At 73.1% G+C, this 55980-nt stretch carries 52 protein-coding genes, 1 tRNA gene and 1 riboswitch (2 of these 54 cut by a window edge); of the genes, 25 read left to right on the top strand and 28 right to left on the bottom strand.

The window, feature by feature from the left end; genetic code table 11:
- The 3 genes from ACFYQQ_RS05670 to ACFYQQ_RS05660 form a co-directional block, all read right to left on the bottom strand.
- Positions 1-258, bottom strand: the beginning of a protein-coding gene (locus tag ACFYQQ_RS05670) for a DUF4383 domain-containing protein (RefSeq protein WP_355783661.1). It extends 375 nt beyond the left edge of the window; the window shows 258 of its 633 coding nt (coding positions 1-258); it begins with the start codon at positions 256-258; the stop codon falls past the left edge of the window.
- Between the two features lie 179 nt (positions 259-437).
- The gene (locus ACFYQQ_RS05665) at positions 438-1862 is read right to left on the bottom strand and encodes a hypothetical protein (RefSeq protein ID WP_355783664.1); all 1425 of its coding nucleotides are present in this window, start codon (positions 1860-1862) and stop codon (positions 438-440) included.
- 74 nt (positions 1863-1936) lie between these two features.
- A complete protein-coding gene (locus ACFYQQ_RS05660) occupies positions 1937-2764 on the bottom strand; it encodes a DUF4097 family beta strand repeat-containing protein (RefSeq protein ID WP_355783667.1) in 828 nt (275 codons plus the stop codon).
- A gap of 204 nt (positions 2765-2968) precedes the next feature.
- Between ACFYQQ_RS05660 and ACFYQQ_RS05655 the strand changes: the two genes are divergently transcribed.
- A tRNA-Val gene (locus ACFYQQ_RS05655) sits at positions 2969-3043 on the top strand.
- 180 nt (positions 3044-3223) lie between these two features.
- Here the strand turns inward: ACFYQQ_RS05655 and ACFYQQ_RS05650 are convergent.
- The gene (locus ACFYQQ_RS05650) at positions 3224-3727 is read right to left on the bottom strand and encodes a cupin domain-containing protein (RefSeq protein ID WP_355783670.1); all 504 of its coding nucleotides are present in this window, start codon (positions 3725-3727) and stop codon (positions 3224-3226) included.
- Positions 3728-4466: 739 nt separating this feature from the next.
- On the opposite strand from ACFYQQ_RS05650, the gene ACFYQQ_RS05645 reads away from it, so the two are divergent.
- The 5 genes from ACFYQQ_RS05645 (at position 4467) to ACFYQQ_RS05625 (ending at position 8265) form a co-directional block, all read left to right on the top strand.
- On the top strand, positions 4467-5012 hold the full coding sequence (locus ACFYQQ_RS05645) for a hypothetical protein (protein ID WP_355783673.1): 546 nt from the start codon (positions 4467-4469) through the stop codon (positions 5010-5012).
- A gap of 44 nt (positions 5013-5056) precedes the next feature.
- Positions 5057-5824, top strand: coding sequence for a transposase (locus ACFYQQ_RS05640; RefSeq protein ID WP_355783676.1), 768 nt, complete (start codon positions 5057-5059; stop codon positions 5822-5824).
- Between the two features lie 75 nt (positions 5825-5899).
- Positions 5900-6295: a hypothetical protein gene (locus tag ACFYQQ_RS05635; protein WP_355783679.1), complete on the top strand. Its 396-nt coding sequence runs from the start codon at positions 5900-5902 to the stop codon at positions 6293-6295.
- A 103-nt stretch (positions 6296-6398) separates the two neighbouring features.
- Entirely contained in the window at positions 6399-6944 is a 546-nt protein-coding gene (locus ACFYQQ_RS05630; RefSeq protein WP_355783682.1) for a GIY-YIG nuclease family protein, read from the top strand.
- An 850-nt stretch (positions 6945-7794) separates the two neighbouring features.
- A complete protein-coding gene (locus ACFYQQ_RS05625; protein WP_355783685.1) occupies positions 7795-8265 on the top strand; it encodes a GNAT family N-acetyltransferase in 471 nt (156 codons plus the stop codon).
- Between the two features lie 245 nt (positions 8266-8510).
- On the opposite strand, the gene ACFYQQ_RS05620 is transcribed toward ACFYQQ_RS05625, so the two are convergent.
- Positions 8511-8864 (bottom strand): hypothetical protein, encoded by a 354-nt coding sequence (locus tag ACFYQQ_RS05620; protein WP_355783253.1) that lies wholly within the window; start codon positions 8862-8864, stop codon positions 8511-8513.
- A gap of 300 nt (positions 8865-9164) precedes the next feature.
- Here ACFYQQ_RS05620 and ACFYQQ_RS05615 point away from each other — a divergent pair, with 300 nt between their 5' ends.
- Positions 9165-9614, top strand: a complete 450-nt coding sequence (locus ACFYQQ_RS05615) for a MarR family transcriptional regulator (protein ID WP_355783251.1) — start codon at positions 9165-9167, stop codon at positions 9612-9614.
- A gap of 213 nt (positions 9615-9827) precedes the next feature.
- Positions 9828-10412: a hydrolase gene (locus tag ACFYQQ_RS05610; RefSeq protein ID WP_355783248.1), complete on the top strand. Its 585-nt coding sequence runs from the start codon at positions 9828-9830 to the stop codon at positions 10410-10412.
- Positions 10413-10522: 110 nt separating this feature from the next.
- On the opposite strand, the gene ACFYQQ_RS05605 is transcribed toward ACFYQQ_RS05610, so the two are convergent.
- On the bottom strand, positions 10523-11467 hold the full coding sequence (locus ACFYQQ_RS05605) for a ketopantoate reductase family protein (RefSeq protein WP_388903618.1): 945 nt from the start codon (positions 11465-11467) through the stop codon (positions 10523-10525).
- 193 nt (positions 11468-11660) lie between these two features.
- On the opposite strand from ACFYQQ_RS05605, the gene ACFYQQ_RS05600 reads away from it, so the two are divergent.
- Positions 11661-11897 carry a DUF2277 domain-containing protein gene (locus tag ACFYQQ_RS05600; protein WP_355796246.1) on the top strand — a complete coding sequence of 79 codons (237 nt, stop codon included), beginning with the start codon at positions 11661-11663 and terminating at the stop codon, positions 11895-11897.
- 236 nt (positions 11898-12133) lie between these two features.
- On the opposite strand, the gene ACFYQQ_RS05595 is transcribed toward ACFYQQ_RS05600, so the two are convergent.
- Complete coding sequence (locus ACFYQQ_RS05595) at positions 12134-12748, bottom strand: DedA family protein (protein ID WP_388903616.1); 615 nt, start codon at positions 12746-12748, stop codon at positions 12134-12136.
- A gap of 248 nt (positions 12749-12996) precedes the next feature.
- On the opposite strand from ACFYQQ_RS05595, the gene ACFYQQ_RS05590 reads away from it, so the two are divergent.
- Positions 12997-13599, top strand: a complete 603-nt coding sequence (locus ACFYQQ_RS05590; RefSeq protein ID WP_355793721.1) for a superoxide dismutase family protein — start codon at positions 12997-12999, stop codon at positions 13597-13599.
- A 63-nt stretch (positions 13600-13662) separates the two neighbouring features.
- Here the strand turns inward: ACFYQQ_RS05590 and ACFYQQ_RS05585 are convergent, their stop codons facing one another.
- The 4 genes from ACFYQQ_RS05585 to ACFYQQ_RS05570 all read right to left on the bottom strand — a co-directional run bounded on the left by ACFYQQ_RS05585 (position 13663) and on the right by ACFYQQ_RS05570 (position 18677).
- Positions 13663-14118, bottom strand: a complete 456-nt coding sequence (locus ACFYQQ_RS05585) for a DoxX family protein (RefSeq protein ID WP_355793723.1) — start codon at positions 14116-14118, stop codon at positions 13663-13665.
- 80 nt (positions 14119-14198) lie between these two features.
- On the bottom strand, positions 14199-16124 hold the full coding sequence (locus ACFYQQ_RS05580; protein WP_388903612.1) for an FAD/NAD(P)-binding protein: 1926 nt from the start codon (positions 16122-16124) through the stop codon (positions 14199-14201).
- 181 nt (positions 16125-16305) lie between these two features.
- Complete coding sequence (locus ACFYQQ_RS05575; RefSeq protein WP_356168260.1) at positions 16306-17952, bottom strand: alkaline phosphatase D family protein; 1647 nt, start codon at positions 17950-17952, stop codon at positions 16306-16308.
- A gap of 77 nt (positions 17953-18029) precedes the next feature.
- Complete coding sequence (locus ACFYQQ_RS05570; RefSeq protein WP_355783763.1) at positions 18030-18677, bottom strand: HNH endonuclease family protein; 648 nt, start codon at positions 18675-18677, stop codon at positions 18030-18032.
- A 399-nt stretch (positions 18678-19076) separates the two neighbouring features.
- Between ACFYQQ_RS05570 and ACFYQQ_RS05565 the strand changes: the two genes are divergently transcribed.
- Together ACFYQQ_RS05565 and ACFYQQ_RS05560 are read left to right on the top strand one after the other, a co-directional pair.
- The gene (locus ACFYQQ_RS05565) at positions 19077-19658 is read left to right on the top strand and encodes a TMEM165/GDT1 family protein (RefSeq protein WP_356168257.1); all 582 of its coding nucleotides are present in this window, start codon (positions 19077-19079) and stop codon (positions 19656-19658) included.
- 415 nt (positions 19659-20073) lie between these two features.
- Positions 20074-20739: an HAD family hydrolase gene (locus ACFYQQ_RS05560; RefSeq protein WP_355794682.1), complete on the top strand. Its 666-nt coding sequence runs from the start codon at positions 20074-20076 to the stop codon at positions 20737-20739.
- 335 nt (positions 20740-21074) lie between these two features.
- Here the strand turns inward: ACFYQQ_RS05560 and ACFYQQ_RS05555 are convergent, their stop codons facing one another.
- Positions 21075-22190, bottom strand: coding sequence for a peptidoglycan-binding protein (locus tag ACFYQQ_RS05555; protein ID WP_388903606.1), 1116 nt, complete (start codon positions 22188-22190; stop codon positions 21075-21077).
- Between the two features lie 165 nt (positions 22191-22355).
- On the opposite strand from ACFYQQ_RS05555, the gene ACFYQQ_RS05550 reads away from it, so the two are divergent.
- Positions 22356-24419, top strand: a complete 2064-nt coding sequence (locus ACFYQQ_RS05550; RefSeq protein WP_388903603.1) for a DHA2 family efflux MFS transporter permease subunit — start codon at positions 22356-22358, stop codon at positions 24417-24419.
- A gap of 354 nt (positions 24420-24773) precedes the next feature.
- Here the strand turns inward: ACFYQQ_RS05550 and ACFYQQ_RS05545 are convergent, their stop codons facing one another.
- Entirely contained in the window at positions 24774-25283 is a 510-nt protein-coding gene (locus ACFYQQ_RS05545; protein ID WP_355792029.1) for a GNAT family N-acetyltransferase, read from the bottom strand.
- 212 nt (positions 25284-25495) lie between these two features.
- On the opposite strand from ACFYQQ_RS05545, the gene ACFYQQ_RS05540 reads away from it, so the two are divergent.
- Positions 25496-26191: a hypothetical protein gene (locus tag ACFYQQ_RS05540; protein ID WP_355792026.1), complete on the top strand. Its 696-nt coding sequence runs from the start codon at positions 25496-25498 to the stop codon at positions 26189-26191.
- 5 nt (positions 26192-26196) lie between these two features.
- Entirely contained in the window at positions 26197-27141 is a 945-nt protein-coding gene (locus ACFYQQ_RS05535) for a hypothetical protein (RefSeq protein WP_388903597.1), read from the top strand.
- Positions 27142-27491: 350 nt separating this feature from the next.
- Here the strand turns inward: ACFYQQ_RS05535 and ACFYQQ_RS05530 are convergent, their stop codons facing one another.
- Positions 27492-27899 carry a DUF1992 domain-containing protein gene (locus ACFYQQ_RS05530; RefSeq protein ID WP_355791403.1) on the bottom strand — a complete coding sequence of 136 codons (408 nt, stop codon included), beginning with the start codon at positions 27897-27899 and terminating at the stop codon, positions 27492-27494.
- A gap of 118 nt (positions 27900-28017) precedes the next feature.
- Between ACFYQQ_RS05530 and ACFYQQ_RS05525 the strand changes: the two genes are divergently transcribed.
- Positions 28018-28413, top strand: a complete 396-nt coding sequence (locus ACFYQQ_RS05525) for a hypothetical protein (RefSeq protein ID WP_355791400.1) — start codon at positions 28018-28020, stop codon at positions 28411-28413.
- Positions 28414-28420: 7 nt separating this feature from the next.
- Here ACFYQQ_RS05525 and ACFYQQ_RS05520 read toward each other — a convergent pair whose 3' ends face one another.
- Entirely contained in the window at positions 28421-29092 is a 672-nt protein-coding gene (locus tag ACFYQQ_RS05520) for an O-methyltransferase (RefSeq protein WP_355791397.1), read from the bottom strand.
- Positions 29093-29311: 219 nt separating this feature from the next.
- The gene (gene proP / locus ACFYQQ_RS05515) at positions 29312-30703 is read right to left on the bottom strand and encodes a glycine betaine/L-proline transporter ProP (RefSeq protein ID WP_356168240.1); all 1392 of its coding nucleotides are present in this window, start codon (positions 30701-30703) and stop codon (positions 29312-29314) included.
- Between the two features lie 373 nt (positions 30704-31076).
- On the opposite strand from proP, the gene ACFYQQ_RS05510 reads away from it, so the two are divergent.
- On the top strand, positions 31077-33125 hold the full coding sequence (locus tag ACFYQQ_RS05510; RefSeq protein WP_355784789.1) for a bifunctional glycosyltransferase 87/phosphatase PAP2 family protein: 2049 nt from the start codon (positions 31077-31079) through the stop codon (positions 33123-33125).
- Here the strand turns inward: ACFYQQ_RS05510 and ACFYQQ_RS05505 are convergent.
- The gene (locus ACFYQQ_RS05505) at positions 33028-34701 is read right to left on the bottom strand and encodes a hypothetical protein (RefSeq protein ID WP_388903994.1); all 1674 of its coding nucleotides are present in this window, start codon (positions 34699-34701) and stop codon (positions 33028-33030) included. The two genes, ACFYQQ_RS05510 and ACFYQQ_RS05505, sit on opposite strands and share 98 nt — an antisense overlap.
- A gap of 242 nt (positions 34702-34943) precedes the next feature.
- Positions 34944-36188 carry a cytochrome P450 gene (locus ACFYQQ_RS05500; RefSeq protein WP_355784795.1) on the bottom strand — a complete coding sequence of 415 codons (1245 nt, stop codon included), beginning with the start codon at positions 36186-36188 and terminating at the stop codon, positions 34944-34946.
- A gap of 316 nt (positions 36189-36504) precedes the next feature.
- Between ACFYQQ_RS05500 and ACFYQQ_RS05495 the strand changes: the two genes are divergently transcribed.
- Positions 36505-37674, top strand: coding sequence for a steroid 3-ketoacyl-CoA thiolase (locus ACFYQQ_RS05495; RefSeq protein WP_356168237.1), 1170 nt, complete (start codon positions 36505-36507; stop codon positions 37672-37674).
- A gap of 145 nt (positions 37675-37819) precedes the next feature.
- Here ACFYQQ_RS05495 and ACFYQQ_RS05490 read toward each other — a convergent pair whose 3' ends face one another.
- From ACFYQQ_RS05490 to ACFYQQ_RS05460, 7 genes are all read right to left on the bottom strand, one after another.
- Complete coding sequence (locus ACFYQQ_RS05490; protein WP_355787283.1) at positions 37820-38233, bottom strand: transglycosylase SLT domain-containing protein; 414 nt, start codon at positions 38231-38233, stop codon at positions 37820-37822.
- A gap of 375 nt (positions 38234-38608) precedes the next feature.
- A complete protein-coding gene (locus ACFYQQ_RS05485) occupies positions 38609-39439 on the bottom strand; it encodes an ECF transporter S component (protein WP_355787286.1) in 831 nt (276 codons plus the stop codon).
- Complete coding sequence (locus ACFYQQ_RS05480; RefSeq protein ID WP_388903587.1) at positions 39436-41118, bottom strand: ABC transporter ATP-binding protein; 1683 nt, start codon at positions 41116-41118, stop codon at positions 39436-39438. The genes ACFYQQ_RS05485 and ACFYQQ_RS05480 overlap by 4 nt, the downstream gene beginning before the upstream one ends.
- The gene (locus ACFYQQ_RS05475) at positions 41115-42221 is read right to left on the bottom strand and encodes a CbiQ family ECF transporter T component (protein WP_388903991.1); all 1107 of its coding nucleotides are present in this window, start codon (positions 42219-42221) and stop codon (positions 41115-41117) included. Before ACFYQQ_RS05475 ends, ACFYQQ_RS05480 begins: the two co-directional genes overlap by 4 nt.
- Before the next feature lie 116 nt (positions 42222-42337).
- Positions 42338-42988: an SCO2322 family protein gene (locus tag ACFYQQ_RS05470; RefSeq protein ID WP_356241778.1), complete on the bottom strand. Its 651-nt coding sequence runs from the start codon at positions 42986-42988 to the stop codon at positions 42338-42340.
- Complete coding sequence (locus ACFYQQ_RS05465; RefSeq protein WP_388903583.1) at positions 42985-44220, bottom strand: prenyltransferase/squalene oxidase repeat-containing protein; 1236 nt, start codon at positions 44218-44220, stop codon at positions 42985-42987. Before ACFYQQ_RS05465 ends, ACFYQQ_RS05470 begins: the two co-directional genes overlap by 4 nt.
- Before the next feature lie 107 nt (positions 44221-44327).
- Positions 44328-44461: riboswitch (cobalamin riboswitch) on the bottom strand.
- A 178-nt stretch (positions 44462-44639) separates the two neighbouring features.
- Positions 44640-45716 (bottom strand): PP2C family protein-serine/threonine phosphatase, encoded by a 1077-nt coding sequence (locus ACFYQQ_RS05460; RefSeq protein WP_355793996.1) that lies wholly within the window; start codon positions 45714-45716, stop codon positions 44640-44642.
- Between the two features lie 186 nt (positions 45717-45902).
- On the opposite strand from ACFYQQ_RS05460, the gene ACFYQQ_RS05455 reads away from it, so the two are divergent.
- Positions 45903-48002 carry an ATP-binding protein gene (locus ACFYQQ_RS05455; protein ID WP_388903579.1) on the top strand — a complete coding sequence of 700 codons (2100 nt, stop codon included), beginning with the start codon at positions 45903-45905 and terminating at the stop codon, positions 48000-48002.
- Positions 48003-48030: 28 nt separating this feature from the next.
- On the opposite strand, the gene ACFYQQ_RS05450 is transcribed toward ACFYQQ_RS05455, so the two are convergent.
- Positions 48031-49056, bottom strand: coding sequence for an MBL fold metallo-hydrolase (locus tag ACFYQQ_RS05450; protein WP_355788512.1), 1026 nt, complete (start codon positions 49054-49056; stop codon positions 48031-48033).
- Between the two features lie 199 nt (positions 49057-49255).
- Between ACFYQQ_RS05450 and ACFYQQ_RS05445 the strand changes: the two genes are divergently transcribed.
- Complete coding sequence (locus ACFYQQ_RS05445) at positions 49256-50713, top strand: aldehyde dehydrogenase (protein ID WP_355788509.1); 1458 nt, start codon at positions 49256-49258, stop codon at positions 50711-50713.
- Positions 50714-50947 carry a ferredoxin gene (locus tag ACFYQQ_RS05440; RefSeq protein WP_355788506.1) on the top strand — a complete coding sequence of 78 codons (234 nt, stop codon included), beginning with the start codon at positions 50714-50716 and terminating at the stop codon, positions 50945-50947.
- A 40-nt stretch (positions 50948-50987) separates the two neighbouring features.
- Here the strand turns inward: ACFYQQ_RS05440 and ACFYQQ_RS05435 are convergent, their stop codons facing one another.
- Positions 50988-51665, bottom strand: a complete 678-nt coding sequence (locus ACFYQQ_RS05435) for a TetR family transcriptional regulator (protein ID WP_355788503.1) — start codon at positions 51663-51665, stop codon at positions 50988-50990.
- A gap of 280 nt (positions 51666-51945) precedes the next feature.
- Here ACFYQQ_RS05435 and ACFYQQ_RS05430 point away from each other — a divergent pair, with 280 nt between their 5' ends.
- Genes ACFYQQ_RS05430 through ACFYQQ_RS05420 form a run of 3 tightly spaced genes read left to right on the top strand, consistent with a single transcriptional unit; the run spans position 51946 to position 55177 of the window.
- Positions 51946-53370, top strand: a complete 1425-nt coding sequence (locus ACFYQQ_RS05430; protein WP_388903574.1) for a glycosyltransferase family 4 protein — start codon at positions 51946-51948, stop codon at positions 53368-53370.
- On the top strand, positions 53364-54110 hold the full coding sequence (locus tag ACFYQQ_RS05425) for a methyltransferase domain-containing protein (RefSeq protein ID WP_355782042.1): 747 nt from the start codon (positions 53364-53366) through the stop codon (positions 54108-54110). Before ACFYQQ_RS05430 ends, ACFYQQ_RS05425 begins: the two co-directional genes overlap by 7 nt.
- The gene (locus ACFYQQ_RS05420) at positions 54107-55177 is read left to right on the top strand and encodes a prenyltransferase (RefSeq protein ID WP_355782045.1); all 1071 of its coding nucleotides are present in this window, start codon (positions 54107-54109) and stop codon (positions 55175-55177) included. Before ACFYQQ_RS05425 ends, ACFYQQ_RS05420 begins: the two co-directional genes overlap by 4 nt.
- Positions 55178-55261: 84 nt before the next feature.
- On the opposite strand, the gene ACFYQQ_RS05415 is transcribed toward ACFYQQ_RS05420, so the two are convergent.
- Positions 55262-55555: a hypothetical protein gene (locus ACFYQQ_RS05415; protein WP_355784178.1), complete on the bottom strand. Its 294-nt coding sequence runs from the start codon at positions 55553-55555 to the stop codon at positions 55262-55264.
- Positions 55556-55716: 161 nt separating this feature from the next.
- On the opposite strand from ACFYQQ_RS05415, the gene ACFYQQ_RS05410 reads away from it, so the two are divergent.
- Positions 55717-55980, top strand: the start of a protein-coding gene (locus ACFYQQ_RS05410; protein ID WP_355784181.1) for a hypothetical protein. Its footprint extends 291 nt past the window's final position; 264 of the gene's 555 nt are visible here — the first part of the coding sequence; the start codon lies at positions 55717-55719; its stop codon lies off the right edge, out of view.

The raw sequence follows: 55980 nt of genomic DNA, 5'->3' as shown, positions 1-55980 counted from the left end.
GCCGACGAAGAGCAGCACGCCGACGCAGATCGACAGGACGCTGAGCGCGCCGTTCGTGCTCAGGCCGGCGACGGTGTCCCCGTGCGTGTCGAAGAACCCGACCTTGTCGATCAGGCCCAGGATGCCGAACGCCAGCAGGACGAGGCCCATCAGTCCGGCGCCGACCCGGTAGAACTTGCTGAGGCGGTGGTCGACCGGAAGATGCTCGTCGAACCGGATACGACGCTTCGAGCCCTGGTGAAGTACGTGTGTGGCCATGTTCGCCTCCCTCTGCCACCAGCGGAGGTGTACGTACCCCTCAGGATCCGCCCGATGGCCCCCGACCGGCAACATCAGGCCGCACCGGTCACCGGCGGCGGGCCCCGGACCCCAGCGCCCGCACGGGAAAACGGACCGTGACGTCCCCTGTCGGCCCTGTCGGCTTCGCGGACCGGTGATCAGGCCCCGCCGCCGCGCTGCTCACGGATCAGCCCGACCACATCGGCCACCGTCCGCCGTACCGCCTCGGTCTCCATCAGGAAGTGCCAGTAGTCGGGGTGGCGGCCCTCCAGCGCGGCGACGGCGCGGTCCAGCCGGGCCACCGAGTCGTCCAGCGGACGGGCGTGCCGCGGGTCAGGGGTGCTGCGGCCCGTCATGGCGAGGCGCTGCGCGTCACGGATCGCGAAACGGGTGCGGTCGATCTCGTGCTGCGGGTCCTTCGCCACCGCGTTCAGCCGCTGGAGCCGGTCACCTGCCGCCGAGACGGCCTCGTCGGTGTGGTTCAGCAGGGCCCGCGCCGTGGACAGCAGCGAGGTCGCGTCCGGCCAGCGCTGGTCGTCGCGCGCCGCCTGCGCCTCCTTCAGCTTCAGCTCGGCCTGCCGTACGTTCTCCGCGGCCAGCTCCGGCACGTGCTGCAGGTCCTGCCAGCAGGCGACGGTGAACCGCCGCCGCAGCTCGCTGAGCACCGGTTCGACCTGCCCCGACCGGGTCGTCAGCGCCTCGGCGCGGGTGCGCAGCGACACCAGCCGGTGGTCGATCTCCGCGGCCCGCTCGGGCAGCCGCTGCGCCTCGGCCCGTACGGCCTCGGCCTCGCGGGCGACCCGCTCGGCGCGCTCCAGCGTCTCCGCCACGCCGTGCTGTCCGGCGCCCTGGTTGAGCCTGGTCAGCTCGGGGCCGAGGGCGGCGAGCCGGGCGGCGAGGTCGTCGGCCCGCAGCTTCGAGCTCCGTACGGCGTCGAGGGCGTTCGAGGCGGCGAGCAGGGACTGGCGGGCACGCTCGACGGACGGGGCGAGCCGGGCCAGCTGCGTCTCGGCCTTGCCCAGCAGGGGCGTGAGTCCCTGGGTGAAGCGGTCCAGCTCCTGCCGGACCCGGCCCAGCTCGTCCTTGGCGGCGGTCAGCTCGGTGCGGGCCTGGGCGGCGACGGACGCCTCCAGGTCGTCCCGGTCCAGGTCGTGGGCGTCGACCGCCTCGATGTACTGGTGGCTGGCCTCGTCGATGCGCCGGCCCAGCGCCTCGAAGTCGGAGACCGCGCGGCGGGCGGCGGGGGAGTCGTCCACGGCCCGGATGGTCTCGATCGAGATCCGCAGGTCGCGCTGCGCGGTGTCGAGTTCGTAGAAGGCGGCCGCGGCGGCGTCCTTCGCGGCCTGCGCCTCGGCGCGCTGGCTCTCGGACCGGCCGCCGAACCACCGCCGGGTGCCGCCGCCGGCGAAGGCGGCCGGCAGCGCGAGGACGGCGAGCAGCGGCAGCGCCATGAGCGTGAGCGCGTCACGGGCGGCGCGGGCGGTTCCGGCGGCGCTGCCGGCCCGTGGGACCGGGGGGCGACGACGTGTCTGCTCCGCACCTGGCACAAACGGCGTGTACGGCTGCGAAGGTGTCGCCGTCACATCCCTCTCCCGTGCTGTCATCCGCCCTACCCGGTGTCATTCTCCCACCCGATAGAGACGAACACACGGGGTCATCAGTTCGCGGTTCGTACCGTGACCTTCCCGTCCCCGCTGCGGGCGGACACGACGTGGGTGCTGCCGGCGTCGCGGGGCACGGACACGTGGACGGCACCGTCGTCGCTCTTCGTCGTCACCCGGTACGTCTCGCGGGGCAGCGCGATCGTGATGGAACCGTCCTCGGTGCGGGACTCCACGAGCTGCGGTACGGAGCCCAGTTCGAGGTGCACGGAGCCGTCGTCGGTCGTGGCCCGGACCCGGCGCGAGCCGACTCCGACGGCGCTGATCGAACCGTCGGCGCTGTGCAGGTCCAGCGGGCCGGTGGAGTCCGTCACGCGGACGGAACCGTCGGACGTACGGATGCCTAGGGGAGCCGCGAAGCCGCTTGCCGTCACACGTCCGTCGCCGTCCTCGACCTTGACGGCGATGCCGCGCGGGACCTCGATCCGATGCTTGGCGGAGCAGTCGGCGACGACGCCGGAGCACTTCATCCGCAGGACGAGCCGGTCGTCCTTCATGTCCCAGGTCACCTTGGGCTCCCCGCCCATGACGACGCTCCCCTTGAACCACCGGGTGACCTCGACCTGGTCGGCCTCGCCCGAGTCCGCGACCACGAGTTCCAGGGCGGAGTCGTCCGAGTCGACGGTGAGGGTGCGGCCGTGCAGGGCGAAGGAGCGGTGCTCGGGCTTGTCGTCGTCCCCGGCGTCGGCCCCGCAGGCCACGGCGCCGGCGCAGAGGCCGACGACCACGGCGGAGGCGGCCACGCCCCGGACCGCCCGGGTGAGCGGTGCGCTGCGGATGGTGCGGGTACTGCGGGCGGGCGCTGTGCGGGCCGTACGGGCCATGTGGATCTCCCCCTGAACAGAACACGGAAGTGCGCCGGGCCCTTGGGGCACACGCTCTTCCGACGCTCTCCGACCGTACGGATCCGGGACCCCCGGGAGGATCCGGCCCACTCCCGGATCCGGGGTGGGGATAACCCCCGCCCAGGCCCCGTATACGGGTTTGCGGGACAGGCCCTCGGGCAATGTAGGCTGTCGACTCGTCCTGGGCGCGTAGCTCAGCGGTAGAGCGCCGCCCTTACAAGGCGGATGTCGGCGGTTCGAAACCGTCCGCGCCCACCAGTCTCAGGACACGGACGAGGCCCAGGTCAGCCGGTGTGTATCCGGGTGCCTGGGCCTTGATCTTTCTGGGCGACTTCTCGACGCCGTGCCACTCACGTGCCAGATGGTCCTTGCGGGGGCCGCTTCACCCTCTTAACGAAGAGGTCCATGCCTCATCCGTACCCGACCGTGCGGGAAACGCTATTCGCCGATGAGCTTGAGTCGGTACCTGTCGGTCAGTTCGGCGACCCACTCGTCCGAGAACTCGAGACCATACTGCTTGGCCAGCTCGGAGCGCCGCTGGACGAACTCCGCAGGATCGGCCGCAGTCTCGGCGATCGTGCCCATCTCGTCGAAGAATCGCTCGAAACCTGCGGGGGAGAGGATTTCCAGGATCCGCGCCGGTTCCGGTCCGGCGTTCCAGAAGGTGTGCAGGGTTCCTCGTGGCTTGAGGATGTAGGAGCCCGGACCCGCCGTGGCCTCCTGTTCGCCAACCCGTGCACCGACCTGGCCCTGAAGGACGTATGAGAATTCGTCTTCACGGCTGTGCACATGCGGCGGGACGAGACGGCCCGGCTCGATCGGGTGCTCGACGACCGAGAACTGGTTACCGGTCTCCTCGGCCCAGATCCTGAAGTCGACACCGATGCCCCCGAGCCAGATCGACTTGCCCTCGTCCGGTTCGACTACAAAGCGAGTCTTCACGACGGCCTCCTAGATGTCGCTTCTAGTGCCTATTAACACTCTATTCCGGTCTCAAGTCTGAGTCGCCAGCACTACTGAGTGGCCCGGGGCGGCGGCCGTTGCGGCGGTGACCGCGCGGTGCAGGCCCCCGAAGCCGAACAGGCAGCACTATTCCGTTTGGTTGAAATGTCGACTTAGTCGACGATCTCCGTGCCGCACAGCTCGACCTGTGCCGGACGCGTGGTGAGTACGCGGCGCTATGTGGGGTCCTGCCATGCTCGGGGGCCCCGGAGCCCGGCTGGGCGGGAGAGAAGCGTGTATTGCTGTCGGAGGCACGCCGACTTCCGCGAGTACCTCGAAGCCGTGCTTCACGCACTGCCCAGGAAGAGCGCGCGTGAGTTGCGCGCCACGTGTGGGCTCTGGACGGGAAAATTCTGGCAAGGGCCAAGGTGATCCCGGCGGAGGGCCGGGACGTGCCCTGGTGGCGAGGTCAGCTCTAGGACCATGGGCGGCCGGGAACACAGTTGCCGTCCGCCCCCCCACGAGCGCACCCGGATATCCACGCTGCCTATAAGGGCTGTCCCGCAATGATCAAGCAGCGCGCGCTCGCGGACAGGCGAGCTGTGAGAGGAGACCGTGCGCCGCACGGAGCCGGCATGAGGTTCGTTCGCTGAGCCCGAGAAAACCGTTGGACCGGGTGGCGGTGGCGCGACATAGGGTTCGGGGCGCGGAGACGTGGTCGGCGGAGAGGGAACGGTGGATGGCGGGACTGTACGAGATCTGGCAGCGGGCGGAGGTGTCGCGCCGGCTCGACGTGTTGTCGGGCTTCGTCGCGATGTGCGTGGCGGGGGACGATGACGCGCGACGCCGTCTCGCTCAGCTGGTTGCCGGCGCTGACGCGGCCCTGTCCGACTCGCCCCCGGATTTGATGGTCGCCTCGGAGCACCTGGACGAACTCGTCTGGTGGGCTGACACGGAGTGGGCCGATCACCCCTATCGTCCCGTAGAAGCCCGGCCTGACGAGGCCGACCGGCAGACGCGTGACTATGCCAAGGATCTCCGGCACGTCGCACTCCCAGTCGGCATTCGGGACGAGATGGGCCGCATCGAACTCAGTCTCGAAGTGCGGTTCCTGGCCTTGTGCCGCCAACCGGGGTTGGACTGCCGGTCCCGGCAGGACCTCTTCTACGTCGCCGGGCGTGCCGCGATGGCCCTCGACCTCGGGCACCTGGAAGCGGCAGAGCGCGAGATCCAGCGCATGGGACAGGTGGGTTCCGTGGAACAACGGGAAAGCCGCTGCGGCTGAGTCGCGGCTTTTCGAGGTCCACAGGTGTGGAACGATCTCTTCACGTGGCTGGTGTGATCACGGCGTCGGAACCGCATTGGATAGCCCCGTTCAGTGGGCTGCAACCGCGCGACTTCCGCAGGCTGATCGCTACGTTACGCCGAGAAGGTGCTGCGCTGACTCGCCGGGGGCGCCCCTGGTCACTGCCGCTGGAAGACCGGGTGCTGCTGGTCACCGCGTACTGGCGAACCAACCTGACACTGCGCCAGCTTGCCCCACTGTTCGGCATCTCCAAGTCAGCTGCCGACCGCATCATCGGCCACGTTGGCCCGTTGCTTGCGCTCAAGCAGCGGCAACGCTTCCGCGCCGGCACCGTGCTCATCGTCGACGGCACGCTCGTGCCCACCCGCGACCACAGCGCCGCTGAGCAGTCCAAGAACTACAGGTACTCCACCAACCACCAAGTCGTCATCGACGCAGACACACGGATGGTCGTTGTGGTCGGACGGCCGGTGCCTGGGAACCGCAACGACTGTAAGGCATGGGAGCTGTCCGGCGCGAGGGCCTCCGTCGGCCGTACCACCGTGATCGCGGACGGCGGTTACCGGGGCACCGGCCTGGTCATCCCACACCGCCGCGAACCAGGCCAGGCCGAACTCCCAGCCTGGAAAGCGGAGCACAACACTTCCCATCGCAAGGTCCGAGCCCGCGTCGAGCACGTCTTCGCCCGCATGAAGAGCTGGAAGATCCTTCGCGACTGCCGCCTGAAAGGCGATGGCGTCCACCACGCCATGCTCGGCATCGCACGCCTACACAACCTGGCCCTCACCTGATAGATGCAAGCCGGAAGTGGTACGTCATACGGCAGCTCAGAGATCATTTAGGGGACAAGGCTTAGACTCCCCGCCGTGGCATACGAGTTGAACTCCCTGCTTGGTCGACTCGTCGGATTTCGGCTGTACTCGGTGGGATTCGTCACGGACTATGTCCAATTGCGATTCGATGGTCCGACCGACGACATGCCCCTGCTCACGTGCGATGTGCTGCCGACGGTCACGCTGTCGGGGAAGGCGATTTCGCCGGCGGAGTCCGGCTGGGCTGATGCGCTTCGTGCACTCATCTCGCAGAATGTGACCACCACCCATGAGAAGACCGGCATCGGGGTCAAGGTCGACTTCGGGACCGGCTCCGTGCAGTTGCACCCCGCCGCCTGCGAAGGTCCCGAGATCGCGATGCTCAATGGCTTTGCGGATCGCTCCTGGATGGTCTGGCGGCCCGGTGAAGAGGCGTTCGAGGACCTGTAGCTTCTCCCGATGTGGCGGCCGTCGACCAAGACCGGGACGCCGTCTGCAATGCGTGGCCGGCCGCTAGTCTGCCGCCGGCTGCCCTCTCGACCTTGGAGGCCGCGTGGCTCGTACCGCTCTCACCGAACCGGATCGGCTGTGGTCGGCGCAGGAGGTCCTGACGCGTCCCAGCCCGGTGCCGGCGGCGGCCGGGGTCTACGGATGGCACTTCGAGCAGGCTCCCTGTGCAGAACTCGGCGCCGGGCGACTGCTCTACGTCGGCATAGCCCCGCGGTACATGGCGAACAGGACCAGCACGCAGAATCTCCGCAAACGGGTGCGCTATCACTACCGTGGGAATGCGGCCGGATCGACGCTTCGGCTCACCCTCGGTTGCTTGCTGGGACTTGAGCTGCGCCGGGTAGGGAGCGGAAAGCGCATGACCTTCGGTAAGGCAGGGGAAGCCGCCCTCAGCCAGTGGATGGCGGAGAACGCCCGAGTGTGTTGGATCGAGCACGAGGAGCCGTGGGTCTTGGAGTCGGTACTCATCTCACAGCTCGACCTGCCACTGAATCTCGACCAGAACCGTCACAACCCCTTCCATGGGCACCTCAAGGAATTGCGTTCCCAAGCCAGGCAGCGTGCAAGGGAGTTGGCAGTCACTGCATAGGCCGACCGGCGGCCTGACATCACCGACTGACATCAATAACGGCGCGCACCTGCGGGATTGCGATGGCAGGCGCCCCGCCGTCGGAAACCAGTGATGGACAGACTGCCGGTGGCAAACGGGGGTGACACCGACCTCGGGATCGGTTCCCTGGCTCCGGGTAGCCAATTGGAGCGATGCCATCGACGACACCGAACGGCCACCGCCTGGGGCCGGAAGTTCAGCACAGCCTGACCAGGCACGCAGCCTTCGGCGCAGCCGATCACCTGTGGTGCACGCCCCGGTTGGCTACCTTGGAGATGACTCGACCGAGGGGTGACGCATGCGGCCACGCACTCATCCGCCCACCCCGTGTCCCAACTGCGGCGCGGCAACCGACCGCGTCCTCACCGTGTTCGTCCCCACCACGACCGACGAGCACGAGCTCTTCCGCATCACACACAGCACTTCGGAATCACTGCCCACATACCTCACCTGTGCAGACTGCCGTCACGAGTGGGCATGGGAGCAAGGGACCGGTACCCCGAAGGCTGACCCGGTCGTCAAGACGCCACCGACCTCTGCTTGAGGTGCCCCACCGAGGTGACCGGACGCCGCGGCGGGAAGCCGCGAGGTCGCGCGCGCCATCGTGCGTCGCGAGGCCGTCCTGAACTGGGACGACCCGGCGAAGATCGTCATCGATCCGGGTACGTCCTCTCCTGCAAGGTGGACACCGCCGACGGCGCTGCCGCCTCTACAACGGCTGCCTCACCCCCGAGTTCGGGGCGGACCGCGCGTCCTCGCGTCCGGGGGACGGCCCGGAAGCTGTCCCCCGGGGTGCGCGGTCTCCGTTTCGCCCTCTTAGGGTTCCGGCATGATTCGTTCACCTCGGCTGGCAGAGATCACCCCGGACAACTTCGACGCCGCGATCGGTCTGCGGGTCCGGGCGGACCAGGAGCACCTCGTCGCGCCGGTCGTGAAGTCGCTCGCCGAGGCGTACATGTATCCAGGCGTCGCCTGGCCCCGCCTCGTCCTCGACGGTGACCGGCCCGTCGGCTTCCTCATGGCGTTCTTCGACATCGACTGGAAGGGCGACGGCAGCGGCACCGACCTCCGCTCCGGCCTCTGGCGTCTCAATATCGCCGCCGGCGAGCAGGGCCGGGGCTACGGGCGCTTCGCCGTCGAGTCCGTGTCCGCCGAGATCCGCCGTCGCGGCGGCACTGTGCTGACGACCACCTGGCACCCGGGCGAGAGCGGTCCTGAGCGTTTCTATCTGGGGCTCGGGTTCCGTCCCACCGGGGAGACGAGCGGCGGCCAGACGGTCGGCGTGCTGGAGCTGCGGTAACGCCGCCACCGGCTCGTCGGAGCGGAGTGGGGGAGGGTTCCGGGGGGGCGGGTCCGGGGCTAGGGCCTGTCGTTTGGATCAGGCCGGTGTCGCGGGGTCTGGCACGCACATCTGCGGCGTTGTCGTCGGTCGCCGAAGCTCCGCTTCGACCCCCTCCTCCGCCTTGCAGCTGCACGCACCAGACCCCGCTCGGGCCGACCGGGACGAACCCTCTGTCACGGCCGACCTGATCCAAACGACAGACCCTAGGGCCGGCTCGTGTCCGGGTCGGGGGTCTCCCGGGCGTGCTTCAGCCTGCTGCGGGCGTCGACCTTCTCCGCGGTCGCGACCTCGTCCCAGAAGCGGTGGCAGGTCACGAAGACGGCCAGTTCACGTTCGCGTTGGCGGAGCTTCTCCACCTCGGCCTGTTCGTCGGGCGTCCAGCCGGGGGACGCGGGGCGTTCCACCTTGCGCCAGCCGTGGCCGTCGCTGAAGCCGTCCAGCGGCTCCACCGACCAGGGGAGTCGCTTGAGCAGGGCCAGGAGCTCCGCCCGGACCTGATGCAGCTCCTCCTGGCCGGCCAGGAGGTCACTCGGGAAGTCATAGGGGGTCGCTGCCACGCCGCAATGCTACGCCTGTTCGATTTAGTGATGCGAGTTCCTCCGGTGACTTCACGCGAACGGGTCGGCGTCGGATTCCGGCCACCGCTCGCGGCGCCTCGGGCGTCGCTCCGCATCGCACGGCCCCAGCACCCCGGGTGCGGCTCCTTCCACGGCGGACGCCAACCGGCCCACCAAGGCGCCGAGTTCACCTCGCCCCCCCTTTACGTAACCGGGCTGCGCAGTTCGAACTGGTCAGGTGGAACTGGACAGGTCAGCCTGAAGGTTTTAGCGTGGGCGCATGATCGATGGAGCGGGCGCATGACCGACGAAGGCGTGGAGATCTCCGACTCCGCCGCCCGGGCCGCGCAGGATCTTCGCGTGGTCTTCAGCCGGCTGCGGCGCCGAATCCGCGAGGTCGCGGAGACCCAGGACCTCACGCCCTCCCAGGTGTCCGCGCTGACCCTGCTGAGCAAGAGCGGAGCCGCCACGGCCAGTGGGCTGGCCGCCGCCGAAGGGGTTCGCCCGCAGTCGATGGCCGCGACCCTCGCCGCCCTGGACCGGCACGGGCTCATCGCGCGCAATCCCGACCCCGGGGACGGGCGGCGCCAGCTGGTGACGCTCACCGACGCCGGTCGCGAGTACGTCGAGGGCAACCGGCAGGCTCGTGAGGAATGGCTGGCCCGGGCGTTCCAGGACCGCTGCACCGAAGCCGAGCGGCAGACCGTCATCGAGGCGATCGCCCTGGTGGAACGGCTCACCCGGCCATGAGCCCCTCAGTCGGTGAGTCCAGTGAGTCCCGGAACCCGTCAGCCTGTCAGCCCGTGAGTTAGTAAGCCCCGGAGCCCGTAGGCGTGTGAGTTCGGGAGGTCGGGATGCCCGGCGACAACCGTCAGCCTCCCCACCCTCCAGCCCTCACCCGCAGGAGTTCCTCCTCCCCCCCCCACGCACCCTGCCCCCTCACGCCACCCCCGAAGGGCCCCCATGACTCTCACCACCCTCGACCCCCGTACCGCGCTCGTCGTCATCGACCTGCAGAACGGGATCGTCGCCGCTCCCACCGCTCCTCTCGGCGGGGCCGAGGTGGTGGGCCGGGCCGTCGAACTCGCCGGTGCCTTCCGGGCCCACGGGCTCCCCGTGGTCCTGGTGCGCGTCACGGCGGCCGCCGACGGAGCGGACGCCGTCCCCGGCCGCACGGAGCGGGGGCGCCGCGGCGGCCGCGTGCCGGAGGGCTGGGACGTCGTCGTCGACGAACTCGCCGGCCACCCGGAGGACATCACCGTGACGAAGCGCAACTGGGGCGCCTTCCACGGCACCGACCTCGACCTCCAGCTGCGCCGCCGCGGTATCACGCAGATCGTGCTGACCGGCATCGCGACCAGCATCGGCGTGGAGTCCACCGCCCGGGCGGCGCACGAACACGGCTACCACGTCACCCTCACCACCGACGCCATGTCGGACCTCGACGCCGACGCCCACCGCAACAGCGTCGAGCGGATCTTCCCCCGGCTGGGCGAGACGGGCACGACCGCCGAGATCATCGAACTGCTGGCCAAGACCCGCGTCTGACAGGCCACAAGACCCGCGTCTGGCAGGCCAGTCGATGAGCGCGGGGGGCCGTGGCCCGTCCAGCGCTCAGCGCGTCCGGTGATCCTGGGGCCGTACCCCGCCTACGCCGCTCAGCGCGTCCGGTCCGCCAACTCCCGTACCAGGCGGGCCGTCACCGGTACGGGCACCCCGTGCCGGTCGGCCGCGCGCAGCAACGCCCCGCCGATCGCGTCGAGTTCCAGCGGGCGGCCCGCCTCCGCGTCGCGCTGCATGGAGGACCGCATGCTGGGCGCGAAGGAGTCGTAGCGGGCGAGGGCCTGTGCCGGGTCCGCCGGGGCGCCGCTCGCGCGGCTGACCGCGGCCGTCTCCTCGACCAGCGCCGTCAGCTCCTCGCGGTAACCGGTGCGCACCTCGCCCAGCGGCAGCCCGTACCGCGTCGTCAGCAGGGCGAAGGGCGCCAGGAACGACATCTTCGCCCACAGCGCCGCGACCTCGTCGTCCAGGACCCGCACCGCCGGTCCGGCCGCCGCGAGTGCCCCGGCGAGCGCGTCGAGGCGCTCGCGCGGCACGACGTCCCCGGTCAGGTCGATCTCCGCGAAGGGACTGCCGTGCTCGATCACCCCCGGGGCCACCCGGGTCGACTCCACGCGGACGACGGCCGGCGCCACCCGGGCGTCGCCGTACCGGGCACGCAGGGCCGCGGGGTGCTCGACACCGTTCAGGAACGGTACGACGAGGCCGTTCTCGCCCAGGGCGTGCGGCGGTACGCGGTCCAGCGCCGCGTCCAGCGCCGTGTGCTTGACGGCGATCAGGCAGGCGTCGACCGGCTCGCGCAGCTCGGTGTCCGCCTCGACCGGCGCCGTGAAGTCGCCGAACGTGCCGCTGCGCACCTGGATGCCGCCGTCGCGCAGCGCCCGCGCCGTCTCGTCACCGGCCAGGCAGATCACGCGGTGCCCGGGCCGTGCCATGAGCGCCGCCAGCAGTCCGCCGACGCCGCCGGGGCCCAGTACCGCGACCGTCAACGGCTTCCCGCCCGGCAGGGGGCCGTGCTGCTCCGGGGGCTGGTTCTTCGTCATGCGTCTCTGTCCTCTCGTCGGTCGGCCCCGTGACGGTGGCCGCCTCGGCGTGGATGATCTCAGTCGCTACCGCCGTACGGACGCGCCGGGGGCAAGAGGTGCGACCGCTCGGGTGGTCATGTTCCGCACAATCGGCGGGGGACCGGGGGCTATTCCCGGGCCGGGACGGGGGCTCACGCGCGACACTGGACGCATGTGCCGCAGCATCAAGACACTCCGTCCGCCCGTACTCCCCGAGGAGGCGACCGAGGAGGACATCCGGGCCGCCGCCCTCCAGTACGTCCGCAAGGTGTCCGGCTTCCGGGCGCCGGCCGCGCACAACCGCGAGGTCTTCGACCGTGCCGTCGAGGCCGTCACCGCGGCGACGGCCGAGTTGCTGGACGGCCTGGAGGTGCGCGGCCAGTCGGCGACCCGCTCGGCAGCCTCCTAGCCGGGCCACCTCCGACCGGCCCGGCCCGGCAGCCGCCTGCGCCGGGCCGCCCCGACGCGTGCCGTGATGGGATGGCGTGACGCGCCGCCGATGGTGACGAGGCGGTACCGCCCAATCGATATATCGACTCGGAAGCCGGAAGCCGGAAGCCGGAAGCCGGAAGCCAGGAGCCGGAAGCGCCCAGTCACCGTCCCGCCGTCACCCCGACAGCAAGGCCCCCGGCCCTGCCCCCACCCTCAGCGCTGCGCCCGCGGCCGGCGCATGAGGAAGCCCGCGCCGGCCCCGGCGGCGAACAGCGCTCCGAAGGAGACGGCCGTCGCCAGCCAGGTGGCGCCCAGCCACTGGCCGCCGTAGTAGCCGAGGGCGACGCTGTACGCGGTCCAGGCGACGCCCGCCAGGATGGACCAGGGCAGGAACTCGCGGACGCGCCGGTGGGCGGCGCCCGCGCACAGGGAGACGACCGAGCGGCCCGCCGGGGCGAAGCGGGCGACCACGACCAGGATGCCGCCGCCGCGCGCGAGCGCCCCGCCGAGACGTTCCTGCGCGCTGGTCAGGCGGCGGGAGCGGGCGATGGCGCGGTCGAGGCGCTCGCCGCCGCGCCAGGCGAGGCGGTACGCCACCATGTCGCCCAGCACCGAAGCGGTGGCGGCGCAGAGGGTGAGGGCCAGGATGTCGGGCACGTCGTGCGGGACCGCCGCGCCGGTCGCGGTGCCCGCGGCGGCCGCCGTCGCCGCGGCGATGACCAGGACCCCGCTGGGGAGCACGGGCAGGAAGACGTCGAGCAGTACGGACATGGCCACGACGGCGTAGATCCATGGGCTGCCGGTCAGCGACCCCACACTTTCAAGCACCGAACACTCCCCTGGACTCCCCCGTGGGCACGACCACGCCGCGACGTCGGGAGGAGCGGCAGGGCGGCCTGTGACAGCCATACAGCGTACGCCGGAGGTGTGACAGGAGATCCACGGGGGGCGCATGTGTTCGCCACATCATGTTCACCCGGGTGCGCCACCGGTACGGCGTCCAGCACGGACTTCCCGTACGAACGAAACGGACGAACTGAATCCGGTGGAGTGACGACGAGGAAGCGGGACTGACGATGGTGGCAGCGATATGCGCCGGGGTGCTGGCGGCGACCGTCCTCGCGGCGGGCGGCGCGCCGGTCCAGGGCGGGCTGGGGCACAGCGGGCCGGTCGGGGTGCAGGGGGCGCCGGACGGCTTCTGGATGCGGACGGCCGGCCGGTTCGCGCCGGCCGGTGCCTTCGCGTCCTCGGCGGCGCTGACCTACGACACGGACCTCGTGCCGGCGGGCGCGCGGGTCGAGGTGGGCCAGCGCCGCGACGGGCGGGGCGCCACCGCCGTACGGCTGCGGGTGGCGGGCGTGCGGCCCGGTCACACCTACGGCGTCCACGTGCACCGCAACCCCTGCGGCGCGGACCCCGCTGACGCGGGCGGGCACTACCAGCACCGCGAGGACCCGGTGCAGCCGTCGATGGACCCGCACTACGCCAACGCGGGCAACGAGGTGTGGCTGGACTTCACGGCCGACGAGCGGGGAGCGGGGGAGGCGCTGGCCGAGCACGACTGGGGGTTCCGCAAGGGCGGGGCGTCCTCCGTGGTGGTGCACGACGAGCCGGGGATGAGCGGCGGGCGGCTGGCGTGCTTCACGGTTCCCTTCGGCTGGGTGGCCGGGAACGGCTGACACCGGGTCGACTCGGAGCGCGCCGGGGGGCGCCCGCGGGACGGGACGGGCGCCGGTGTGGTGTCAGGCCGCGACGGGTGTCTGGTCCGCGGTGGCCCCGTCCTCGGCGGCCTGGGGCGTACGGCGGCTGAGGAGCCGGTCGATGCCGAGGGCGCCGGAGCCGGTGAACACCAGCAGGAGCAGGGACCAGCAGAACAGCACGGAGAGCTCGCCGCCGTTCTGGATGGGCCACAGGGCCGACGGCTGGTGCACGTCGAAGTAGGCGTACGCCATCGAGCCGGAGGAGACGAAGGCCGCGGCGCGGGTGCCGAGGCCGAGGAGCACCAGGGTGCCGCCGACGAGCTGGATGACGGCCGCGTACCAGCCCGGCCAGGTGCCGGCGGGGACGGAGCCGCCGCCCATGGCGCCGCCGAGGACGCCGAAGAGGGAGGCGGCGCCGTGGCAGGCGAAGAGCAGGCCGACGACGATGCGGAAGAGGCCGATGGCGTAGGGCTGGGCGCTGTCGAGGCGTCCGGACATGTGGGGGGACTCCTTCGGTCGGGGCCGGTCCGCGGACGGACCGGTCTCGGGGGAACCGAGTGAGCCAAGGTTAGGTGTGCCTAATCAATGCTTGCAAGTTCAACATCAGGCCATGGCTCGGCCGCCGTCCGGGGCTCCGTTCCGGGCGCCGCCGCACGTAGGGCCGCCCGCGCGACCGCGTCGGCGTCCGAGAGCGTGACCGAATCCACCCCTGGACGGGCACCGGCGGCGGTCACCCAGTGCACGCCTTCCGTGGGCACACCGAAGGCGAACCGCCGTGCGTGCGGCTGCCCCTGATTGTCAATCAGGTGGTACGGACTGGGCGTCACGTCCAGCCCTCCGGTCTCGTAGCCGTCGACGGTGTGCGGGCGGCACCCGCCCGTCTTCAGCAGCCGGGCGAGGAGTTCGTCCGCCGTCCGCCGTACATCCGGTTCCGGCAGCCGCGCCTCGATCAGGGTCGTCGCCCGCACGGCCGAGTCCGGCACGTCGGGGGAGTCGGCGAGCCACCCGCCGTCCTCGCCGCGCACCCGCAGCCGCGGACCCACCACCGTCAGGACCCCCGCCTCGATCAGCGCGGCCATCTCCTCGATCCGGCGCCGGGGCGGGCCGATGGACAGGAAGGCGTTGAGCGGGGTGTACCAGCGGTCCAGGTGGTCCCGGCGCGACGTGCCCGAGAGGCCGCCGTGGTCCACGACGAGCCGCAGTTCGTTGCGCAGGTCGCGCAGCACGTCGAGGGCGGCCTTGAGGGGGCCGTCGACGTTGCCGAGGGCGGCCTGCTCGACGTCCTCGCGCAGATGCGCCAGCAGCCAGTCGCGCCAGGAGCGGGGGCCCGTGAAGGACTGCCGGGCGTACGGGCGGGACAGCCGGTCCCAGGACCAGCGGTCGGCGGCCGGGATGCCGAACTCGGCCAGCAGCGCCGCCTCTTGGGGGCCGCCGTGCTCCGCGCGCAGGAAACGGTCACGGAAGCCGGACCGGCCGGGGGTGACCCCCCGGAGCCTCAACAGCCCCTCGTAGTAGACCGTTTCGACCTCCTTCGCGACCAGGGGCCATATCTCGGTGAGGAAGTCCGGCGCCTCGCCGGAGTCCGCGCGCTTGCGGAAACGGGAGATCACGTCCGGGGTGAGGACGAGTGGGGTGTGACGGCCGTAGGGGCCCTTGGCGTTGTCGCCGCGGGCCTGGTGGGGGATGCCGCGCCGGGAGCCCGCGAACAGGCGGGGCTCGTCGCCCGAGGGCAGGTAGCGCAGGCCCCGGGACGTCCGGACGAAGCGTCCGCCGCGGCCGGTCGTCAACAGGGCCATGTGGTCGAAGAAGTTGAGCCCGAGCCCGCGCAGGAGCACCGGTTCGCCGGGGGACAGCGGCGCGAGGTCGACGTCGGCCGGGTTGGCGGGCGGGATGTGGCGCAGCCCGTGCTGTTCCGCGTACGCGCTCAGCTGCCGCTGCCCGGGGTCGGCCAGCACCGGCAGATGGCCCTGGGCGAGGACCACCGCGCTCAGGCCCTCCAGGGAGCGGCCGTCGGAGAGGGTGACCGTCTGGCGGCCGTCGGGGCCGTCGTCGAGGCGGACGGCGTGCGCGGCGTGCGTCTCGACGCGGACGCCGGCCGGGGCCGCGCGGACCGTCCGGGCGAAGACCCAGGCGAGGTAACGGCCGTACTGGGCGCGGGTCGGGTAGTCGTCAGGACCGAGCTCGTCCTCGGTGCCGGACTCGGCGGCCCAGACGTGCAGGCTGGGCCCGGGGCGCACCGGGCCCGCGCACTCGACGCTCTCGTCGGTGAACAGGGTGACCTGGGAGGCGACGGTGTTCATCAGCAGCTCGGACGGCTGGGTGGTCCGCCAGACCCGGCCGGGTCCCGGCGGCGACGGGTCGATCACATGGACCGTCAACCGCCTCCCGGGTGGCAGCAGTTCGGGGGCGGAGGCGCACAGGCGCTCCAGGACGCCGGTGCCGCGGGGTCCCGCGCCGATCAGGGCGACGGCGGCGGACGCGGCTTCCGAGGGTGTTGCGGGCAAGGGGGTGACTCCCGGGCGTGGGGGGCGCAAGGGCGGCAGACCGCCCGCCGGAAGCGGACGGTCCGCCTCATCATGCCGCCGTACGGCGCGGTGGCCGAGCCCGGAGGGGATGATCGGGGCCGGGTGTGGGATGCGTCACGAGCATCCGGGACAACGCACCCGGCAACCTGGCGGAATGGCCTTATTGCGGGGTGAGTTGGGACTCCTCCACCGTGGTCAGCCGGGCGGTGTCGCCGGTCGCGCGGGCCTGTTCCAGGCGCAGCCGCGCCGCGCGGCCCCGCAGCGTCAGTGTCATCAGCTGGTTGCCGAACCAGGGGCCGCCCGTCCGGCGCCAGTCCACCGCCGGCCGGCCCTGACGTCCGTGCCGGGACAGCAGGCGCCCGATGGCACGCCCCGTCCGGCTCCAGCCGAAGCGGAAACCGATCCGCATCGACAGCGGGATCGAGTTGTGGACCGGTGAGCAGGTCAGCTGCAGGACCCGGGCGTCCGGGGCCGCGCCGCCGGGCCACGTGGGCTCGGCGACGTAGGCGTGGTGCACGTCGCCGGAGAGCACCAGGACCGTCGCCGGGGCGTCCTCGCCGCTCCCCGCCTCGGCGATGAGCTGCCGCAGCGCCTCGAAGGACTCGGGGAACGCCGCCCAGTGCTCCAGGTCGGCCTTCCTGCGCACCTGTTCCCCGATGCGCGCCCAGCGGGCCCCGCGCTCGCCCCGGCACACGCCCGCGTTCCACGTCTCCGCGTCGTGGATCAGGTGGGGGAGCAGCCAGGGCAGGGAGGTGCCGATGAGCAGGTGGTCGTAGGCGTCGCGCCGGTCGAGCACCTGCTCCCGCAGCCACCGCTCCTCGCCCTCGTCCAGCATCGAGCGGTGCTGCTCGTCCAGGACGCGGGCCGCCCGGGAGTCGAGCATGACGACACGGACGCGGCCGAAGTCGCGGCGGTAGCTCCAGCGGACGGAGGACGGCTCGGCGTCGGAGCGGGCGGCGTGGTCCCGCAGGGCGTCCGTGCCGTCGGGGGTGGCGCGGACGGCGGCGTAGACCGGGTCGGCGTCCAGCTCGGCCGGGGAGAGGTTGCCCAGGTGCTGATGGACCCAGTACGACATCAGGCCGCCCAGGATGCGCTCGCGCCACCAGGACGTGGCGCGGATGTCGGCGAGCCAGGACGCGCTGGTGTTCCAGTCGTCGATGACGTCGTGGTCGTCGAAGATCATGCAGCTCGGGACCGTGGACAGCAGCCAGCGGATCTCGGGGTCCCGCCACGACTCGTGGTAGAGCCGGGTGTACTCCTCGTAGTCCGCGATCTGCTCCCCGGGAGGCTCGTCCAGGCTGCGGCGGGAGGCGATCCAGGCACGGGTGGACTCGGACGTCTCGTCCGCGTACACCTGGTCGCCCAGCAGGAGCAGCACGTCGGGCCGCTCGGCGTCCGGGGAGGAGGACAGGCGCGCCGCCAGCGTGTCGAGGGCGTCGGGGCCCACCGGGTCCTTCTCGTCCCCGGGCGGGGCGGCCCAGCGGCAGGAGCCGAAGGTGACCCGGACGCTGTCCCCGCTGTCCCGGTCGAGGGTGCGGATGACCGGGGGCGGGAACGGCGAGTCGGCAAGGGGCCAGACGGGTGTGCCGTCCAGCAGCAGTTCGTACGCCGACTCCGAGCCCGGTTCCAGGCCGGTGAGCACCACCAGGGCGTAGTGGTGCCCGGCGACCTGGAATGTGCGGGCCTCTCCTTTGGGACCCTCGGCGCACCGCACCTCGGCGGTGCACGGACGGCTCGTCTCGACCCATACGGTCGCGGACGAGTCGTCGACAAACCTGAGCAGGGGGCCCAGCAGGAGCTCCGACACGGCCATCACCTTCCTCCGTCGCCCCGTACGGTACGAAACGACGGAGGCACAGGACAGGGTTCCCCGTAAGCGGCGGGCTATGAGCAGCCGCTGAGCACCGAGGACAGCTTCGACTTCTCGGCGCTGTCGACCGAGAGGTTGTAGTAGTACTTCACCTGGACCCAGGCGCGCACGTAGGTGCAGGCGTAGGCGGTGCGCGAGGGCATCCAGGTGGCCGGGTCCTGGTCGCCCTTGGCCTGGTTCACGTTGTCCGTGACCGCGATGAGCTGCGGGCGGGTCAGGTCGTTGGCGAAGGCCTGGCGCTGCGCGGTGGTCCAGTTGTCGGCGCCGGAGTCCCAGGCCTCGGCGAGCGGCACCAGGTGGTCGATGTCCAGGTCGGAGGCGGCGGTCCAGGTCGCGCCGTCGTAGACCGAGTACCAGCTGCCGCTGGTGGCCGCGCAGGCGGAGTCGGTGACGACGTTGGAGCCGTCGCGCTTGAGGACCGTCTCGCGGGTGTTGCACGCCCCGCTGATGGTGATCCAGTGCGGGAAGAGGTCGCGGTTGTAGCCGGTGCGGTCCTCGGTCGCCACGGTGAGCGAGGCGAGGTAGGTCCGCGCGGTGGAGGCGCTGACCGGGGTCGGCAGCGCGGCGGAGGCCGTGGGGCTGTTGAAAAGGCCGGCCATGGCTATCAGACCGGTGACGGCTGCGAGTATGCTCAGCCGTCGACGCGCGTAGACCTTTGGCATGCGAACTCCCTGTGGATGGGGGGCCGTTGGGGCGGGCGAGCACATGCTTGCGGCGTCGCGTTTCCGGCAGATGTGCGTCGCGTGAGAAGCTAGTGACGCGTACATGACAAAGCAAGAGTCGTGACGGGACCAATGGCCCTGGGGGGCCGGTGCGGGCGTCACGTACGATGGACGGCGCAGAAGGGGAGTAGCTCTTCGCCGGACCGTCGACATACTGCTCAGCTCGTCTGAGCCGGCGCCCGGAGGCAGACCTCGGTCACGAGGCCGGCCAGCGAGACCTTCGGCAAGCAGTGCACCGCCCGCGCGTCCTCGCGCGGGTGCCCCCGTGTGCTGCCGTGCCGAGGTGTCGCAGCGCAGCACAGCACTCTCGGTGGGGCGGCCCCGACCGATTGAGGAACATTGATCAGCTTCAGCGTGACGGCGCTCGTCTTCGGCGTCGTCTTCCTTGCCGAGCTGCCGGACAAGACCGCGCTCGCCGGACTCGTGCTCGGCACGCGCTACCGCGCCTCGTACGTCTTCGCCGGCGTCGCCGCCGCCTTCGCCGTCCACGTGGCGCTCGCCGTCGCGGCGGGCAGCGTCCTGACCCTGCTGCCGCAGCAGATCGTGCACGCGCTCACGGGTGTGCTCTTCCTCGCGGGCGCCGCGGTGCTGCTGCTGAAGAAGGATGAGGACGAGGAGGAGGTCCGCAAGCCCGAGAACCAGAGCTTCTGGAAGGTCTCGGGAGCGGGCTTCATGCTCATCCTGGTCGCCGAGTTCGGCGACCTCACCCAGATCATGACGGCCAACCTGGCCGCCCGGTACGACGACCCGCTCTCCGTCGGCCTCGGCGCGGTCCTCGCGCTGTGGGCGGTCGCCGGGCTCGGCATCGTCGGCGGCAAGGCCCTGATGAAGCGGGTGCCGCTCGCGCTCATCACCAAGATCGCGGCCCTGCTGATGCTGGGGCTGGGCCTGTGGAGCCTGTACGAGGCGGTGGCGGGATGACCCGCCCCTCGCGTCGCCGGGGCGGGTCCGTGGCGGGCCGTCCCGTGCCGGCGCTCCGCGCTCCGGTCCCCGCCGGGCCCGTCGGCCGCGCACCGGTCCTCGGTGCGGCGGGCGGTTCGCCCCCGGCCGGTCCCGCGCCGACGTTCCCTGCGCCGGGCCGTCCCGCGCCGGGTCGTCCCATGCCGACCGGTCCCACCCCGGCCGGTCCCGCGCCGGCCGATCCCGCGCCGGCCCTCCGTCTCGGCCTCGTCCGAGACCGCCTCGCGAAGCCGCTGGTCAGGCGCGGTGGCGTCGGGGGCCGTTTGTTTTGTATCGTGAAGAAACAAAGTGGCCCCCGCCCGTTCTCCCTGACCGGCGGGCGGGGCCGCCTTGTCCCCGGGTGCCCCGTACGGCTCCCTCTCCCGCGTCTTGGAGCATGCCGATGACGGCCACCACCGTTCTGACCGCCCGCGCCCTCCTGCTCGACATGGACGGCACCCTCGTCAACTCGGACGCCGTGGTCGAGCGCTGCTGGCGACGCTGGGCCGACCGGCACGGGCTCGACGGGGACGAGGTCATGAAGGTCGTCCACGGCCGCCAGGGCTACGCCTCCATGGCCGTCCTGCTGCCGCACCGGCCCATGGAGCAGAACCACGCGGACAACGCCCGCATGCTCGCCGAGGAGACCGCCGACATGGACGGCGTCGTCGAGGTACCGGGGGCCTCGGCCTTCCTCGCCTCCCTCGCCGGGCTCCCGCACGCGCTCGTGACCTCCGCCGACGTGGGCCTGTCCACCGCCCGCATGGCCGCCGCCGGCCTCGGACTGCCCGACCTGCGGATCACCGCCGAGTCGGTCGGCGCGAGCAAGCCGGACCCCGAGGGCTTCCTCAAGGGCGCCGCCGAACTGGGCGTCGCGCCCGAGGACTGCGTGGTCTTCGAGGACTCCGGGGCGGGCATCACGGCCGGCAAGGCCGCGGGGATGCGCGTCGTCGGCGTCGGACCCCGGGCCGCGGTCCACGGCCCCGACGCCCTGGTCGCCGACCTCACGCAGGTGCGCGTCGAGGCCGCCGCGGACGGGTCGATACGGCTGCACATCGGCTGACGCGAAGGTCGGAGGCCGGGGTCCTGGTGGACCCCGGCCTCCGTCGTCCCCGGCGCCTGTCGGGTCCGGCCTCCGCTGTCCCGGCTCCCGACAGGGGCCAAACCTGTCGAGTCCGGGGGCCCGTAATCCCCGGCCTGCGTCGAGCCCGGCGTCTGTCGGCTCAGGGCCCCGTAATCCCCGGCCTGCGTCTGGCCCGGCGCCTGTCGACTCCGGCCCCCGACGTCCCCGGTCCTGCGTCCGACTCCGGCCCCCGTTGTCCTCCGCCACCGTCGAATGTTGCCCCGGTCGAGTCCGAGCCCCGTCGAGCCCAGCCCTTCGCCCCCGACCCTCGTCCGCTACGGCTCGCTCGTCTCCGATTCCAGGCGGGTGCGGGTGGCCGTGCCGTAGACGCCCGGTTCGTCGGCGCCGATCCCGCGGGCCCACTGGTAGCGCCGTACGGCGTCCTCGACCTGTTCGTTGAAGTTGCCGTTGATGTCGCCGTAGTAGAGGGCCAGCTGGCGCAGCCGCAGCTGGAGTTCGGCGACCTCGGCGCCCCTGTCGCCGCGGCGCAGGATCGTGGCGCGGTGCTCGTCCGGCTCGTCGGACGGGGGCCGGACCGAGCCGGTGGCCCGGGCGGTCGTCGGTGTCCCCGTCGGCTTCTTCGAGCGGGACGGGGTCGCCGACGGGCTCGACGGCGAGGCGGAGGGCGACGCGTCCGCACCGGCCGACTCCGTGGGGCTGCCGGAGGCGGACGGCGAGGGCGAGGCGCTGCGGGACGGGGACGCCTCGGCCCGCGGCGACGACTTCTCCGGGACGCTCGCGCGCACCGCCTCCGGCTGCGAGGCGTCCCGCTCCGGTGTGTCGTACGACAGGACCCCGCTCGCCAGCCCCGCGGCGGCCACCACGGCCACGACGGCGCCGGCCACCACGAGGAGCGCGGTACGGCGGCGACGCCGGGGCGGCTCGTCGCCCGGCGACGTGGTGCCCGATCCGGGCGTCGGATCCTGGAAGAGCCGCATGTCGTCCGGTGCGGGCTCCGACGTGCCCGCCGCCATCACCGGCCGGGTGCGCTCGGCGGCCGACGGCGTGCCGACCGCGGTGAGCGGCATCGTGCGCTCGCCCGGCGACGGCGCGTCGGCGGCCGTCAGTGGCATGGTCCGCTCGGCGGCCGTCTCGGGAGGCAGCGGGGTCGCGCGGGTCGCGGGCCGCTCCGGCCGCGCGTCGGACCGGGGTCCGGCACCGGCCGGTTCCGCCGTCCCGTCCGGGCCGGGGTCCGCGCCCGGGGAGGCCTGGCCGAGTTCCACGTAGGGCCGGATGCGCAGCGGGTCGAAGTCCTCCGCCGCGGCCGCCTCCGCCGTACGGGCGTCGCGCAGGGCGTCCGAGGCCCGCTGGGTGCAGGCGCAGGACGGCGTCCCGTCGGCCTCCCGGTGCGTCCCGCACTCCGGGCAGACGTGCCCCTTCGATCCGCTCACGTGTGGTCCCTCCCCCTCACGGACTCCAGAGAGTATCCAGACGCTCTCCACGGAATCTCCCCGGCACCCGCCGTTCCGGGCCCCGCGAAGGACTCAACAGGCCATAACGGGTCACACCGATCACGATGGGAGGTGACCGGGACGCCTGGGCGCACGGAGGACCGTATGAACGCGGACGCACAGGGCACGGACGCGGCGGTGACGAAGGGGGGCGCCCCCACCGAGGAGCATGTGCACGGCAGCGTTCTCGTGTCGATCGGCGCGCTGCTGCTGGGCATGCTGCTGGCCGCACTCGACCAGACCATCGTGTCGACCGCGCTGCCGACCATCGTCAGCGAGCTCGGCGGCCTGGAGCACCTCTCCTGGGTCGTCACCGCGTATCTGCTCGCCTCGACGGCGGCGACGCCGCTGTGGGGCAAGCTCGGCGACCAGTACGGGCGCAAGCGGCTGTTCCAGCTCGCGATCGTGATCTTCCTGATCGGGTCCGCGCTGTGCGGCATGGCGCAGAACATGCCGCAGCTCATCGGCTTTCGGGCCCTCCAGGGGCTCGGCGGCGGCGGGCTGATGGTGCTGTCCATGGCGATCGTCGGCGACATCGTCTCGCCGCGCGAACGGGGCAAGTACCAGGGGCTGTTCGGTGCCGTCTTCGGCGCGACCAGCGTCCTCGGACCGCTGCTCGGCGGGTTCTTCACCGAGCACCTGAGCTGGCGCTGGGTCTTCTACATCAACCTGCCCGTCGGCGTGGTCGCGCTCGCCGTGATCGCCACCGCCCTGCGCATCCGGCGCCGCACCGCCCGCCACGTCATCGACTACCTCGGCACCCTGCTCATCGCCGCCGTCGCGACCTGTCTGATCCTCGTCGCCTCGCTGGGCGGCACGACGTGGGGCTGGAGCTCGCCGCAGCTCATCGGAGTGGCCGTGCTCGCGGTGGTCCTGGCGGTCGCCTTCGTCGCCGTGGAGCGCCGGGCGGCCGAACCGGTGCTGCCGCTGAAGCTGTTCCGCGTGCGGACCTTCACACTGTCCGCCGTCATCAGCTTCGTCGTGGGCTTCGCCATGTTCGGCGCGATGACCTATCTGCCGACGTTCCTCCAGGTCGTCCAGGGCATCTCGCCGACCCTGTCCGGGGTGCACCTGCTGCCCATGGTCCTCGGCCTGCTGCTCTCCTCCACCCTCTCCGGCCAGATCGTCAGCCGCACCGGCCGGTGGAAGGTGTTCCCCATCGCCGGCACCGGGATCACCACCATCGGACTGCTCCTGCTGCACCAGCTCGACGAGAACAGCGGAACCGGCGAGATGAGCGCCTACTTCTTCGTCTTCGGTCTCGGCCTCGGCCTGGTCATGCAGGTGCTCGTGCTGATCGTGCAGAACGCGGTCCCGTACGAGGATCTGGGCGTCGCCACCTCCGGCGCCACCTTCTTCCGCTCCATCGGCGCCTCATTCGGCGTGGCCATCTTCGGCACCGTCTTCGCGAGCCGCCTCGGGACCAAGCTGGCGGCGGCCCTCAGCGGTCAGCAACTGCCCGCCGGTCTCAGCGTGGACACGCTCAAGGCCGACCCGAAGGGCATCGCCGAACTCCCCGCCGCGCTGCGCACCCCCGTCCTGCACGCGTACGCGTCCTCGATCACCGACGTCTTCCTGTACGCCGCCCCGGTCGCGCTGGTCGGCTTCGTGCTGGCCTGGTTCCTGCGCGAGGACAAGCTGCGGGGCTCGGTCACGGCCCCGGACGCCACGCAGACGCTCGCCAGCAACCCGGTCGAGCGGTCCTCTTACGACGAGGTGTGCCGCGCGCTGTCGGTGCTCGGCACCCGCGAGGGGCGGCGCGAGATCTACGAGCGGATCACCGCGCGGGCGGGCTACGACCTGCTGCCCGCCGCGAGCTGGCTGCTGCTGCGGATCAGGAAGCACGGGCGGGAGGAACCGGCGGCGCTCGCCGACCACAGCGCCGTGCCCCTGGACGTGGTGCTCGCCGCGGGCCGACAGCTGGAGGAGCGCCGCCTCGCCCGCCGTGAGGGAGTCGAGCTCACGCTCACCGCTGAGGGCCGCGAGGCCGCCGAGCGGCTGTCCCGGGCCCGCGAGGAGTCCCTGGGCGAAACGCTCGGCGACTGGTGGGGCCCCGGCCGGCCCACCGACCTGGTCCGACTGGTCGAGGAACTGAACTCCGAGCTGTGCGGCTCCGACGCGGAGCGCCCGCACGGGGCGACGGCCCACCCGTACAAGCCGGTCGCCTGATCCCGGCCGGGCGGGCGGGACCGCCGGACCCCCTCCCGGGAGAACAGGCCCGCTGCCTGGACCGGGCCCGCCGTTCGGACTGGGTTCCGCCGTCCGGACCGGGGCGGGTCGTGATCGACGGTGAGTCCCGTCCGGACCGGGGCGGGCCGTGATCGACGGTGAGTCCCGTCCGGACCGGGGCGGGTCGTGACCGACGAAGAGTCCCGTCCGGACCGAGGCGGGCCGTGATCGACGGTGAGTCCCGTCCGGCTCGACCACGACCGACGGTGAGCCTCGTCCGCCTCGGCCCGGCCCTGACTCCGGCCCGGCCCCGACTCCGGCCCGATCGGGACGACGGGGCCCGGACCCAGCCGGTCAGCCCGTCAGCTCCTTGGTGAACCAGTGGTCGGCGTACTCCTCGTCGTTGTGCCGCTCCGTCTCCCGGTAGCCGAGGCGCGCGTACAGCGCACGGGCCGCCACCAGGTCGCTGCGGGTGTCCAGCACGATCCGCCCGGCGCCGAGCTCGCGCGCCGCGTCCTCCGCCGCCCGCACCAGCAGGGCGGCGCCGCCCCGGCCGCGCAGGTCCTCGCGCAGGAAGACCCGCTTGAGCTCGGCCGTCGTCGGGTCCGTCAGCCGCACGCCCGCGGTGCCGGCCGGCTCGCCCCCGTACCGGGCCACCAGCAGCACCCCGCCGGGCGGCGCGAGGGAGTCCCCGGTGTCGGCGGCGATCTCCCGTTCCAGCTCGGCGGGGTCGGTCCTGCGCCCCTCGTGCAGCAGGTACCAGCGGTCGCTGACCTCCGTGTAGTAGGCCCGCCACAGCGCGGTGGCGGCGGGCGAGCCGACGGGCTCGGGAGCGACGGTCCAGGGGGCGGGCGTACGGGTCATGGCGGTCATTGTCACGACCTCCCCCGCGCGGCCCGCAAGCGGTTTACGCCGGGGCGTCGAGGACGGAGAGCCTTCCGGAGGGGGCCGAGGGGCCTCTCGTGACCGTGGGGGCGGGGCCGGGGGCGCCGCGGGGCGGCACCGTTTGCGGCGCGTTATCGCGGCAACCCGGTCGATGAACCGGCCCGTTGGGTCGAAAACTCCGGAAGGCACCCATGTCCACAGGCGTGATCATCGCTTTGATCGTGATCGTGGCGGCCGTGGCCCTTGTCGCGGTCGTCCTGACTCTCCTCGCCCGCAGGCCGCAGGGCGGGCGCAGCCTCCAGCGGCGCTTCGGGCCCGAGTACGACCGTGCCGTCGCCCGGCACGACGGCGACACCCGGGCCGCCGAAGCCGACCTCACCGAGCGGGTGAAGCGGCACGGTTCGCTGCGCCAGCAGCCCCTGGAGCCCGCCGCCCGCGAGCAGTTCGCGGCGCGCTGGGCCGCCGCACAGGAACGCTTCGTCGACTCGCCGCGGGAAGCGGTGGCCGAGGCGGACCGCCTGCTCGGCGAACTGGCCGGAGCGCGGGGCTACCCCGACACCGGCCGCTACGAGGAACAGCTCGAGGCCCTCTCCGTGCACCACGCGCACCACGTCCATGGGTACCGGCGGGTGCACAGTGCCGCGCACGCGAGTGGCGGCGCCACCGGGAACGCCACCGGCACGGAGGAGATGCGCGAGGCCATGCTGGAGGCCCGCGCCCTGTTCGAGGACCTCGTCTCACCCAGCCGCAAGGACGACGTCCGCCACCGCGCGGACACCGGCACGGACGGTGCGGAGGTGGCCGCCGACAACTCGGACACGGCTCGCTCCGGCAACCGTACGCACGTGCCGTGGACCCTCAACCGGCGCCACGCGAAGGGAAGTTGACGAAGATGGCAGACGTGACAGGCGAGGGCGCGGAGCGCCGGGGGACGGCACGGGGGTCCGAGGGCCCGGGCGCCGACGGCACCACTCCCCGGACGCCGGGCCGAGCGGGTTCGGCGGACCCCAGGAACGTGACCGGCGACGCCGCCACGAGCCGGGAGACCGCCGAGGCGCGCGCGACGGCCGCGGCCCGCGAGGCCGACGGCAGGACCGGGGCCCCGGGAGCCGACACGCTCGCGGGCACGCCGGCTACCGACGCGACGGCCGGCGCTCCGAGGACCGGCACGACGACGGGCGCCCTCGGCGTCGGGACGACCCCGGGCCACCAGAGCATCGGCGACCGTGACCGTCGTGACGGCGTCGGGACGGCTCCGGGGCATCAGAGCATCGGCGACCGTGACGGCGTCGGCGCGGAAGACGGCACCGCGGGCACCGCGTGGCGCGAGGGCACCGGAGCGGACGGCCGCGGTTCCGCCACGGGAGTCGGCGAGAAGGCCGGCGCCGCCGCCGAGGGCCGCACCAGGACCCCGCACGAGACGTCCGGTACGACGTCGGTCGGCACCGGCCGCACGACGGGCGAGGGCGTCACCGCGGGGGCCCGCACGGGCACCGGCGACACGTCCCGCACCGGCGACACGTCCCGCACCGGCGACACGTCCCGCGGCGGTGACTCGCCGCTGCTGCCGCACGAGGAGTCCGACAAGCTCGCCAAGCGGCTCCAGCAGGCCGTCGGCGGGTTCATCGACGAGCCCCGGGCGTCCGTCGAGGAGGCCGACCACGTGCTGGAGGAGGTCGCCGCCCGGTTCACGGACGCGATCACCCAGCGGCGGCGCGCGCTCCGCTCCTCCTGGCAGACCTCGGGTGAGAGCAAGGGCGCGACGGCCGACACCGAGCAGCTGCGGCTGGCCCTGCGGGACTACCGCGAGATGGCGGAACGCCTGCTGTACAGCTGACCGCGCGCGTCGGGCGCCGTATGGAGAACGCTCCGTACGGCGCCCGACCCGTGCGGAGCGAGCCCCGAAGAGCAACCGATGGGACGGCCCCCGGCACGCGCCGGGGGCCGTCCCTGCCCACGCGCGGACGCCTCGCCCGGCACGGGCCGTGAGACCGCGTGTCACCGAAGGGGACGGGCCTGCGACGCGCCGCCCGCCCGCCCATGTACGGCGCCGAGCGCTCGCGGGCGTCGGGATCGGACGGGGTCCCGCGAGGCCGGGCCGGAGTACGAGGGTCCAAGGGGCCGAGGGGCCGAGGGGCCGCGGGTCCGAGGGGCCGTGATCTCCGCGCGGCCCTGTCGTGCCGCCGGTCAGGCCGTCCGGCGGCGCTCGCGCCAGTCGCGGACGATCTCCTCCACGTCGTACGGCTTCAGCCCGAGCGGAGGGCCCGGCGGCGGCTTGAACATCATCTCGCGGATCTTGGCGTTGACGTCCTCGACGATCCGGCGCACGGCCCGCTCCGAGGGCGCCGCCGACGCCGCCGCGAGCGCGTCCTCGGCCTCCTTGCGCAGGGCGAGCGTCGGGGGCAGCACCGACAGTCCCTCGCGGGCCATCTTCTGCTTGACCCACCACAGTTCGTCGTACGGGGCGTCCGTGACGTCGGGCAGCGGACGGCCCGCTCCGGCGAGCGCGGTGAACTCCCCACGCGCCTCCGCCTCGCGGATCTGCCGGTCGACCCAGGACTCGAAGCTGACGCCGGGGGGCTTTCGCTCGGTCATGAGTCCATTGTGCCGGATGTCACCCGGACGGCCTCGTGGCGAATTATCATGCGGCGGCGGCGCGTCGAGAGCGCCCCGCGCAGGGACGGTCGGACAGCTGAGCCTCTAAGGAGCGCACGTGCTCGAACTCACCATGGCCTCGGTCTCCGGGGCGGACGCCGGGGCGACGGCCGGCATGCTGATGGCCGACGCGCCCAGCGACCCGGGCGCCGTGCTGCGGGTGGGCCGGGACAAGGCGGTCTGCCGGCTGGCGACGCCCGACGACTGGCTGTTCGTCTCGCGGGTGCACCTGGAGTTCCTGTGCGGGCCCGACGGGACCTGGCAGGTCACCTGGCTGCGCGGCTCGCACCCCGACCCCTCCTCCGAGGTGCGGCTGACGCTGGCGGGCCTGCCGCCGCAGCAACTGCCGTACGGCGGGACGGCGAAGCTGCCCGCGGGCGGCTCCGGGGAGCTGGTCGTCCAGGACCGCACCGGCCCGCGCAGCGTCAACGTCGGCTTCTACCACGAGGTCTGACGGTACGTCAGTCCAGTACGCGGGCCAGCGCGAAGCCGTCGTAGCCCTTGCTGCCCACCGTCTGGATCGCCGTGCCGCTCAACTTCGGGTGGCCGGCGATCAGTTCGAGGGCGGCCCGGGTGCCCTCGACGCTGGGGTCGCCGCCGCCCGGTTCGGTGACCCGGCCGCCGCGCACCACGTTGTCGAGGACGATCAGGCTGCCGGGGCGGGTGAGCCGCAGGGCCCACTCGATGTACCTCGCGTTGTTGACCTTGTCGGCGTCGATGAAGACGAGGTCGAACGGCTCGGGGTGTTCGTCGGCGAGGGCGGGCAGCGACTCCAGGGCGGGGCCCACCCGGACCTCGGTGATCTTGTCCAGGCCGGCGCGAGCGAGGTTGCCGCGGGCGACCTCGGCGTGGGCGGCGTCGTATTCGAGGGTGACCAGCCGGCCGTCGGCGGGCAGCGCGCGGCCCAGCCAGATCGTGCTGTAGCCGCCGAGGGTGCCGATCTCCAGGACCCGGCGGGCCCCTTGGAGCTGGGCGAGCAGCTGGAGCAGCTTGCCCTGGTTCGGCGCGACGTTGATGGCGGGCAGCCCGGCGGCGTCGCTGTCGGCGAGCGCGGCCGTCAGCACCTCGTCGGGCGGGGAGAGGAGCTCGGTGAAGTAGGCGTCGACCGCGTCCCAGAGCTGAGCCTCGCTCATGCACCATGCCTTTCGTATGTCTAGTTAGCTGTCCTAACTAGTTATGCCGCCGAATCTAGTCGCGTACGGGGCGGTTGTCAGCGCCTTTTCCGGTTTCCGCCCGGCACCGGTCAGCCGATCGGCCCAGGGGGCCACGCGGGCGGCGGGGGAGGCGGCACTGGGCGGGACGGTGCGCGGCCCCCGGCGCGATTCCACGGGCCGAGGGCGTACCGGGGGCCGTCAGTGTCCGGTGGGCTCCACGGACGGCGCGGAGCCGGGCAGGGGGCGGCCCGCCGACTCGGCCGTGAACCACACCGCGACGCCGCCGATGACGGCCGCCGCCATCATGTAGTACGCGGGCATCATCATGTTCCCGGTCGCCCCGATGAGGGCCGTGACCACCAGCGGCGTGGTCCCGCCGAACAGCGAGACGGAGACGTTGAAGCCGATGGACAGCGAGCCGTAGCGCACCTTCGTCGGGAACAGCGCGGGCAGCGCCGCGGGCATCGCCGAGGTGAAGCAGACCAGCAGCAAACCGAGGGCGCCCATGCCGAGCGCGACCGCGAGCAGGCTGCCCTGGCGGATCAGCAGGACGGCCGGGACGGACAGCGCGAGGAAGCCGAGGCAGCCGGCGGCGATCACCGGACGGCGTCCGACGCGGTCGGTCAGGGCGCCCGCGAAGGGCTGCACGACCATCATCAGCGCCATCACGCCGAGCACGACGAGCAGTCCGTGCGTCTCGTCGTACTTCAGCTCGCTGGTCAGATAGCTCGGCATGTACGACAGCAGCATGTAGTCGGTGACGTTGAAGACCAGCACCAGGCCCACGCACAGCAGCAGCGCCTTCCACTGGCCCGCGACCAGCTCGCGCAGCGGCACCTTCGGACGGTCGTGCTCCTTCTTCGCCGCCTTCGCCAGCTCGGCCGCGAACGCCGGGGTCTCCTCCAGCCGCATCCGCAGGTACAGGCCGATGACGCCCATCGGGCCGGCGATCAGGAACGGGACGCGCCAGCCCCAGGACAGCAGGTCCTCGCTGGACAGCAGCGCGGTCATCAGGGTGACCAGGCCGGCGCCGCCGATGTAACCGGCGAGGGTGCCGAATTCCAGCCAGCTGCCGAAGAAGCCGCGCCTGCGGTCGGGCGCGTACTCGGCGATGAAGGTCGAGGCGCCGGCGTACTCGCCGCCGGTCGAGAAGCCCTGCACCAGCCGGGCCGCGAGCAGCAGCAGGGGCGCCCCGACGCCGATGGTGGCGTACGACGGGATGAGCCCGATCGCGAAGGTGCCGGCCGCCATCATGATCATGGTGAGGGCGAGGACCTTCTGCCGGCCGACGCGGTCGCCGAGGGGGCCGAAGACCATCCCGCCGAGGGGCCGCACGAGGAAGGCGGCGGCGAAGGCGCCGAAGGTCGACAGCAGCTGGGCGGTCGGGTTGCCGGACGGGAAGAACACCTTGCCCAGCGTCACGGCGATGTAGCTGTAGACGCCGAAGTCGAACCACTCCATCGCGTTGCCGAGCGCCGCTGCCTTCACGGCGCGCCGGACCAGGGCCGGGTCGGTGACGGTGACCTCCGGCCGGCCGGGGCCGGTGGGGCCGGCGGACGCGACGGGAGCGTGGGGGGTGACGGTCGGCAAGATTCCGCTCGCCTGCCTTTCGACGGGGACAGGGACACGGCTCCTGGGAAAGCGAGCCGAAAACCGACCATAGGTGCACTTCTCCGCTTTACGTGCCGTGTACACCTGGTTGCGGGACGTGCGTGAACACCGCATAAGCAGGCAGGACGCCGCAGGATCGGCCCGCTTCCCCGGGGACGCTCTGTGATCTTTGTCGCGGCCGGGGGCGGAACCGGAACGGGTTGCGGGGGGTCGCCTTTCGGACGAAAGGCGGGCAGACGTCAGGTGACCGCGGGGGTGCCCGCGTCTCTTCCCGAGGGGCGACGCGTGGCGCATAGGGTTCGGACACGGACATACGGGCGGTAACGACGGGGGCGGGGAGGTCAGAGACGGCGTGGCGGATGCGGAGCGCGGAGGACGACCGGGAGAGGTCCTCGGAGCGGGGCCCGGCGGGACGGCCGGCGCACGGCTGGAGGCGGCCCGTGTGCTGCTCTGGCTGGTCGCGGCCGTCCTCGCCCTGCGGCAGGTGGCCGTCGTCCTCGGGACCCCCAGAGGCGAGCGGCTGACCGACCTGGAGACCTGGGTCGGAGCGGACGGCGTCCTGCACGTGAAGGGCTCCCTGTACGACTCGACCCGGTTCACCGGCACCCCGTTCGCCGGTCTGGTCCTCAAACCCCTCACTCGTTCGGCTGAACAAGCGCTGGGCTGGGGGTGGACCTTCGGGACGCTGCTGCTCGTCGTGGCGCTCGGTCTCGTCGCGGCCCGCGCCCTGCCGCCGCCGGTGACCCGCCGCACCCGCCTGCTCGCCGCGCCCGTCGCGGTCAGCCTGCTGATGCTGTCGCTGCCGGTGCGCAACACCCTCCACCTCGGCCAGACCAGCGTCATCCCGGTCCTGCTCGTGCTGCTCGGCTGCCTCGCCGTGCGCGGGCAGCGCCTGAGCGGCGTGCTGATCGGCGCCGGCGCGGCCCTCCAGCCGACCGTGCTGCTCTTCGCCCCGCTGCTCTGGTTCACCGGGCGTCGGCGCGCCGCCGTCTCCACCGTGGCGACGTTCGCCGCGTGCACGGTGGTCGCCTGGGCCGCGCTGCCGCACGACTCGTACACCTACTGGGTGCACCACCTGGCGGGCGCCGGTCTCGGCGGCCGGGCGGACGACCTCGCCAACCAGTCCCTGCACGGGGCGCTGCTGCGGCTGGGCCTCGAAGGGCCGCTGGAGACCGGCCTCTTCCTGGTCCTCGGCGCGGCCGTCGCCGTCGTCGGCCTGCGCCGGGCGGTGCGCTACGCGCGCGACGGACAGCTGCTGCTCGCGGTGGCGGTCACCGGCTGCGTCGCCGTCGCCGTCTCGCCCACCACCTGGCAGCACCAGCTGCTGTGGCTGCTCCTCGCGGTGGTCGGCCGGGTCGGGCGCAGGGCCTCCGACCGCTACGTGTGGCCGGTCACGATCGTCCTGGTGACGACGCTGCCCGCGAGGATGATGCTGCCGAACCTGACGGTGCTGCACCCGCTGCGGGAGAACGCGGTCCTGGTGGCCGCGCTCGCCGCCGCCTGCGCCGTCCCGTTCCTGCCCCGCACGTCGCCCTGGTACCGGGACCCGGTCCCCACCGAGTACGCGGCGCCCGGCCGGTCCCGCTTCCGCCGGGTCCCGCTGCTGCCCGTCCCCGGCCGCGTGCCGACCCGCCCGAACCTGCTCCTCGAACTGCTGCTGATCCGGGTCGGCTACGCCGCGTACCAGCAGGTCAGGCTCGCCGCGACCGGCGGGACCAACTCGGGGGGCCGGGCCGGAGCCGAGCGGCACGGCGAGCAGCTCCTCGCGGTGGAGCGGTTCCTGCGCATCGACGTCGAGCACGGGATCAACCACGCCGTGGTGACGGTCGGCTGGCTGCGGAACTTCTTCGACTTCTACTACGAGTCGTTCCACTTCTTCGTCCCGCTGACCGTCCTCGCCGTCCTCTACGCCCGCCGCCCCGCCGACTACCGCTGGGCCCGTTCGGCGCTCGGCTTCGCCACCCTGCTCGCGCTCGTCGGCTTCTGGCTCTACCCGCTGGCACCCCCGCGGCTGATGCCGGGGCTCGGCGTCATCGACACCGTGCACGGCGTACAGGACTTCTCGAAGCCGGACTACGGCACCCTGACCGCGCTCACCAACCAGTACGCGGCGATGCCGTCCCTGCACTTCGGCTGGTCGCTGTGGTGCGGTCTGGTGGTCGTCGTCCTCGCCCGGACCTGGTGGATGAAGGCGCTGGGCGCTCTCCATCCGCTGTTCACCCTCGGCGCGATCGTCGCCACCGGCAATCACTGGGTGCTCGACGCGGTGGGCGGCGCGATGGTGGTGGGCGCGGGCTTCGGCGTCACCTATCTGCTTCAGGGCCCCCGGATCCGGACGGCGGCGCCGCCCGCGGAGGTGCGCAGCGAGCCGGAGCCGGTGCGGCCCGGTACCGCGAGCTGATCCGGTACTCGCCGGGCCCGGACACGGTCAGCTCGGTGAACTCGCCGTGCCGGGCCAGACAGCCGCCCTCCACGCGCAGCCACGGCGAGTGGGCGACGCGCACCAGCACCCGGCCGGGGCCCGGCATCCGCACGTCGATCTCGGCGCTCGTCGTCCGCAGCACGGTGGCCGGCGCCGAGACCAGCGGCACCGCGTCGCGCACCCGGTACACCCGCCAGTGCGCGTCCCGCCAGACCGGCTCCAGCCACCCGGGCCCGCTCGCCACCAGACGCGCCTCCTCCTCGGCGTACCCGTCGGGCCTGGCCGACGGCAGGACGACGAAGCCCACCGCCCAGCGGTCCAGCCAGGCCCGGTAGGCCGCCGGCGAGAACGAGCCGTCGTAGAAGAGACGCCCGCGCTCCATGTCCAGCTGGCGGTTCCAGCCGCGCGCCATGTTCACGTGCGGGGCGAGGGCCGTGGCCTCCCGGTGGTCGCGGGCCGGGACCACCTCGACCCGGGTGCGGTCGGCGCCGAGCCGTTCCAGCGCCCGGACGACCCCGTCGGTGCGGGCGGCCCAGGCGGGCACGCGGGTGGACACCGCGAGGTCGTCGGCGGTCTTCCGCCCGACCCAGACGACGGACAGGACGAGGACCGCGACCAGGAGACGGCGCCGCGTTCCGCGCAGCGACGGCGCGGACAGCAGGGCCGCCAGCAGCACGGCCGGCGCGAACAGCTCCGCGAACCGCTCCACGTTGGTGCCGACCGGCGAGGCGACCAGGTACGCGAGGACGGTCCCGCCCGCGTAGACGGCGCCGCTCCACCGCGCCACCCGCCAGTCGCGCGGCGCCAGCGCGGTCACCGTGAGGCCGAGCAGCACGGGCTGCCAGACCCGGTCCGCCGGCATCAACTGCTCCCCGGTGAAGGGGAACAGCCAGGTCGTCAGCCCCACCACCGCACAGGGCGGCACCAGCAGGGTGGCGGCCCGCACCCGGTCCCCGGCGAGGAGGTGCCCCGCTCCCACGACCACCAGGAACAGCCCGGCGACGGGACTCGCCATGGTGGCGAGCGCCGCGTACGCCACGGCGAGCGGCACCCGCCGCTGACCCGTCAGCAGGACGCAGGCGGCGAGGCCGAGGGCGACGCCCAGCGCGAAGGTCGTCCGGCCCGAGGCGACGTCGCACCACAGGGCGAGCGAGGCAAGGACGGCGGGCCCGGCGGGCCGCCGGATCCCCGTGCGCACGAGCAGGACCGCGGCCAGCCAGGACGCGGCGAGCCCGGCGGCCACCGTCACCGTGCGCACGCCGGCGGCGGCCATCAGGTACGGGGACAGCAGGCTGTAGTTGACGGTGTGCATCCCGCCGTACCAGGACAGGTTGTACGCCGATCCGCCGTGCCGGGACACGAAGTCCGCCCAGGCCTCCTGCGCCGCGAGGTCGCCGCCGCCCGTGGCGAGGAAGACCCACCAGAGCGCGTAGAGCGGCAGGACGGGAAGCGTGGCGAGGAGCGGTACGCGGTGACGGTCCCGCAGGGTGCGGACGACCTGCTTCCGGGGACCGGCCGTGCGGGTCCGCGGGACGGTGGACGGGGCGGCGGGGATCACGTTCGGCGTTGTCCGTTCGGCGTCTTCGCGGAGTCGGGGCGGATGGGCCACGAGTGAAGACGCCCGGCGGACCGGAAACGTTCGGCGGCTTTCGGCCGTCCGTGGGCTCGGGCGAGGCAGGGGCGGAGCGTAGGGGGACGCCCCTGCCTCCCGCGAGCAGGACCGGCGGCGCCGGGAGGCCGCCGGTCCGTGTCCGGGATGTGCGTCCGGGCAGCCGCGAGGAGCCGGACGCGGAGAAGCTAACCCGGGGTGACCCGCAGCTCCTTCACGCCGTTCAGCCAGGCGGAACGCAGGCGGCGCGGGTCGCCGGCCGCGCGCAGGTCCGGCATCGCGTCGGCGATCGCGCGGAACATCAGGTCGATCTCCAGGGTGGCCAGGGACTTGCCGAGGCAGAAGTGCGGGCCGCCGCCGCCGAAGCCGAGGTGGGGGTTCGGGTCGCGGGTGATGTCGAAGACCTCGGGACGGTCGAAGACCTCCGGGTCGTTGTTGGCCGAGGAGTAGAAGATGCCGACGCGGTCGCCCTTCCTGACGCGGCTGCCGCCGAGCTCCACGTCCTGGGTGGCGGTGCGCTGGAAGGAGACGACGGGCGTGGCCCAGCGCACGATCTCCTCGGCGGTGGTCGCCGGCCGCTCCCGCTTGTAGAGCTCCCACTGGTCGGGGTGGGTGAGGAAGGCGTGCATGCCGTGGGTGATGGCGTTGCGGGTCGTCTCGTTACCGGCGACGGCCAGCACCAGCACGAAGAACCCGAACTCGTCGGAGGCGAGGTTGCCTTCGTCCTCCGCCGCCACCAGTCGGGTGACGATGTCCTCGGCCGGGCACTGCTTGCGGTCGGCGGCCATGTTCATCGCGTACGAGATGAGCTCGGTCGCCGACTCGGCGCCGACCTCCTCGCTGACCGCGAACTCCGGATCGTCGTACGAGATCATCTTGTTGGACCAGTCGAAGAGCTTGGCCCGGTCGTCCTGCGGGACGCCGATCAGCTCGGCGATCGCCTGAAGGGGCAGCTCGCTCGCGACCTGGGTGACGAAGTCGAAGGTGCCGTCCGCGCCCGTCCCCGCGAGCGCCCGCTCCACGATCTGCCCGGCGCGGGTGCGCAGCGCGTCCTCCAGGGCCCGGATCGCGCGGGGGGTGAAGCCGCGCTGCACGATCTGGCGGACGCGGGTGTGCTCGGGCGGGTCCATGTTGAGCAGGATCAGCCGCTGCACCTCGATCTGCTCGCGCTGGATGCGGTCGTTGAACCGGATGATGGCGGTGTTGACCCAGGAGGAGAACAACTCGGGGTGCGTGGACACGTACTTGACGTCCGCGTGCCGGGTGACGGCCCAGTAGCCGTCGTCGTCGAAGCCCGCGACGCCGCGCCGCTGCGGGATCCAGTGGACCGGCTCGACCCGGCGCAGTTCGGCGAACTCCGGGTGGGGGACGCGGTGGTGGAGCACGTCGGGGTCGGTGAAGTCGAACCCGTCGGGCAGCGCTGGACAGGGCATCGGCAACTCCAGGTGTCGCGCGTCCTGCTGGGTGGCGGCCGGATTCTGACGGTCCATCAGGAATACGAATTGTCGTGAAGGTAGTAACGGGTTCTACAAGTGGCAAGGGGTGCGGGGCCCCGAATTGCGTGCGGACTTCGTGCGGATCGCGACTTCGGGGGATGCACGACCCTTGCGGCACCGGCCCTCCGCTCAGCAGACTGCACGCAGAACTAGAACGCGTACTAGTTCAGCGTGGCGGGTGGCCGGGACGCCCGCGCCGCGCGGGTGAGCAGGGCCGAGCCACGCCGGGCCGGCCCGAAGGAGAGGACGACCCATGGCCGCGGAACCCGTGATCGTCGAAGCCGTACGCACCCCCATCGGCAAGCGCGGCGGCGCGCTCGCCCCCCTGCATCCCGCCTATCTCCTGGGCGAGACCTACCGCGAACTCCTCGGCCGCACCGGCATCCACGCCGACTGCGTCGAGCAGATCGTCGGCGGCACGGTGACCCACGCCGGCGAGCAGTCCATGAACCCCGCGCGCACCGCCTGGCTCACCATGGGCCTGCCCTACGAGACGGCGGCGACGACGGTCGACTGCCAGTGCGGCTCCTCGCAGCAGGCCTCGCACATGGTCGCCAACATGGTCGCGGCCGGCGTGATCGACATCGGGATCAGCTGCGGGGTCGAGGCGATGTCCCGCGTCCCGCTGGGCTCGGGGTCCAAGCACGGTCCGGGCAAGCCCTTCCCCGAGGAGGCGCACGTCGACCTGCCGAACCAGTTCGAGGCCGCCGAGCGCATCGCGCGCCGGCGAGGGCTGACCCGGGAGAACGTGGACTCGCTCGGGCTCATCTCCCAGGAGCGGGCCGCGATCGCCTGGTCCGAGGAGCGCTTCAAGCGCGAGACGTTCGCCGTGCAGGTGCCCACCACCGAGGAGGAGCAGCGGGCCGGGCAGGGCATGTGGCGCCTGGTCGACCGGGACGAGGGGCTGCGGGACACCAGCATGGAGGCGCTGGCCCGGCTGAAGCCGGTGATGCCGACCGCCCTGCACACCGCGGGCAACTCCTCGCAGATATCCGACGGTGCCTGCGCCCTGATGTGGGCGTCGAAGCGGATGGCGCGGGCGCTCAAGCTGCGCCCGCGGGCCCGCGTCGTCGCCCAGGCGCTGGTCGGCGCCGACCCGCACTACCACCTGGACGGGCCGATCGACGCGACCCGGGCGGTGCTCGGCAAGGCCGGCATGTCGCTCAAGGACATCGACCTCGTGGAGATCAACGAGGCGTTCGCGTCGGTGGTGCTGAGCTGGGCCCAGGTCTTCGGGCAAGACCTGGAGAAGGTCAACGTCAACGGCGGCGCGATCGCCCTCGGGCATCCCGTCGGGGCGACCGGTGCGCGGCTCATCACGACGGCGCTGCACGAACTGGAGCGCCGGGACGCGGAGTTCGCGCTCATCACGATGTGCGCGGGCGGGGCGCTGGCGACCGGGACGATCATCCAGCGGCTCTGACCCGCGAGGGGCGCCGCCCGGAGCACGGCGAAGGCGGCGGCCCGGGGATCAGGGGCCGCCGCCTTCGCGTACGGGGGTGCCGGGGGAGTCGTGGCCCCGCGTCCGGCGTCATGCCAGGGGCGCCGACGGCGCCGGTGGGTGCGGCTCAGTACCAGCCGTGGCTCTGCCAGAAGTTCCACGCGCCGACGGGGCTGCCGTAGCGGTCGTTCATGTAGTCCAGGCCCCACTTGATCTGCGTCTCGGCGCTGGTCTTCCAGTCGGAGCCCTTGGTGGCCATCTTGTTGCCGGGCAGCGCCTGGACGAGGCCGTAGGCGCCGGACGAGGAGTTCGTGGCGGTGACGTTCCAGTCGCTCTCGTGCTCGACGATCTTGCTGAACGCGTTGTACTGCGCGGCGTCCGGGATCATCTTGTGCGCGATCGACTGAGCGGAGGAGACCGAGGTCGTCGCTGCCTGGGCGGGGGCCGCGACCAGCACCACGCCGGTCGTGAGGGCGGCCAGGCCGGCGGCGGTGAGGGCCTTCTTCGGGGAGGCGACGCGACGGATGACGGAGACGGACACGAAGCACCTTTTCTTCGGGGACGGGGACGCGCCGGCATGCCGGGACCGCGCGGAGGCGGCGGGGGCACACTGCGGCGCCGCGACCCGGGAGGGCACGTCGGCGCCTGGCGACTCCTCCAGAGAAACAGGCCCACCCGGTGTCCGCAATGACCCCTTTTACTAGTGGTGGTCGCAAGCGGGGGAGAAGTGCCTTCTGTGACCTGGCTCTCAAAGCCCAGGTCAGCGCCCTGGACGTCGGGTACATGTCACCACTGGCGGCTACGACCCGGGTTAGTTGAGGACCAAGGTCCTGTGGGCCGCCTCACGCCCGCTCTCACGGAGCGTGCGCGCGGGTGACGCGCTGCGGCCGGCGGATGTGACGCGGGCCGCACGACGTCACGGCTCGAACGTGACCGGGGTCTCGAAGGCGGCCCGGCGGGTGGCCCGGCGCAGCGCCCGCAGCAGGGGACCGCCCACGGTGAGGGTCAGGGCGACGGTGACCACGGCCCGGCCCAGGTCCCAGCCGAGCGAGGTCGCCAGGCAGTAGGCGAGGAACCGTACGAGGTTCTCGTGGACGGGGTCGTGGGGGTCGAAGGCGACGCTGGAGGCCATCGAGTGCAGGAACGGCCAGCCCGCGAGGTTCATGACCGTCCCGTACGCGACCGCCGCGAGGCAGCCGTAGGCGGCGAGCATCGCCAGCTCGCCCCGGCCGCGCAGCCGGTCGGGGGCGGGCAGCAGCCCGGCGCCCATCGTGAACCAGCCCATGGAGAGCATCTGGAACGGCATCCACGGACCGACACCGCCGGTGAGCAGGGCCGACGCGAACATGGTCACGGCCCCGAGGACGAAGCCGAAGCCGGGCCCGAGCACCCGCCCGCTCAGCACCAGCAGGAAGAACATCGGCTCGATCCCGGCGGTCCCGGCGCCGATCGGCCGTAGCGCGGCACCGGTCGCGGCCAGCACGCCGAGCATGGCGACCGCCTTGGGACCGAGGCCGGACTCGGAGATCGTCGCCGCGACGACGGCGACCAGCAGTACGAGGAGGACCGCGAAGAGCCAGGGCGCGTCCTGGCTGTGCGCGTTCACCTGGGCGCCGGGGTCGGCGAGGAGCGGCCAGCCGAACCCGCCGACGCCCACCGCGCCGACCAGCACGAGGGCGGCGACCGAGCGCGGGCCGAGGCGGACGGCGCGGGGCCGCGGCCGGCCGGTGGACGGGGATCCGCTCACGCGAGGGCCTCCCGTATCTGGGCGACGGTGAGCCACCGCTCGGGGGCGAGGATCTTCGTAACCTGCGGGGCGAAGGACGGGGAGGCGACGACCACCTCGGCCGTGGGACCGTCCGCGACGATCTCGCCGTCGGCGAGGATCACCACCCGGTGCGCCAGTTCGGCGGCGAGCTCCACGTCGTGCGTGGCCAGCACGATCGTGTGGCCTTCCGCCGCCAGGGCGCGCAGCACGGCGACCAGGCGGGCCTTCGCCGCGTAGTCCAGGCCGCGGGTCGGTTCGTCGAGCAGCAGCAGCGGGGGGCGCGCCGTCAGGACGACGGCCAGCGCGAGGGCCAGCCGCTGGCCCTCGGACAGGTCGCGCGGATGCGTGCCGTCCTCGATGCCCGGCAGCAGTTCGCGCACCAGCGCCCGGCAGCCGCCCGGTTCGGCGCCCGCGTCGCGGTCGGCCGCCACGCACTCGGCGGCCACCGTGTCCGCGTACAGCAGGTCCCGTGGTTCCTGCGGTACGAGTCCGACGCGGCGCACGAGGTCGCGCGGGGCGGTGCGGTGCGGCACCGACCCGCCGACCCGTACCGATCCCGCGGCGGGTTCGACCAGCCCGACCAGCGCGGCGAGCAGGGTCGACTTCCCCGCGCCGTTGCGGCCCATCAGCGCGATGGTCTCGCCCGGGGCGGCCGTCAGGTCCACCTGCCGCAGCACCTCGGCCCGGCCCCGACGGACGGCGAGGCCCTCGACGGCGGCCGTGGCCGGGGGAGCGGCGTCGACCGGCGAGCGCCTGAGCGCGAACCGGGGGCGGCGGGCCGCAGTCCCGGCCGGCCCGGGATGCCGCGCCGTGCCCGGCGCCGGCACCGGTGCCGGGGTGCGCGTCGCGAGGCGTTCGCGCAGCGCCCCGGCGGTCCTGCGGGCGTCGCGCACGGTCAGCGGGAGCGGCGACCAGCCCGCGAGGCGGCCCAGCTCCACCACCGGCGGGTACACCGGGGAGACGGCCATCACCTCGGCCGGGGTGCCGAGGACGGGCGCGGCCCTCGGGGCGGGCAGCAGGACCACGCGGTCCGCGTACTGCACGACCCGCTCCAGCCGGTGCTCCGCGAGGAACACCGTCGTCCCGAGGTCGTGGACGAGGCGCTGGAGGACGGCGAGGACCTCCTCGGCGGCGGCGGGGTCCAGCGCGGACGTCGGCTCGTCGAGGACCAGCACCCGGGGGTGCGGCGTCAGCACCGAGCCGATGGCGACCCGCTGCTGCTGGCCGCCGGACAGGGTGAGAAGGGGACGGTCGCGCAGGTCGGCCAGACCCAGCAGGTCCAGCGTCTCCTCCACCCGCCGCCGCATCACGTCCGGGGCGAGCCCCAACGACTCCATGCCGTAAGCGAGTTCGTCCTCGACGGTGTCCGTGACGAAGTGGGACAGCGGGTCCTGGCCCACCGTGCCCACGACGTCCGCGAGTTCGCGCGGCTTGTGCGTGCGGGTGTCCCGCCCGGCGACGGTGACCCGGCCGCGCAGGGTGCCGCCGGTGAAGTGCGGGACCAGACCGCCGACCGCGCCCAGCACCGTCGACTTGCCGACCCCGGACGGGCCCGCCAGCAGCACCAGTTCACCCTCCGGGACCTCGAAGTCCAGCCCCTGGACGGCCGGTTCCGCGGCCCCCTCGTACGTCACCGAGACGTCCGTGAAGCGGATCATGAGGACTCCTTGGGGGTGGGGGCGACGACGGAGGGCAGCAGCCCGAGCAGGATCGCCGCTGCGGGCCACAAGGGGAGGGCGGGTGCGGTCAGCGGGACGACGCCGGGGTGCAGGGCCGCCGGGTCCCGCGAGCCGGCCACGACCATCAGCGCGGCCACCGCGACCCCGGAGGCCGAGACGAGCCAGGCCCGCGGGCCCCAGGCGTCCGGCCGGTAGCGCGTGCGCAGCGTACGGCGTCCGCCCAGCCACAGGCCGCCGAGCGCGGCGGCCACCCCGGCGACGAGCACGGGCAGCCCGTACGTCCCGCCCTCCGCGGTCAGCACTCCGTAGGTTCCCGCGCAGACGCCGAGCAGCCCGCCCAGGGTGAGCGCGGACGTGGTGCGGCGGACGGCGGCCGGGACCTGGGCGGTGCGCCCGTACCCGCGCGCGTCCATCGCCGCCGCCAGCGCGACCGAGCGCTCCAACGCGCCCTCCAGAACGGGCAGTCCGACCTGGAGCAGACCGCGCAGACCCCGGTCGGGGCGCCCGCGCAACCGCCGGGCCGCCCGCAGCCGCTGGACGTCCGTGATCAGGTTCTGCGCGTACGTCAGCGCGACGACCACGGCGACGCCCGCCTCGTAGAGCGCGCCCGGCAGCGACTTGAGCAGCCGGGCCGGGTTCGCGAGGGCGTTCGCCGCGCCCACGCAGGACAGCAGCGTGGCCAGTTTGAGGCCGTCGTACAGCGCGAAGACCAGTCCCTCGGCGGTGACGTCGCCGCCGATGCGCACGCCCTCGGCCCAGTCCGGCAGGGGGACCTCGGGGAGCGCGACCAGGACCCGCTCGCCGGGGATGGGCGAGCCGAGGAACACGGCGAACACCAGGCGCACGGCCAGCACGGCGAGGGCCAGCTTCATGAACGCGCCGTAGGAGCGGGCCCAGGGCGCGTCGGTGCGGCGGACGGCCACGACATAGCCGGCCACGCCGACGAGCAGGCCGAGCAGGAGGGGGTTGGTGGTGCGGGAGGCGGCGGTGCCCAGGCCCAGGGCCCAGATCCACCAGGCGCCCGGGTGGAGGGCGTTGCCGCGGTTCGCCTCCACGGTGAAGGGGCGGCGGCGCCGGGGCACGGAGCCGGGGAAGCGCTCACCGGGCTCGCGGCGGGGCCCGCCCCCTCCCGGGGGACGGCGGTCCTCGGCCGGGGCGGGACGGTGGTTCTCGTCCGTCGTCACAGGTGCCACCTCGCTCAGTGCCGGCGGCGCCGGGCCTGCCATATCGCGGCCGCCCCCAGCGCCGCCACCGCCGCGAGGCCCGCGAGCAGGCCGGCCGAGGGGCCGGAGCCCCCCGAACCGGACTCGGACGCGGACCGCGGCCGTGCCGAGGAGTCGGGGTCGCCGGCCGCGACCTGTTCGCCGCAGCCCGTCCGCGGGTAGCCCGCGATGGCGCACAGCAGCGCGTTGGTGTCGTAGCGCAGCGGCTTGGCGACGGCGGCGAGCGCGTCGGCCGTCGTCGCGTCGGTGCCGACGCGCGCGCAGGCCGTGCGGGCGCGCGGCGGCGTCTGCCCGGACGGCGCGTCCGCGGCCGTACCGAAGTCCAGGACGAGCGCGATCCGCTTCCTGCCGTCGCGGGCGGGCGTCCCGCCGCAGACGGCGTCGAAGTCCGGCTTCGTACGCGGTTTCGTGGCGCGCGAGGAGTCCTCGCTCACGGCGAACCGGAAGCCCTGCACGTCGCCGTCGGAGGGCCGCGCGGTCGACGGGCCCTGCGTGGCGTACGTCCAGGAGCCGCCGCTCAGGTCCCAGAACGACCAGTAGCGGTAGCCGACGGCCTGGGCCTGCCCGGCCCCGCCGAGCACCAGGAGCAGCACGGCGAGGACGGCGGCGGCACCGCGCCGGGTCACGGCTGGCGCTTCCTGTTGCGGCCGCTGATCAGGAAGCCGACGCCGATACCGGCGACCAGGCCGACACCGACGATCCACCACACGCCGAGGCCGCCTTCCTCGTCGCCGTCCTTCTTCTTCTCGCCCGGGGCGTCCGTCTGGCCGGCGGACTGGGGCGCGGGGCCGGTCGCGGCGAGCCGCGCCACGAGGTCGGTACCGCCGAAGTCGCGCGGGTCGGTGCCGGTGGCGTGCGCCGCGAAGATCAGCTGGGCGTACGCGGCGGGACCGGACTTCGCGGCCCACGCGCCTGAGTTCTTCTCCAGCCAGGCCAGCGGCTTCTTCGTGTCCTCGGTCCGGCCCGCGGCGGCGAGCGCGACGACCGCGTCCGCGGTGTTGCCGTGGTCGGGCTGGTCCTTCGCGCCGGGCATCGCCGACGTGAGGTGCGAGGTGCCGCGCAGGGCGCCGGCGAGGTGGGCCGCGCCGTTGCGGGCCGCGTCCCCGGGCGTGAGCTTCTTCGGGTCCGCGCAGTCGGCGCCGTCCGCCGCCTTGCCGGCCTTCGCCGCGAACCCCTTGCCGAGGGCGCCGAGCACGCCGGCCGCCGTCGCGTCCTCGTTGGCCGCGAGGGCGCCCTTCTTGTCGGGCTGGTAGGCGAAGGCGCCGCCACCGTCCTCGTCGCACGGGACGGACAGCTTCAGCAGGGCGTCGTACGGGGACCTGCCGTCCTTGGCGGTGTCGCCGGGCGCGGTGCCCGAGGCGGCCAGGGCGCCGATCACCACGGACGTCGAGTTCGCGTCGCTGGCCCCGCCCGCGGCGAAGCCCCAGCCGCCGTCCTTGTTCTGGACGGACTTCAGCCAGGCCACGGCCTTGTCCCTCTCCGCGTCGTGACCGCCGAGCGCGGCGAGCGCCTGCACGGCGGCGGCCGTGCTGTTGGTGTCCACCATCGTCTTGGCGCCGCACTTCGCGGACGCGTCGGCGCGGTACGGGGCGAAGGCGCCGTTCGCGCACTGCTGACCGGTCAGCCAGTCGACGGCCTTCACGGCGGGCTTCACCCCGGTGGTGTGCTGGGCCAGCAGCGTGAGCGACTGCCGCCAGACCCCGTCGTAGGTGGGGTCGGCGGAGCCGTAGAGGCCGGAGGGGAGCGCCTGGGACGGTGAGGCGGACGGGGACGAGTCGTCGGCGAGGGCGGCGGATGCGGCCGCCGTACCGATCACGGCGGTGACGGCGAGTACCGCGGCGCTGCGGCGAACAATCATGACTCTCCCTGCGGGGAGCCGGGCAGCACCGGGCACGCTGGAGTACCGGGTGGCTCCGGCCCCGTATCCCTCGACGGTGCCGGCCAGCGGCGGGCTGCCGATGGCGCGAGCCGGTCACGTCCCGCGCGAGGCGATCCGGCTCACCGTCCGGCGGACGGTTCACGGTTGCGGGTCAGCGCCGGAATTGCACCGGCTTCCCCCCGTACGGGTGTGATGACGACGCGCTCACTCTACCGGCCCGTAGCCAGGCGCCCGTGGGCCGCCCGTGCGGACCCCGTGGGCGGGGCCGGCACGGGCGGCCCGGAAGGTCGCGGCCGACGGCGACGACGGGGAGACCGCCCGGTTCCGGCCGGAGGCGGACGCGGCGAACCGGACCCCGGTGGCCTGACGCCGGGACGCGCGGCACGGCGCGCGCCGGGTCAGGGCGTGCGTGCGGGGACCGTCGACTCCAGCGGTTGGCACAGGACCAGGGCGAGGTCGTCGTCGGGCGCACCCCCGGTGTGCGTGGTCAGCCGGGTGTAGAGCGCGTGCAGGGCGTCGTCGGGCAGGGGCTCGCGCAGGGCGAGCGCGGCCTCGCCGAGCAGCGGGAAGGCGTTGCCGTCCGGGTCGCGGGCCTCGGTCAGGCCGTCGGTGTAGAGGAGGAGCCGGTCGCCGGGCTGGAGCCGTACGCGGTACTGACGCGTCTCGGGCGCCAGCCCCAACGGCGTGCTGGGCACCCCGGATTCGAGCAGCTCGACGCGGTCGCCGGAGCGCAGCGGCGCCGGATGGCCGCAGTTGACCAGCCGCACCTCGCCGGGCGCGAACTCGGCGAACACCGCGGTGACGAAGTCCTCGGGGCCCAGTTCCGGGGCGAGCCGGGCGTCGAGGCCCTCCGCCAGCACCGTCAGGTCCGGTGCGGTGTAAGCGAGTTCACGGAATCCGGTGATGGTGTCGGCCGTCAGCCTGAGGGCGTCCAGGCCGTGCCCGCGCACGTCACCGACGAGGACCCGCAGTCCGTACCGCGTCATCGCGACGTCGTACAGGTCCCCGCCGACCGTCGACTCCAGGGCGGCGCAGTGGTAGCGGGTGCAGACCTGCGTCCCGTCCAGGTTCTTCGAGATGGGCCGCAGGATCGCCTCCTGGGTGACCCGGGCCACCTCGCGGGCCTGGACCAGCATCCGGTCCAGGAGTTCGCGCTGCCGGGCCGCGTACACGGTCAGGGCGCAGCCGAGCACGAGTCCGCTCCAGCGCACGGTCAGCTCCAGGGGCGGCACCTCCTCGGCGAGGCCCATGACCAGTCCCAGGGCCGCCGAGCAGCAGCAGACCAGCAGGGTGGACCGCGGTCCGAGCCGGACGCAGGCCGTCAGCGGGGCGATGAGCAGCATCGTGATCAGGGAGGGGACCTGGTCGAAGAGCAGGTCGGGGACCGCGATCAGCAGGCAGACGGCCAGCGGCGCGGCCGGCAGGCGCGGGCTCCTCTCACGTGCGTCCGTGCGGCCCGCGTCCCTGGCGGTCATCCATTGCCCCTGCTCCCTCGCGGTCATCCTCCGACGATCTCCGACTATCGCCCGTCACCCTCCGACCAACAGGGGGTTGATCGCATCTCTTCGGAATGTGCCGGGAAGTGGCGGCACATCAGGGCTTTGTGTCCGAGTTCGGTGAGCCGTGCGCGGTGTGGGACTGCTCTCGTCACACTGTGCCGTGTGTCCCAGCCATCGAACGGTGACCGACCGGGCAACCTCCCGCCCGAGACCCGCAGCTTCGTCGGCAGGCGTGCCGAACTCCAGTGGCTCGACCGGGCGTTGGACCCCGGAGTGGACGCCGGACGGCTGGTGAGCGTCGTCGGGACCGGCGGGGTGGGCAAGACCCGGCTCGCCCTGCGGGCCGCGGGCCGCGCCGCCCCGGACGCGTACCCGGACGGCGTCTGGCTGGTCGAGCTGTCCCCGCTGCACACCGCGGGACTGGTCGGCCTCGCCGTGGTGGAGGCGCTGCGCCTCGCCGACCGGTCGACGGCACCGGTCACCGACGTGCTCGCGCAATGGGCCCGTGACAAACGGCTGTTGCTCGTCCTGGACTCCTGCGAGCACGTCCTCGCGGACTGCGCCGCCCTCGCCGGGACCCTGCTGTCCGCCCTGCCCGGACTGCGCGTCCTCGTCACCAGCCGCGAACCCCTCGGCCTGCCCGGCGAGCGGGTGCTGCGCCTGGAGCCGCTGCCGGTGAAGGACGACGCCGTGGAACTCTTCGCCGACCGCGCGGCCGCGGCCGACCCCGCCTTCGTCCTGGACGACCTCAGCCGCGCCGCCGCCACCGCCGTCTGCCGCCGCCTCGACGGCATCCCCCTCGCCATCGAACTGGCCGCCGCCCGCCTCGCCGACCTCTCCGTCGAGGAACTGCACGGCCGGCTCGTCGAACGCCGCCCGCCCTCCCGGCTGGACCTGTCCACCCCGACCGGGGACGCGGGCCCGCCGCGCCACCGGACGCTGCGCACGGCCATCGGCTGGAGCCACGAACTGTGCGCGCCCCAGGAGCGGTTGCTGTGGGCCCGGCTCTCGGTCTTCGCGGGCGGCTTCCGCGCGACGGCCGCCGAGGACGTGTGCGCGGGCGGACCGCTGCCCGCGGGACGGGTCGGCGCGCTGCTGGACCGGCTCGTCGAGCAGTCCATCGTGGTGCGCCACCGCACCGACCCGGCCCGCTTCCGGCTCCTGGACACCGTCCGGGAGTTCGGCGCCGACTGGCTCCGCGCGCTCGGCGAGGAGCCCGCGGTACGGCGGCGGCACCGCGACCACTACCGGGCGCTGGCCCGCCGCGGCTGCGCCGAGTGGAACACCGGACGCCAGGTCCCGTGGTGCGAGCGCGTCCTCGACGAGCACGCCGACCTGCGCACCGCCCTGGACTGCGCGCTCGCCGAACCCGACGGCCGGACCCTGGAGATGGCCGCCGACGTCGGCTTCCTCTGGCGCCACTGCGGCCATCTGCGCGACGCCCAGCACTGCCTGGACCAGGCGCTCGCCGCCGACCGGGCCGCCGGCCACCCCGCCGCCGGCCCCGTCCGCGTCCGCGCCCTGTGGACCCGCGGCGCCGTGGCCCTCCTCCAGGGCGACCTTGAGGAGGCGGCCGGCTGGGCGGCGCGGTGCGCGGACCTGGCCCGGGAAGAGGGTGACCCGGTGGCCGTGGTCGCCGCCGCCTATGTGACCGGCGGGCAACTCGCCCTGAGCGGTCGGCTCCGCGAGGCGGTCGAGGTGCTCTCCGCGGCGGACCGGCTCCCCGTCCGGGCGGACGGGCTCGGCGCCGCCCAGCTCCAGGTCCGCCTCGCGCTGTCCTTCGCCCATCTGCTGGGCGGCGGCTACGACGACGCCCGCTCGGTCGCCCAGGAGGTGCGCGCCGCCTCGGTGACGCACGGCGAGAGCTGGGCCGGGGCGTTCGCGGACTGTTTCCTGGCCCAGACCGACCTGGCGCGCGGCGACGTCGACGCGGCCGTCCGCAACGCCCGCACCGCGCTCGCCGGGCACGCCCGCCTGCACAACACCGTCGGCGCGGCCATGTCCCTGGACGCGCTGGCCGCCGCCCTCGTCGCGGCCGGCGACGGGGAACGCGCGGCCCGCCTCCTCGGCGTCGGCGCGCGGGTCTGGGAGCTGACCGGACGTGCCCACATGGACTCGCCCGACCTCAGGGCGACCCGCCGCGCCCACGAGGCCCGGATCCGCGGCGAGATCGGCGACACGGCCTACGAGCGGGCGTACGGGGAGGGACGCGCCATGCCGTACGCCCGGGGCCTGGCCTACGCGACGGCCGGGACGCGCTGACCGCCGCCGGGCCGTCCCCGCCCGGCGGTCAGACGGCCACGTACGTCACGGGATCGCTCCCCGGTACCGTCTCCGCCCGGCCCAGTTTCACCAGCCGCCGGACGTGGGCCTCGGCCTCCGACACCGCGATGTTCCGGGAGGCGTACGGGATGCGGTCCCAGGGGCGGTTCCACTCCATGCGCTCGGCCAGCTGCCAGGCGGTGAGCGGGACGCGGAGCAGCGCGAGGAGCCCGGTGAGCCGCTCCTCGTGGTGGCCGAGCAGCGCCCGTACGCGCTCGGAGGCGTCGGTGAAGGCGTACTGGTGGGCGGGGAGCACCTCGGCGGGGCCGAGCCGGCCGACCCGCTCCAGGGAGTCGAGGTAGTCGCCGAGCGGATCGGTGACGGTGGCGTCGTCCGGGTCCTCGTACAGTCCGATGTGCGGGGTGATCTCCGGCAGCAGGTGGTCGCCGGAGAAGAGGCGTCCGCGGCCCGGGAGCCGTGCCGGGTGGTCCTCCTCCAGGTGCAGGCAGACGTGGCCCGGGGTGTGGCCGGGCGTCCAGATCGCGCGCAGCCGGCGTCCGGGGAGGTCGAGCAGGTCGCCGGGGACGATCTCGCGGTCGGGGAGCGCGGGGGAGAGGCCGGGCAGCGCCCGGGGGCGGGCGGTGCGCAGCGGCGCCACGTGCTCCTCGGGCGCGCCCGCCGCCGCGAGCTTGTCCGCCATGTACGTGAACCACAGCTCGGGCCGGTACTCGCGCATCCGCCGGACGACCGAGGTGTCCGCCGCGTGCATCGCGATCCAGGCGCCGGACGCCTCGCGCACGGCGCCGGACAGACCGTGGTGGTCGGGGTGGTGGTGGGTGACGACCACGCCGTGGATCTCTGCGACGGAGGTGCCGCAGGCGGCGAGCCCGGCGGCCAGGACGTCGAGGGAGGCGGGGTCGTCCCAGCCCGTGTCGATCAGGACGGGCCCGCGGTCGGTGTCCACGACGTACACCAGCGTGTGGCCGAGGGGGTTGTCCGGGATGGGCACCCTGATCGACCGTACGCCCCCGCCGTGATCGGTCACCTGCGCCATGGGCTTCCACCAATCGCCGTGTTCCCGTCACTATAACTAGAACCAGTTCCAATGGGAGCCCAAGTCGACCGCCCCGTCGCCGCTTTCGCCCCGGGAGTCCCACGGCCACGTGCGTTCCGTGGACTCCGCGGACCGGAACTGGTATCAGTTCTCGTATCTGATGACTCGTCAGAGAGCGTCCTCCGGGGAGGCAGTCGCCATGACCGAGCTCGTGGAACACGGACAGCTGTTCATCGGGGGGGAGTTGACGGACCCCCTGGGCGAGGACGTCATCGAGGTGGTCTCGCCCCACACCGAGGAGGTCATCGGGCGCGTCCCGCACGCCTGCGCGGGGGACGTCGACCGGGCCGTGGCCGCCGCGCGCCGCGCGTTCGACGAAGGGCCCTGGCCGCGCATGACGCTCGACGAGCGGATCGAGGTGGTCTCCCGCATCAAGGACGGCATCGCCGTGCGGCACGAGGAGATCGCCCGCGTCATCTCCTCCGAGAACGGCTCCCCGTACTCCTGGAGCGTCCTCGCCCAGGCACTCGGCGCGATGATGGTCTGGGACGCGGCGATCACCGTCGCCCGGGACTTCACGTACGAGGAGACGCGCGACGGCGTCCTCGGGAAGATCCTCGTCCGGCGCGAGCCGGTGGGCGTCGTCGCGGCCGTCGCGCCGTGGAACGTGCCCCAGTTCGTGGCCGCCGCGAAACTCGCGCCCGCCCTGCTGACCGGCTGCACCGTCGTGCTGAAGCCGTCACCCGAATCCCCCCTGGACGCCTACCTGCTGGGCGAGATCGCGCGGGAGGCGGGCCTGCCCGAGGGGGTCCTGTCGATCCTCCCGGCGGACCGCGAGGTGAGCGAGTACCTGGTCGGGCACCCCGGCGTCGACAAGGTCTCCTTCACCGGCTCGGTCGCCGCCGGCCGGCGCGTCATGGAGGTCGCGGCACGCCATCTCACGCGCGTCACGCTGGAGTTGGGCGGCAAGTCGGCGGCCGTCGTGCTGCCGGACGCCGACCTCGACACCACCGTCCCCGGGATCGTCTCGGCGGCCTGGATGAACAACGGCCAGGCGTGCGTCGCCCAGACCCGCATCCTCGTACCGCGCTCGCGCTACGACGAGTTCGCGGACGCCTTCGCGACGGCCGCGGGGGCGCTGGTCGTCGGCGACCCGCTCGACCCGGCCACCCAGGTGGGCCCGCTGGTCGCCAGGCGCCAGCAGCAGCGCAGCCTCGACTACATCCGCATCGGCCAGGAGGAAGGCGCCAAGATCCTCACCGGCGGCGGCCGTCCACCGGGCCTGGAGCGCGGCTGGTACGTGGAACCCACCCTCTTCGGCGACGTCGACAACTCCATGCGGGTGGCCCGTGAGGAGATCTTCGGGCCGGTCATCTGCCTGCTCCCGTACGGCGACGAGGGCGAGGCGGTGAAGATCGCCAACGACTCGGACTACGGGCTCAGCGGCAGCGTCTGGACCGCCGACGTCGAGCACGGGATCGACGTGGCCCGCCGGGTGCGTACCGGCACCTACTCCGTCAACACCTTCAGCCTCGACATGCTCGGCCCCTTCGGCGGCTACAAGAACTCCGGTCTGGGGCGGGAGTTCGGCCCCGAGGGCTACGGCGAGTACCTGGAGCACAAGATGATCCACCTGCCCGCCGGCTGGGAGGCGTAGATGGGCGACCGCTGGCACGTCGAGGTCGACCGCTCCGTGTGCATCGGCTCCGCCCAGTGCACCCACCTCGCGGCGGACGCCTTCCGCCTCGACGCCGGACGGCAGTCCCACCCCGCCGCCCCGGACACCGACGCCGACGAACGCGTCCTGGAGGCGGCCGAGAGCTGCCCGGTCGAGGCCATCACGATCACGCTGCTGACCTCGGGCGAACCCGTGTTCCCGCCCGAGGAGTGAGCCCTTCCCACCACGTGCGACACCCCGCCCCGCAGCGACGTCACCCCGAGTGCGGCCCCCTGACCTCCGTCAGGTCGATCAGCCGGCAGACCGTCTCGATGTCGATCTTCACCTGGGCGATCGAGGCGCGGCCCGAGAGCCAGGTGATGAGGGCGGAGTGCCAGGTGTGCTCGATGACGCGGACCGCGGACAGCTGCTCGGGGGTGGGGTCGTCCAGCCCCATCGCGTCCAGGATGATCACCGTCGTCTGGCGGGAGACCTGGTCCACCTCCGGGCTGACGCTGCGGTCCGCGAAGGTCAGCGCGCGGACCATGGCGTCCGCGAGATGCGGCTCCCGCTGGAGCGCCCGGAAGGCCCGCATCAGCGTCTCCGCGACCCGCTCCGCGGCGGTGTCCCCGGCCGGCGGCTTCTTGCGGAGGGTGCCGTGCATGTGCTCCAGCTGATCCTGCATCGTGGCGACCAGCAGATGCACCTTGGACGGGAAGTAGCGGTACAGCGTGCCCAGCGCGACCTGCGAGGACTCCGCGACCTCGCGCATCTGCACCGCGTCGAAGCCGCCCCGGCTGGCCAGCTGCGCGCTCGCGTGCAGGATGCGCCGGCGGCGCGCCTCCTGCCGTTCGGTGAGCGGGGGCGAGGCCGGTTGCGCGGCGGCGCGCGGGCTCGCGGACCGCGCGGCATCCCGCGCGGTGGTGGCTTCCGCCTTGGCTTCCGCAGGCATAAGTCCCGTTCCATGACATTCAGCGAGGGGGAGCGAGGAGTCAGCATGGCAGGACGCCGGACATTCCCCAAGCTCTCGGCTCCGCCCGAACAGGGCGGCTGCCTGCGCGAGTCGGTCGACCGGGCCACGTCGTCGTGGCGTGAATCACCTGATCCACCGCTCACACCGGCCCTACCTGCCGGTAGATTCAATGCTCCTTGAACGATCAAGTCTGAAACTTGTTCTAGATTAGCGTCCCGGCGTAATCTCGCGGGACAGTGCAGGGAGAAGGGGGCCGTAAGTGACCGCTGAGGCCATGGAGGCGGGTCCCCAGGAGGACCCGGCCGCCGACGGCGGCCGAGCCCTGCGCATCGCGCTCCTCACGTACAAGGGGAACCCGTTCTGCGGCGGCCAGGGCGTGTACGTCCGGCACCTCTCCCGCGAGCTCGCCCGGCTGGGCCACCGTGTCGAGGTCATCGGCTCGCAGCCCTACCCCGTGCTCGACGAGGGCGAGGACCTGCGCGGACTCTCCCTCACCGAGCTGCCCAGCCTCGACCTGTACCGCCAGCCGGACCCCTTTCGCACCCCGAAGCGCGACGAGTACCGGGACTGGATCGACGCCCTCGAGGTCGGCACCATGTGGACCGGCGGCTTCCCCGAGCCGCTGACCTTCTCGCTGCGCGCCCGCCGCCATCTGCGCGCCCGCCGCGGCGACTTCGACGTCGTGCACGACAACCAGACCCTCGGGTACGGGCTGCTGGGTGACGTCGGCGCCCCGCTGGTGACGACCATCCACCACCCCATCACCGTGGACCGCGGACTGGAGCTGGACGCCGCCGAGGGCTGGCGCCGGCGCGCCTCCGTCCGCCGCTGGTACGCCTTCACCCGCATGCAGAAGCGCGTCGCGCGCCGCCTGCCGTCCGTGCTCACCGTCTCCGGCACCTCGCGCCAGGAGATCGTCGACCACCTCGGCGTACGCGAGAACCGCATCCACGTCGTCCACATCGGCGCCGACACCGACCTCTTCTCGCCCGATCCCTCGGTGCCGCAGGTGCCCGGACGGATCGTCACGACGTCCAGCGCCGACGTCCCCCTCAAGGGCCTGGTCTTCCTGGTGGAGGCGCTCGCGAAGGTGCGCGCCGAGCACCCGGGCGCCCACCTCGTCGTCGTCGGCAGGCGCGCCGAGGACGGCCCCGTCGCCCAGGCCATCGAGCGGTACGGGCTGGAGGGCTGCGTCGAGTTCGTCAAGGGCATCTCGGACGCGGAGCTGGTCGACCTGGTGCGCTCCGCGGAGGTCGCCTGCGTGCCCTCCCTGTACGAGGGGTTCTCGCTGCCCGCGGCCGAGGCCATGGCGACGGGCACTCCGCTCGTGGCCACCACCGGCGGCGCGATCCCCGAGGTCGCGGGCCGCGACGGCGAGACCTGCCTCGCGGTGCCGCCCGGTGACGCAGGCGCCCTCGCCGCCGCCCTGAACCGCGTGCTGGGCGACCCAGCGCTGCGCGCCCGGCTCGGCCGCGCGGGCCGGGAGCGGGTGCTGCGGCACTTCACCTGGGCCCGGGCCGCCGAGGGCACCGTGGCCCGCTACCGCCGGGCGATCGCCGACGCCGCCGGAGCGGCGCCGGGCCCCCTCGCCGCCGCGGATCCCGTCCCGGCCGCCGTAGCGCCGGGCGCGGCTTCCGTGCCCCCCGTTGACACCCTCGAACGCGAAAGCAGGGCCACGTGCTGACCGTCGACTTCTCCCGGTTCCCGCTCGCCGCGGGCGACCGCGTCCTGGACCTCGGCTGCGGGGCCGGCCGGCACGCGTTCGAGTGCTACCGGCGCGGCGCTCAGGTCGTCGCGCTGGACCAGAACGGCGAGGAGATCCGCGAGGTCGCCAAGTGGTTCGCCGCGATGAAGGAGGCCGGCGAGGCCCCGGCCGGCGCCACCGCCACGGCCATGGAGGGCGACGCCCTCGCGCTGCCCTTCCCCGACGAGTCCTTCGACGTCGTGATCATCTCCGAGGTCATGGAGCACATCCCCGACGACAAGGGCGTCCTCGCGGAGATGGTCCGGGTCCTCAAGCCCGGCGGCCGCATCGCGATCACCGTCCCGCGCTACGGACCCGAGAAGGTCTGCTGGACGCTGTCCGACGCCTACCACGAGGTCGAGGGCGGCCACATCCGCATCTACAAGGCGGACGAGCTGCTGGCCAAGATGCGCGGTGCGGGCCTGCGGCCGTACGGCACCCACCACGCCCACGCCCTGCACTCGCCGTACTGGTGGCTCAAGTGCGCGTTCGGCGTCGACAACGACAAGGCGCTGCCCGTGCGGGCGTACCACAAGCTGCTGGTCTGGGACATCATGAAGAAGCCGCTGGCCACGCGGGTCGCCGAGCAGGCGCTCAACCCGCTGATCGGCAAGAGCTTCGTGGCGTACGCGACCAAGCCCCACCTGCCCGCCGACGCCGCCGCGGTGGACGCTTCGTGACGACGCCGAGGACCGAGCACCTCGTCCTGCCCGGGGTCCTCACCGCGGACGAGGCCGCCGCCACGGTGCGCGGGATCCTCGCGGTGCAGCGCCCCGACGGGGCCATCCCGTGGTTCCGCGGCCACCACCTTGACCCGTGGGACCACACCGAGGCGGCGATGGCCCTCGACGCGGCCGGCGAGCACGAGGCCGCCGAGCGCGCCTACGAGTGGCTCGCCCGCCACCAGAACCAGGACGGCTCCTGGTTCGCGGCGTACGCCGACGGGGACGCCGAGGACGTCACCGACCGCGGCCGGGAGACCAACTTCTGCGCGTACATCGCCGTCGGCGTCTGGCACCACTACCTGGCCACCGGCGACGACACCTTCCTGGACCGGATGTGGCCCGCGGTCTACGCGGCCGTGGAGTACGTACTGGCCCTCCAGCAGCCCGGCGGGCAGATCGGCTGGAAGCGCGAGGACGACGGCACCCCGGTCGACGACGCCCTGCTGACCGGGAGTTCGTCGATCCACCACGCCCTGCGCTGCGCGCTGGCCGTCGCCGAGCAGCGCGAGGAACCGCAGCCCGACTGGGAGTTGGCGGTCGGCGCGCTGCGGCACGCGATCCGCAGGCACCCCGAGCGGTTCCTCGACAAGGGCCGCTACTCGATGGACTGGTACTACCCGGTGCTCGGCGGCGCGCTGACCGGCGCCGAGGCCAAGTCCCGTATCGAGGAGGGCTGGGACCGGTTCGTGGTCCCCGGGTACGGCGTCCGCTGCGTCGTCCCCAACCCGTGGGTGACCGGGGGCGAGTCCGCCGAACTCGCCCTGGCGCTCTGGGTGGTGGGGGAGTCCGACCGCGCCCTGGAGATCCTCCAGTCCATCCAGCACCTGCGCGACCCGAAGACCGGCCTGTACTGGACGGGCTACGTCTTCGAGGACGGCGCCGTCTGGCCCGAGGAGCTGACCAGCTGGACGGCCGGCTCCCTGCTGCTCGCCGTGGCCGCGCTCGGCGGCGACGAGCCGACCTGCGCCGTCTTCGGCGGCGAACGCCTCCCGGTCGGCCTGGACCCGGACTGCTGCCCGTAGCCGGGCCCCCGGACGCGCGAAGGCCGGCTCGCGGACGGCGGTGAACCGTCCGCGAGCCGGCCTCCGGTCACCGGACCGGGTAAATCAGTGCCGGTGCATACGGTTGGCGATCGCGTGCCCGATGAACAGGTACACGACGGCTGCCAGACCGTAGCCCGCGACCACGCGGGCCCATGCCTCGTCGAAGGTGAACAGGTCACGTGACCAGCCGGCCAGCCAGGCCGCCACGTCGTGTACGAACTGCACCAGGTCGTTGGCGCGGTTCGCGTCCAGGAGATACATCAGGATCCAGAGACCGAGGATGACGGCCATGATGTCCGCGACGATCGCGATGACCGTCCCCGCCTGGTTGGAACCGTTGCGATATCGAGGGGACATGACTTTCTGATGGCCCCGAATCCCTGTTTGAAACCTGGAGGATGACGGGCCCGGCACCCGGACGGATACGCCCAGGTGGCGCCGTCGTCGGGACGGGGTGAGGCTGCCACAAGAGCCGTGCACTCCCGGGCCCCGGGAGGCAGTTCAATCCGGAGGACCCCGTGCCGCAGCCCGTACCCGTACGCCGCCTGCTCCTCGCGCTCACCCTCACCTGCGCCCTGCTCGTGGGCGCGACCGGGTGCGGCGGCTCGGACGACGACACGGCCACCGCCTCGGCGACCCCGAGCCCGACCGGGTCCGCGGAGCAGCAGAAGTTCGCCAAGACGCGCTTCGTGGCGAACGCGGGACTCGCGGCGGGCGCCACCTACCAGTGGATCGTGAAGCCCTGGCGGGCCGGCACGTTCAAGAAGGGCGCGGACGGCCGC

This window comes from Streptomyces sp. NPDC005496 (assembly GCF_042872045.1).
Taxonomy (GTDB): domain Bacteria; phylum Actinomycetota; class Actinomycetes; order Streptomycetales; family Streptomycetaceae; genus Streptomyces.
Note: the sequence above shows the minus strand (reverse complement) of the source record. Positions and strands in the feature narration are given on the sequence as shown.

Bases quoted from the DNA above. Each gene is read 5' to 3' on its own strand.
- ACFYQQ_RS05465 (WP_388903583.1), bottom strand. From the start codon at position 44,220: ATGATTGTTCGCCGCAGCGCCGCGGTACTCGCCGTCACCGCCGTGATC.
- ACFYQQ_RS05460 (WP_355793996.1), bottom strand. From the start codon at position 45,716: ATGACCGCCAGGGACGCGGGCCGCACGGACGCACGTGAGAGGAGCCCG.
- ACFYQQ_RS05495 (WP_356168237.1), top strand. From the start codon at position 36,505: ATGGCCGCGGAACCCGTGATCGTCGAAGCCGTACGCACCCCCATCGGC.
- ACFYQQ_RS05545 (WP_355792029.1), bottom strand. From the start codon at position 25,283: ATGACCCGTACGCCCGCCCCCTGGACCGTCGCTCCCGAGCCCGTCGGC.
- ACFYQQ_RS05560 (WP_355794682.1), top strand. From the start codon at position 20,074: ATGCCGATGACGGCCACCACCGTTCTGACCGCCCGCGCCCTCCTGCTC.
- ACFYQQ_RS05445 (WP_355788509.1), top strand. From the start codon at position 49,256: ATGACCGAGCTCGTGGAACACGGACAGCTGTTCATCGGGGGGGAGTTG.
- ACFYQQ_RS05645 (WP_355783673.1), top strand. From the start codon at position 4,467: ATGGCGGGACTGTACGAGATCTGGCAGCGGGCGGAGGTGTCGCGCCGG.
- ACFYQQ_RS05435 (WP_355788503.1), bottom strand. From the start codon at position 51,665: ATGCCTGCGGAAGCCAAGGCGGAAGCCACCACCGCGCGGGATGCCGCG.
- ACFYQQ_RS05615 (WP_355783251.1), top strand. From the start codon at position 9,165: ATGACCGACGAAGGCGTGGAGATCTCCGACTCCGCCGCCCGGGCCGCG.
- ACFYQQ_RS05550 (WP_388903603.1), top strand. From the start codon at position 22,356: ATGAACGCGGACGCACAGGGCACGGACGCGGCGGTGACGAAGGGGGGC.
- ACFYQQ_RS05450 (WP_355788512.1), bottom strand. From the start codon at position 49,056: ATGGCGCAGGTGACCGATCACGGCGGGGGCGTACGGTCGATCAGGGTG.
- ACFYQQ_RS05610 (WP_355783248.1), top strand. From the start codon at position 9,828: ATGACTCTCACCACCCTCGACCCCCGTACCGCGCTCGTCGTCATCGAC.
- ACFYQQ_RS05625 (WP_355783685.1), top strand. From the start codon at position 7,795: ATGATTCGTTCACCTCGGCTGGCAGAGATCACCCCGGACAACTTCGAC.
- ACFYQQ_RS05585 (WP_355793723.1), bottom strand. From the start codon at position 14,118: ATGTCCGGACGCCTCGACAGCGCCCAGCCCTACGCCATCGGCCTCTTC.
- ACFYQQ_RS05540 (WP_355792026.1), top strand. From the start codon at position 25,496: ATGTCCACAGGCGTGATCATCGCTTTGATCGTGATCGTGGCGGCCGTG.
- ACFYQQ_RS05480 (WP_388903587.1), bottom strand. From the start codon at position 41,118: ATGATCCGCTTCACGGACGTCTCGGTGACGTACGAGGGGGCCGCGGAA.
- ACFYQQ_RS05500 (WP_355784795.1), bottom strand. From the start codon at position 36,188: ATGCCCTGTCCAGCGCTGCCCGACGGGTTCGACTTCACCGACCCCGAC.
- ACFYQQ_RS05590 (WP_355793721.1), top strand. From the start codon at position 12,997: ATGGTGGCAGCGATATGCGCCGGGGTGCTGGCGGCGACCGTCCTCGCG.
- ACFYQQ_RS05600 (WP_355796246.1), top strand. From the start codon at position 11,661: ATGTGCCGCAGCATCAAGACACTCCGTCCGCCCGTACTCCCCGAGGAG.
- ACFYQQ_RS05530 (WP_355791403.1), bottom strand. From the start codon at position 27,899: ATGACCGAGCGAAAGCCCCCCGGCGTCAGCTTCGAGTCCTGGGTCGAC.
- ACFYQQ_RS05605 (WP_388903618.1), bottom strand. From the start codon at position 11,467: ATGACGAAGAACCAGCCCCCGGAGCAGCACGGCCCCCTGCCGGGCGGG.
- ACFYQQ_RS05570 (WP_355783763.1), bottom strand. From the start codon at position 18,677: ATGCCAAAGGTCTACGCGCGTCGACGGCTGAGCATACTCGCAGCCGTC.
- ACFYQQ_RS05535 (WP_388903597.1), top strand. From the start codon at position 26,197: ATGGCAGACGTGACAGGCGAGGGCGCGGAGCGCCGGGGGACGGCACGG.
- ACFYQQ_RS05415 (WP_355784178.1), bottom strand. From the start codon at position 55,555: ATGTCCCCTCGATATCGCAACGGTTCCAACCAGGCGGGGACGGTCATC.
- ACFYQQ_RS05660 (WP_355783667.1), bottom strand. From the start codon at position 2,764: ATGGCCCGTACGGCCCGCACAGCGCCCGCCCGCAGTACCCGCACCATC.
- ACFYQQ_RS05520 (WP_355791397.1), bottom strand. From the start codon at position 29,092: ATGAGCGAGGCTCAGCTCTGGGACGCGGTCGACGCCTACTTCACCGAG.
- ACFYQQ_RS05440 (WP_355788506.1), top strand. From the start codon at position 50,714: ATGGGCGACCGCTGGCACGTCGAGGTCGACCGCTCCGTGTGCATCGGC.